At 71.2% G+C, this 57250-nt stretch carries 50 protein-coding genes (2 of these 50 only partly in view); 15 read left to right on the top strand and 35 right to left on the bottom strand.

All coding sequences use genetic code 11. The annotated features are described in order from the left end of the window. Nucleotides 1-449: the 3' portion of a dihydropteroate synthase gene (gene folP, locus FB157_RS33725; RefSeq protein WP_145884462.1), read on the top strand. It extends 412 nt beyond the left edge of the window; 449 of the gene's 861 nt are visible here — the last part of the coding sequence; its start codon lies off the left edge, out of view; the stop codon is at nucleotides 447-449. 30 nt (nucleotides 450-479) lie between these two features. Here the strand turns inward: folP and FB157_RS33720 are convergent, their stop codons facing one another. Then, nucleotides 480-1238, bottom strand: a complete 759-nt coding sequence (locus tag FB157_RS33720; protein ID WP_145884461.1) for a TIGR00730 family Rossman fold protein — start codon at nucleotides 1236-1238, stop codon at nucleotides 480-482. A gap of 104 nt (nucleotides 1239-1342) precedes the next feature. Continuing rightward, complete coding sequence (gene dapE, locus FB157_RS33715; RefSeq protein ID WP_145884460.1) at nucleotides 1343-2422, bottom strand: succinyl-diaminopimelate desuccinylase; 1080 nt, start codon at nucleotides 2420-2422, stop codon at nucleotides 1343-1345. A gap of 97 nt (nucleotides 2423-2519) precedes the next feature. Between dapE and FB157_RS33710 the strand changes: the two genes are divergently transcribed. Beyond that, nucleotides 2520-3512 carry a heavy metal transporter gene (locus tag FB157_RS33710; RefSeq protein WP_186581808.1) on the top strand — a complete coding sequence of 331 codons (993 nt, stop codon included), beginning with the start codon at nucleotides 2520-2522 and terminating at the stop codon, nucleotides 3510-3512. 277 nt (nucleotides 3513-3789) lie between these two features. Next, nucleotides 3790-4257 carry an ATP-binding protein gene (locus FB157_RS33705; RefSeq protein WP_145884459.1) on the top strand — a complete coding sequence of 156 codons (468 nt, stop codon included), beginning with the start codon at nucleotides 3790-3792 and terminating at the stop codon, nucleotides 4255-4257. A gap of 175 nt (nucleotides 4258-4432) precedes the next feature. On the opposite strand, the gene FB157_RS33700 is transcribed toward FB157_RS33705, so the two are convergent. Beyond that, a complete protein-coding gene (locus FB157_RS33700; protein ID WP_145884458.1) occupies nucleotides 4433-5530 on the bottom strand; it encodes a bifunctional succinyldiaminopimelate transaminase/glutamate-prephenate aminotransferase in 1098 nt (365 codons plus the stop codon). A gap of 120 nt (nucleotides 5531-5650) precedes the next feature. After that, a complete protein-coding gene (fdxA, locus tag FB157_RS33695; protein ID WP_010047804.1) occupies nucleotides 5651-5968 on the bottom strand; it encodes a ferredoxin in 318 nt (105 codons plus the stop codon). Nucleotides 5969-6108: 140 nt separating this feature from the next. Here fdxA and FB157_RS33690 point away from each other — a divergent pair, with 140 nt between their 5' ends. Both FB157_RS33690 and FB157_RS33685 read left to right on the top strand, forming a co-directional pair. Next, the gene (locus FB157_RS33690; RefSeq protein WP_145884457.1) at nucleotides 6109-7161 is read left to right on the top strand and encodes a GNAT family N-acetyltransferase; all 1053 of its coding nucleotides are present in this window, start codon (nucleotides 6109-6111) and stop codon (nucleotides 7159-7161) included. Nucleotides 7162-7190: 29 nt separating this feature from the next. Further along, the gene (locus tag FB157_RS33685) at nucleotides 7191-8057 is read left to right on the top strand and encodes a transglutaminase-like domain-containing protein (RefSeq protein WP_145884456.1); all 867 of its coding nucleotides are present in this window, start codon (nucleotides 7191-7193) and stop codon (nucleotides 8055-8057) included. A gap of 4 nt (nucleotides 8058-8061) precedes the next feature. Here the strand turns inward: FB157_RS33685 and FB157_RS33680 are convergent, their stop codons facing one another. From FB157_RS33680 to FB157_RS33635, 8 genes are all read right to left on the bottom strand, one after another. Then, nucleotides 8062-8676: a response regulator transcription factor gene (locus tag FB157_RS33680; protein ID WP_145884455.1), complete on the bottom strand. Its 615-nt coding sequence runs from the start codon at nucleotides 8674-8676 to the stop codon at nucleotides 8062-8064. A 243-nt stretch (nucleotides 8677-8919) separates the two neighbouring features. Next, nucleotides 8920-10065 (bottom strand): sensor histidine kinase, encoded by a 1146-nt coding sequence (locus tag FB157_RS33670; protein WP_145884484.1) that lies wholly within the window; start codon nucleotides 10063-10065, stop codon nucleotides 8920-8922. A 5-nt stretch (nucleotides 10066-10070) separates the two neighbouring features. After that, nucleotides 10071-10811 carry an ABC transporter permease gene (locus tag FB157_RS33665; RefSeq protein ID WP_145884454.1) on the bottom strand — a complete coding sequence of 247 codons (741 nt, stop codon included), beginning with the start codon at nucleotides 10809-10811 and terminating at the stop codon, nucleotides 10071-10073. Beyond that, entirely contained in the window at nucleotides 10808-11737 is a 930-nt protein-coding gene (locus FB157_RS33660) for an ABC transporter ATP-binding protein (RefSeq protein ID WP_186581807.1), read from the bottom strand. The genes FB157_RS33665 and FB157_RS33660 overlap by 4 nt, the downstream gene beginning before the upstream one ends. 131 nt (nucleotides 11738-11868) lie before the next feature. Beyond that, complete coding sequence (locus tag FB157_RS47635) at nucleotides 11869-14241, bottom strand: hypothetical protein (RefSeq protein WP_186581806.1); 2373 nt, start codon at nucleotides 14239-14241, stop codon at nucleotides 11869-11871. 155 nt (nucleotides 14242-14396) lie between these two features. Next, nucleotides 14397-14813 carry a DUF6113 family protein gene (locus FB157_RS33645; RefSeq protein ID WP_145884452.1) on the bottom strand — a complete coding sequence of 139 codons (417 nt, stop codon included), beginning with the start codon at nucleotides 14811-14813 and terminating at the stop codon, nucleotides 14397-14399. Then, nucleotides 14810-15673, bottom strand: a complete 864-nt coding sequence (gene mshB, locus FB157_RS33640) for an N-acetyl-1-D-myo-inositol-2-amino-2-deoxy-alpha-D-glucopyranoside deacetylase (RefSeq protein WP_145884451.1) — start codon at nucleotides 15671-15673, stop codon at nucleotides 14810-14812. Before mshB ends, FB157_RS33645 begins: the two co-directional genes overlap by 4 nt. Nucleotides 15674-15803: 130 nt before the next feature. Then, nucleotides 15804-15998, bottom strand: a complete 195-nt coding sequence (locus FB157_RS33635) for a hypothetical protein (RefSeq protein WP_145884450.1) — start codon at nucleotides 15996-15998, stop codon at nucleotides 15804-15806. A 201-nt stretch (nucleotides 15999-16199) separates the two neighbouring features. Between FB157_RS33635 and FB157_RS33630 the strand changes: the two genes are divergently transcribed. Further along, complete coding sequence (locus tag FB157_RS33630) at nucleotides 16200-18329, top strand: alpha/beta fold hydrolase (RefSeq protein WP_145884449.1); 2130 nt, start codon at nucleotides 16200-16202, stop codon at nucleotides 18327-18329. 111 nt (nucleotides 18330-18440) lie between these two features. Here the strand turns inward: FB157_RS33630 and FB157_RS33625 are convergent, their stop codons facing one another. The 5 genes from FB157_RS33625 to FB157_RS33605 all read right to left on the bottom strand — a co-directional run bounded on the left by FB157_RS33625 (nucleotide 18441) and on the right by FB157_RS33605 (nucleotide 24238). Continuing rightward, the gene (locus tag FB157_RS33625; protein WP_145884448.1) at nucleotides 18441-19523 is read right to left on the bottom strand and encodes an ABC transporter ATP-binding protein; all 1083 of its coding nucleotides are present in this window, start codon (nucleotides 19521-19523) and stop codon (nucleotides 18441-18443) included. Then, a complete protein-coding gene (locus tag FB157_RS33620) occupies nucleotides 19516-20490 on the bottom strand; it encodes an ABC transporter ATP-binding protein (RefSeq protein ID WP_145884447.1) in 975 nt (324 codons plus the stop codon). The genes FB157_RS33625 and FB157_RS33620 overlap by 8 nt, the downstream gene beginning before the upstream one ends. A 186-nt stretch (nucleotides 20491-20676) precedes the next feature. Then, on the bottom strand, nucleotides 20677-21684 hold the full coding sequence (locus FB157_RS33615) for an ABC transporter permease (protein WP_145884446.1): 1008 nt from the start codon (nucleotides 21682-21684) through the stop codon (nucleotides 20677-20679). Further along, nucleotides 21677-22603 (bottom strand): ABC transporter permease, encoded by a 927-nt coding sequence (locus tag FB157_RS33610; RefSeq protein WP_145884445.1) that lies wholly within the window; start codon nucleotides 22601-22603, stop codon nucleotides 21677-21679. The genes FB157_RS33615 and FB157_RS33610 overlap by 8 nt, the downstream gene beginning before the upstream one ends. A 6-nt stretch (nucleotides 22604-22609) precedes the next feature. Next, the gene (locus FB157_RS33605) at nucleotides 22610-24238 is read right to left on the bottom strand and encodes an ABC transporter substrate-binding protein (protein WP_145884444.1); all 1629 of its coding nucleotides are present in this window, start codon (nucleotides 24236-24238) and stop codon (nucleotides 22610-22612) included. Between the two features lie 206 nt (nucleotides 24239-24444). On the opposite strand from FB157_RS33605, the gene FB157_RS33600 reads away from it, so the two are divergent. Then, nucleotides 24445-25254 (top strand): trans-aconitate 2-methyltransferase, encoded by an 810-nt coding sequence (locus FB157_RS33600; protein ID WP_145884443.1) that lies wholly within the window; start codon nucleotides 24445-24447, stop codon nucleotides 25252-25254. On the opposite strand, the gene FB157_RS33595 is transcribed toward FB157_RS33600, so the two are convergent. The 7 genes from FB157_RS33595 to FB157_RS33565 all read right to left on the bottom strand — a co-directional run bounded on the left by FB157_RS33595 (nucleotide 25185) and on the right by FB157_RS33565 (nucleotide 36156). Next, entirely contained in the window at nucleotides 25185-26294 is a 1110-nt protein-coding gene (locus FB157_RS33595) for an ABC transporter ATP-binding protein (protein WP_145884442.1), read from the bottom strand. The genes FB157_RS33600 and FB157_RS33595 overlap by 70 nt on opposite strands. A gap of 13 nt (nucleotides 26295-26307) precedes the next feature. Continuing rightward, nucleotides 26308-27369 carry an ABC transporter ATP-binding protein gene (locus tag FB157_RS33590; protein ID WP_145884441.1) on the bottom strand — a complete coding sequence of 354 codons (1062 nt, stop codon included), beginning with the start codon at nucleotides 27367-27369 and terminating at the stop codon, nucleotides 26308-26310. A gap of 15 nt (nucleotides 27370-27384) precedes the next feature. Continuing rightward, entirely contained in the window at nucleotides 27385-28362 is a 978-nt protein-coding gene (locus FB157_RS33585) for an ABC transporter permease (RefSeq protein ID WP_145884440.1), read from the bottom strand. Nucleotides 28363-28461: 99 nt separating this feature from the next. Further along, on the bottom strand, nucleotides 28462-30258 hold the full coding sequence (locus tag FB157_RS33580) for an ABC transporter substrate-binding protein (RefSeq protein ID WP_145884439.1): 1797 nt from the start codon (nucleotides 30256-30258) through the stop codon (nucleotides 28462-28464). A 102-nt stretch (nucleotides 30259-30360) separates the two neighbouring features. Continuing rightward, entirely contained in the window at nucleotides 30361-31407 is a 1047-nt protein-coding gene (locus FB157_RS33575; protein WP_145884438.1) for an ABC transporter permease, read from the bottom strand. Nucleotides 31408-31768: 361 nt separating this feature from the next. After that, a complete protein-coding gene (typA, locus tag FB157_RS33570) occupies nucleotides 31769-33676 on the bottom strand; it encodes a translational GTPase TypA (protein ID WP_145884437.1) in 1908 nt (635 codons plus the stop codon). Between the two features lie 140 nt (nucleotides 33677-33816). Continuing rightward, nucleotides 33817-36156 carry an ABC transporter family substrate-binding protein gene (locus tag FB157_RS33565; protein WP_145884436.1) on the bottom strand — a complete coding sequence of 780 codons (2340 nt, stop codon included), beginning with the start codon at nucleotides 36154-36156 and terminating at the stop codon, nucleotides 33817-33819. Between the two features lie 287 nt (nucleotides 36157-36443). Between FB157_RS33565 and FB157_RS33560 the strand changes: the two genes are divergently transcribed. Genes FB157_RS33560 through FB157_RS33545 form a run of 4 tightly spaced genes read left to right on the top strand, consistent with a single transcriptional unit; the run spans nucleotide 36444 to nucleotide 40288 of the window. Continuing rightward, nucleotides 36444-36734 carry a hypothetical protein gene (locus FB157_RS33560; protein ID WP_145884435.1) on the top strand — a complete coding sequence of 97 codons (291 nt, stop codon included), beginning with the start codon at nucleotides 36444-36446 and terminating at the stop codon, nucleotides 36732-36734. Nucleotides 36735-36756: 22 nt separating this feature from the next. Further along, a complete protein-coding gene (locus tag FB157_RS33555; protein ID WP_145884434.1) occupies nucleotides 36757-37578 on the top strand; it encodes a hypothetical protein in 822 nt (273 codons plus the stop codon). A 14-nt stretch (nucleotides 37579-37592) separates the two neighbouring features. Continuing rightward, nucleotides 37593-39521, top strand: a complete 1929-nt coding sequence (locus tag FB157_RS33550) for a fumarate reductase/succinate dehydrogenase flavoprotein subunit (RefSeq protein ID WP_145884433.1) — start codon at nucleotides 37593-37595, stop codon at nucleotides 39519-39521. Further along, complete coding sequence (locus FB157_RS33545; RefSeq protein WP_145884432.1) at nucleotides 39518-40288, top strand: succinate dehydrogenase/fumarate reductase iron-sulfur subunit; 771 nt, start codon at nucleotides 39518-39520, stop codon at nucleotides 40286-40288. The genes FB157_RS33550 and FB157_RS33545 overlap by 4 nt, the downstream gene beginning before the upstream one ends. On the opposite strand, the gene FB157_RS33540 is transcribed toward FB157_RS33545, so the two are convergent. Then, nucleotides 40269-40577, bottom strand: coding sequence for a hypothetical protein (locus tag FB157_RS33540; protein WP_145884431.1), 309 nt, complete (start codon nucleotides 40575-40577; stop codon nucleotides 40269-40271). The two genes, FB157_RS33545 and FB157_RS33540, sit on opposite strands and share 20 nt — an antisense overlap. 37 nt (nucleotides 40578-40614) lie before the next feature. After that, nucleotides 40615-41700, bottom strand: coding sequence for a hypothetical protein (locus tag FB157_RS33535; protein WP_261386707.1), 1086 nt, complete (start codon nucleotides 41698-41700; stop codon nucleotides 40615-40617). Between the two features lie 81 nt (nucleotides 41701-41781). Between FB157_RS33535 and FB157_RS33530 the strand changes: the two genes are divergently transcribed. Next, on the top strand, nucleotides 41782-43332 hold the full coding sequence (locus tag FB157_RS33530; RefSeq protein ID WP_145884430.1) for a hypothetical protein: 1551 nt from the start codon (nucleotides 41782-41784) through the stop codon (nucleotides 43330-43332). A 69-nt stretch (nucleotides 43333-43401) separates the two neighbouring features. Here FB157_RS33530 and FB157_RS33525 read toward each other — a convergent pair whose 3' ends face one another. From FB157_RS33525 to FB157_RS33500, 6 genes are all read right to left on the bottom strand, one after another. After that, nucleotides 43402-46041 (bottom strand): SpoIIE family protein phosphatase, encoded by a 2640-nt coding sequence (locus FB157_RS33525; protein WP_145884429.1) that lies wholly within the window; start codon nucleotides 46039-46041, stop codon nucleotides 43402-43404. A gap of 250 nt (nucleotides 46042-46291) precedes the next feature. Continuing rightward, a complete protein-coding gene (locus tag FB157_RS33520) occupies nucleotides 46292-46699 on the bottom strand; it encodes an ATP-binding protein (RefSeq protein WP_186581811.1) in 408 nt (135 codons plus the stop codon). Nucleotides 46700-46946: 247 nt separating this feature from the next. Beyond that, complete coding sequence (locus FB157_RS33515; RefSeq protein ID WP_145884427.1) at nucleotides 46947-47363, bottom strand: (deoxy)nucleoside triphosphate pyrophosphohydrolase; 417 nt, start codon at nucleotides 47361-47363, stop codon at nucleotides 46947-46949. 49 nt (nucleotides 47364-47412) lie between these two features. Continuing rightward, nucleotides 47413-47604 (bottom strand): SPOR domain-containing protein, encoded by a 192-nt coding sequence (locus FB157_RS33510; RefSeq protein ID WP_145884426.1) that lies wholly within the window; start codon nucleotides 47602-47604, stop codon nucleotides 47413-47415. Nucleotides 47605-48010: 406 nt separating this feature from the next. Then, nucleotides 48011-48763: a GntR family transcriptional regulator gene (locus tag FB157_RS33505; protein ID WP_145884425.1), complete on the bottom strand. Its 753-nt coding sequence runs from the start codon at nucleotides 48761-48763 to the stop codon at nucleotides 48011-48013. Between the two features lie 178 nt (nucleotides 48764-48941). Beyond that, nucleotides 48942-50165, bottom strand: a complete 1224-nt coding sequence (locus FB157_RS33500; protein ID WP_145884424.1) for a DUF4190 domain-containing protein — start codon at nucleotides 50163-50165, stop codon at nucleotides 48942-48944. 112 nt (nucleotides 50166-50277) lie between these two features. Here FB157_RS33500 and FB157_RS33495 point away from each other — a divergent pair, with 112 nt between their 5' ends. Further along, a complete protein-coding gene (locus tag FB157_RS33495) occupies nucleotides 50278-51498 on the top strand; it encodes a serpin family protein (protein WP_145884423.1) in 1221 nt (406 codons plus the stop codon). Nucleotides 51499-51845: 347 nt separating this feature from the next. Here the strand turns inward: FB157_RS33495 and FB157_RS33485 are convergent, their stop codons facing one another. After that, a complete protein-coding gene (locus FB157_RS33485; protein ID WP_261386705.1) occupies nucleotides 51846-52406 on the bottom strand; it encodes a YbaK/EbsC family protein in 561 nt (186 codons plus the stop codon). 190 nt (nucleotides 52407-52596) lie between these two features. On the opposite strand from FB157_RS33485, the gene FB157_RS33480 reads away from it, so the two are divergent. Beyond that, nucleotides 52597-54399: an AfsR/SARP family transcriptional regulator gene (locus FB157_RS33480; RefSeq protein ID WP_145884422.1), complete on the top strand. Its 1803-nt coding sequence runs from the start codon at nucleotides 52597-52599 to the stop codon at nucleotides 54397-54399. 424 nt (nucleotides 54400-54823) lie between these two features. Here FB157_RS33480 and FB157_RS33475 read toward each other — a convergent pair whose 3' ends face one another. Together FB157_RS33475 and FB157_RS33470 are read right to left on the bottom strand one after the other, a co-directional pair. After that, the gene (locus FB157_RS33475; protein WP_186581805.1) at nucleotides 54824-55312 is read right to left on the bottom strand and encodes a hypothetical protein; all 489 of its coding nucleotides are present in this window, start codon (nucleotides 55310-55312) and stop codon (nucleotides 54824-54826) included. Nucleotides 55313-55371: 59 nt separating this feature from the next. Then, complete coding sequence (locus tag FB157_RS33470) at nucleotides 55372-56136, bottom strand: 4'-phosphopantetheinyl transferase superfamily protein (RefSeq protein ID WP_145884421.1); 765 nt, start codon at nucleotides 56134-56136, stop codon at nucleotides 55372-55374. A gap of 236 nt (nucleotides 56137-56372) precedes the next feature. Here FB157_RS33470 and FB157_RS33465 point away from each other — a divergent pair, with 236 nt between their 5' ends. Beyond that, nucleotides 56373-57250 carry the 5' portion of a TauD/TfdA family dioxygenase gene (locus FB157_RS33465; RefSeq protein ID WP_385164642.1) on the top strand. Its footprint extends 79 nt past the window's final position, so the window shows 878 of its 957 coding nt (coding positions 1-878); it begins with the start codon at nucleotides 56373-56375; the stop codon falls past the right edge of the window.

The raw sequence follows: 57250 nt of genomic DNA, 5'->3' as shown, positions 1-57250 counted from the left end.
CGCACGCGGGCGGGGTCGAGCCGCGGACCCGGCCGCATCGGGTGACGTACGACGACGTCATGGACGACATCCTGAAGGTGACCGTGGGGCTGGCCGAGCGGGCCGTCTCGCTCGGGGTGCCCCGGGATTCGGTGCTGATCGACCCGGGGCACGACTTCGGGAAGAACACGCGGCACAGCCTCGAGGCGACGCGGCGGCTGGACGAGATGGTCGCCACGGGGTGGCCGGTGCTGGTGTCCCTGTCCAACAAGGACTTCGTGGGCGAGACGCTGGACCGCCCGGTGAAGGAGCGGCTGATCGGGACGCTGGCGACCACGGCGGTCTCGGCGTGGCTCGGGGCACAGGTGTACCGCGTCCACGAGGTGGCCGAGACCCGTCAGGTGCTGGACATGGTGGCGTCGATCGCCGGCCACCGGGCCCCCGCGGTCGCCAGACGAGGCCTGGCCTGACCCCGGGGGCGGTGCCCCCGGGGTGGGGGGTCAGCGGGCTGCTTCCTTCGAGACCAGGGCCACCGCTTCGTCGACCTCGTCGGTCACGTGGAACAGCAGCAGGTCCTTCTCGGCGGCCTTGCCCTGGGCCACCAGGGTGTTCCGCAGCCAGTCCACCAGGCCGCCCCAGTACTCGCTGCCGAAGAGGACGATCGGGAAACGGGTGACCTTCTGGGTCTGGACGAGGGTGAGGGCCTCGAAGAGTTCGTCCAGGGTGCCGAGGCCGCCCGGGAGGACGACGAAACCCTGCGCGTACTTGACGAACATCATCTTGCGGACGAAGAAGTACCGGAAGTTGAGGCCGATGTCGACGTAGGGGTTGAGCCCCTGCTCGAAGGGCAGCTCGATGCCGAGGCCCACCGAGATGCCGCCCGCCTCCAGCGCCCCCTTGTTGGCCGCCTCCATCGCCCCGGGGCCGCCGCCCGTGATCACGGCCCAGCCGGCGTCGACCAGCCCCCGGCCCAGCCGCACCCCGGCGTCGTACTCGGACGAGTCCACCGGCGTCCGTGCGGAGCCGAACACGCTGATGGCGGGGGGAAGTTCGGCCAGCGTGCCGAAGCCCTCGATGAACTCCGACTGGATCCGCAGGACCCGCCACGGGTCGGTGTGGACCCAGTCGGAGGGCCCGCCCGCGTCCAGCAGCCGCTGGTCGGTGGTACTGGCCGTGACCTGACTGCGCCGTCGGAGGACCGGGCCGAGCCGTTGCTCGTCCGGCGGCTGCTTCTTCCCCTCGGGGTTTCCGGTAGCCATGTGCGCTCCCTCCGCTTGCCGGTAGTTCGATCTCAGACTAGATCGACGCGGGTTACGGAGGGGGGACGTATGCGTGTCCGCCGTGAAGCGGCGTACGGGAACCTTTATGCCGTGAGCCAGGCGCGCAACCGTTCCTCGCCCGCCAGGATCTTGGCCACCTCGACCCGCTCGTCGCGCTTGTGCGCCAAGTGCGGGTTGCCGGGACCGTAGTTGACGGCCGGAACGCCGAGCGCCGAGAAACGGGAGACGTCCGTCCAGCCGTACTTGGGCTGCGGGGTGCCGCCCACCGCCTCGATGAAGGCGGCCGCGGCCGGGTGGGAGAGGCCGGGCAGCGCGCCGGGGCTGTGGTCGTCGACGACGAACTCGGACACGCCGCAGTCCGCGAACACCTCGCGGACGTGCGCGATCGCCTCCTCCTCGGTGCGGTCGGGGGCGTAACGGAAGTTGACGCTCACCACGCACTCGTCCGGGATGACGTTGCCGGCGACTCCGCCGGTGACACGGACCGCGTTCAGGCCCTCGCGGTACTCCAGTCCGTCGATGACCGGGTAGCGGGGCTGGTAGGAGGCCAGCCTGGCCAGGATGGGGGCCGCCGCGTGGATGGCGTTGGAGCCCATCCAGCTGCGCGCCGAGTGGGCCCGCTCGCCGGTGGTCTTCAGCAGGACCCGCAGCGTGCCCTGGCAGCCGCCCTCGACCTGGCCGTCGGAGGGCTCCAGCAGGACCGCGAAGTCGCCCCGCAGCCAGTCCGGGTGGGCCTCGACGACGTGCTTGAGGCCGTTGCGCTCGGCGGCGACCTCCTCGTTGTCGTAGAACACGAAGGTCAGGTCGCGGTTGGGGACGGGGACCGTGGCCGCGATGCGCAGCTGCACCGCCACGCCGGACTTCATGTCGCAGGTGCCGCAGCCCCAGAGCACGCCGTCCTCGTCCAGCCGGGACGGCACGTTGTCCGCGATGGGCACGGTGTCGATGTGGCCGGCCAGGATGACCCGCTCCGCGCGGCCCAGGTTCGTCCGGGCGATCACGTTGTTGCCGTACCGGTCGACGGTGAGGTGCGGCAGGGCGCGCAGGGCTGTCTCGATCGCGTCCGCGAGGGGCTTCTCGGCGCCGCTCTCGGAGGGGAAGTCCACGAGTTGCGCGGTGAGCTCGGCGGCGTCCAGCGTGAGGTCAAGCGAGGTGTCGGCCATGGCCCCGACCCTAGCGCGCACGCACGCCGGGCCCGGTGTGCGCTGCGCTCGGTGGACCCGGCGTGAGGGGCGGGGAGGCCTCCAGTACCTTGTACGCGTGCCAGAGCCGTCCCCCACTCGCCCCAAGCGCCGCGGCCGCCTCGTCCGTCTCGGTGCGGCCCTGTTGGTCCTGTCCGGCGTCGCCGCCTATCTCGTGGTGCAGTACGTCACCGGAGGCCCGGGCGCGAGAGGCTGCAGAGTGGTCTCCGGCACGGGCGACGGGGCGTCGTACGAGTTCACGCCCGAGCAGGCGGTGAACGCGGCGACGATCGCCGCCGTCGGCACCGGGCGGGGCATGCCCGAGCGGGCGGTGACCATCGCGCTGGCGACCGCCATCCAGGAGTCGGGGCTGCGCAACATCGAGCACGGCGACCGGGATTCCCTGGGGCTGTTCCAGCAGCGGCCCTCGCAGGGCTGGGGCACCGAGCAGCAGGTCATGGACCCGGCGTACGCGGCGGGCATCTTCTACGCGCACCTGGCCAGGGTGCCCGACTACACCGACCTGCCGCTGACGGTGGCCGCGCAGCGGGTGCAGCGCAGCGGTTACCCGGAGGCGTACGCCAAGCACGAGCCGGACGCCACACTGCTGGCGGCCGCGCTGACCGGGCACTCGGCGGCCTCGCTGACCTGCGACGGGCGCCCGGAGCGTAGCGCGGAGGCGACCGGGCCCGACGCGGTACGGGCCGCGCTGGTGCGGGACTTCGGGCGGGACGCGCTGCAGGAGACCGGGGCCGAGGTGGGCGGTACGGAGGTTCCGTCGCCGTCGCCGTCCCCGAGCGTGACCGCGACGGCGCACGGGCGGACCGTGACCGTGCCGGTGGCCGAGGGCCGCAGGACGGACAGCGGCGGCCGCGACGAGCGGGAGCGGGGCTGGCAGCTGGCGCAGTGGGCCGTGGCCAACTCCTCGTCCCTGCACATCCAGCGGGTGGCGTACGCGGGGCGCGAGTGGACCGCCGGGAGCAACGGCGGTCAGTGGCGCACGGCCGGGACACCGGGGGCCGCGGGGGCGGAGCGGTCCGCCGGGGCGGTCCGGATCATCACCGGACAGTAGTACGGCGGCTCACTCGGCCGGGTTGTACGGCTGCGGGGTGGGCGTGTCTTCCCACGGATTTCGGCGTGGATTCGGGATCCCTTGGAAATCAAGGGCTGTAAGGATTCTGCGGGTTCGCACAACAGCACTCTTTGCCCGTTTTTATCCACAAACGATAATGCGATGCGTTATCCATTCTTTACCTTTGGCCTCCGCAACCTTCGTCGGCTTCGAGTCGGTAGTCACGGCGTCCGAGTCCGGACACACTCACTGTTCTCCACCCGTCGAATGGAGCATCATGTCCCTCCCCCTGACCCGCCGGATCGCTCGTGCCGCGCTGCTCGTCGCAGCGGGAGCGGCCGCCGGGGTCGGTGCGGCCGGCTCTGCCGGCGCGGCCACGAACCTGCCGGCCGTGCCCGCGAACCTCGGCGGTGTGACCGCCCTGGACGGGGCGCACGTCGGCAACACCGTCGACGGTGCGGCACAGAACGTCACCGGCCTGGCGGGCAACGCGGGCAGCAAGGCGGTCAAGCAGGCGGTGCCGGCCGCGGGCAAGACCGGTGGTGGCGCCGTGAAGAAGACGACGCCCGCGGTGCAGAAGGCCGCGGGAGACGCGGCCGGGACCGCGGGGGGTGCCCTCGGGGCCACCGCGGCCGGCGTGACGAAGGGCGGGCTGCCGACCGAGGGACTCACCAAGGGTGGGCTGCCCACCTCGTCCCTGCCCACGTCGTCCCTGCCGACGAAGGGTCTGCCGCTGGGCGGCTGAGCGCCTGGCGCCGACGGCCGACGGGGTCCAGGGGTTCCTGGGCCCCGTCGGTCTTTGCGTGCCTACGTCGGCAGGGGTGGGACGGTGTCCGGGCGGCTCCCGGCGCTGCGGGCCGCGCCCACCCGTTCCGCCCTGCGGAACGACTGCCCACGGCGGCGGGAGCGGCGGCAGGGGGTCACGTCGTCAGGCGGGTCACCGCCGCGCGGACCCTCTCGTCCGTTGCCGTGAAGGCCACGCGTACGAAGTTCTCGCCCGCCTCGCCGTAGAAGTCGCCCGGGGCCACGAGGATGCCCAGGTCGGCCAGGTGGGACACCGTGGTCCAGCAGGACTCGCCCCGGGTCGCCCAGAGGTAGAGGCTGGCCTCGCTGTGTTCGATGCGGAAGCCGTGGTCCAGGAGGGCGTCGCGCAGGAGGGCGCGGCGGGCCGCGTAGCGCCCGCGCTGGACGTGGACGTGCTCGTCGTCGCCCAGGGCCGCCACCACCGCCGCCTGCGTCGGCGCCGAGGTCATCATGCCGCCGTGCTTGCGGATCTCCAGGAGGGGCCCCAGGACCGCCGGGTCGCCGGCCACGAAGGCGGCTCGGTAGCCGGCCAGGTTGGACCGCTTGGAGAGGGAGTGGACGGCGAGGATGCCGTCGTAGGAGCCGCCGTTGACGTCGGGGTGCAGGACCGAGACCGGGTCGGCCTCCCAGCCCAGCTCCAGGTAGCACTCGTCGGAGACGAGCAGGACGCCGTGCTCGCGGGCCCAGGCGACGATGCCGGTCAGCTCGTCCTTGCCGAGGACCCTGCCGGTGGGGTTGGAGGGCGAGTTCAGCCAGAGGAGCTTCAGGTTCGCCGGGTCCAGCTCGCGCGGGTCGTCGTAGACCTCGTACGCGGCGCGGGCCAGGCGGGCGCCGACCTCGTAGGTCGGGTACGCCAGGCGCGGGTAGGCCACCCTGTCGCCGGGGCCGAGGCCCAGCTGGGTCGGCAGCCAGGCGACCAGCTCCTTGGAGCCGACGATCGGCAGGACGTGGCGGTGGGTGACCCCACGGGCGCCCAGACGGCGCTCCAGCCAGCCGGTGATCGCGTCACGCAGCGCGGGGGTGCCCCAGACCGTCGGGTAGCCGGGCGAGTCGGCCGCGTCGACCAGGGCCTTCTGGATCAGTTCGGGGACCGGGTCGACCGGGGTGCCGACGGACAGGTCGACGATGCCGTCCGGGTGCGCGGCGGCCGTCTTCTTGTACGGCTCAAGCTTGTCCCAGGGGAACGTCGGAAGACGGTCGGAGACTGCGGACACGGGATCTTGCTCGCTTTCGTCGGTACGGCAAACGCCTCGGTCCCGTACGGCGCGATCCGGGCGATCGGGCTGTACGGGCCGAGGCGAAGGTGGCGGGCCTTTCGGCCGCTCGACCGGTTGCTAGGCCTGCGGGGGCAGCGCGGCGATGAAGGGGTGGTCGCGCTCGATCAGACCCAGCTTGCTGGCACCACCGGGAGAGCCCAGCTCGTCGAAGAACTCGACGTTCGCCTTGTAGTAGTCCTTCCACTCCTCCGGAGTGTCGTCCTCGTAGAAGATCGCCTCGACCGGGCAGACCGGCTCACAGGCACCACAGTCGACGCATTCGTCCGGGTGGATGTACAAGGACCGTGAGCCCTCGTAGATGCAGTCGACCGGGCACTCTTCGATGCACGCCTTGTCCTTCACGTCGACACAAGGCTGCGCGATGACGTAGGTCACGCTGTCGTTCCTCCTCGATAGGGCGCTGGCGGGCCTCCACAGGCTCCGCCGCCTGGCGCGCGGGAGCGCGGCGTCGTCGATGCCCGCCCCTAGTATCTCCGTTCCGGGGCATGATCCATACAGGAGGGGTGAACTGACCAGTGGAAATCTCGGCGAAAGGGCGCTTCGAGGTCCGTATCACCGCTGCTGACGTGGGCAAACGGGTGTCAGTACGGCGCTTGAGCGAACCTGGAGCGGCGGCGGAGAAGTTCACCGACACGGTGGGTGTTCTCACATCATGGGACGACGGAGTGCTCGTGATCACACGGCGGGACGGGCAGAGTGTCCGGATCCCGGAGTCCGTGCTGGTCGCGGGCAAGGTGGTGCCGGCCGCGCCGGCCCGCCGCCGGGGTCCGGCCGCGAGCTACCAGGAGCTGGCGCGGATCGCCGCGCGCGGGTGGCGGCCGGTGGAGAGCGAGTCGCTCGGCGAGTGGGAACTGCGGGCCGCCGGCGGGTTCACGCGGCGGGCCAACAGTGTGCTGCCGCTCGGTGATCCCGGGCTTCCGCTCGATGAGGCACTGACGGCCGTGAGGCGCTGGTACGCCGAGCGCGGCCTGCCCGCCTACGCGCAGACCGCCACCGGCGCCGAGGGCACGCAGGAGCTGCTGTGCGCGGAGCTGGAGCGTCGCGGCTGGGTGCGGGAGGTGACCGCCGAGCTGTGGACCGGGGCGCTGGCACCGGTGGCGGACCGGGCCGAGGGCACCGGCGTGGAGCTGTCCCGGGAGGCGGACGAGGCGTGGCTCTCGCGGTACGGCCGCAAGGGGGAGAGCGAGGTGGCCCTCCGGGTGCTGAACGGCGGACCGTCGGTGTGGTTCGCGACCGTGCCCGGTGCGGCCGGGGAGCGGCCGGCGGCGATCGGGCGGTGCGTGGTGGACGGACGCTGGGCCGGCTTCGCCGCCGTCGAGGTCGATCCCGCCCGGCGACAGCAGGGGCTGGCCACCGAGGTGATGGCCGCGCTGGCCCGCCGCGCCCTGGACGAGGGCGCCTCGGCGGCCTGGCTCCAGGTGGAGGACGACAACGAGGCGGCCCGCGCCCTGTACGCCGGTCTCGGCTTCGCCCCGCACCACGCGTACCACCACTACCGGGCGCCGCAGGAGAGCGGCGACGAGCCCGCTCGCCCGGCTCCGGAGAACACTCGCGTCGAAGGGTCGTAGGGATCGCTGTGGACGGGCATGAGCCAGGCATGCGGCACCGTTCTCTTCCGCCCCCGTATCCGCCCCCGCCGGAGCGGTCCGCCGAGGTGCGGCGGCGGTTCGGGGAGGAGGCGCGGTCGGAGCGGCCGGATCTGTCGGCGCTGTGCCTGCTGATCGGTGCCGAGGCGGACGGGACGCTGGACGAGGACGGGATCGACGCGGCCCAGCTGGAGCTGGACCGGCTGGCCGGACTCCTGCCGTACCGCCCGGGCGGGCCGCAGGCGTGGGCGCAGGCGCTGTGCCGGCTGCTGGGCGAGCGCTACGAGTTCCACGGGACCCCGTCCGACTACCAGCGGCTGGAGTGCTCGCTGCTGCACGAGGTGCTGCGGCGGCGCCGCGGGCTGCCGATCCTGCTGTCGGTGGTGTGGATGGAGGTGGCGAGACGGGCGGGCGCCCCGGTGTACGGGGTCGCGCTGCCGGGGCACTTCGTGGTCGGGTTCGGGGCGGCGGAGGAGCAGGTGCTGGCCGATCCTTTCGCCGGCGGGAAGGTGCTGACCGGGACGGATGCCGAGCTGCTCGTGGCGGGGGCGACGGGGGCGGCGCTGCAGCCGTCGATGCTGGTGCCCGCGACTACCCTGGAGGTCGTGCAGCGCATCCTGAACAACATCCGGGCGTGGGCCTCGGCCCGGCCCGAGCGGTCGGACGTCGCGCTGCGGGCCGTGGAGTTGAGCCTGCTGCTGCCCGCGCATCCGGCCCGGTTGCGCTACGAGCGCGGTCAGCTGCTGGTGCAGCGCGGTGAGTTCACGGCGGGGGCCGAGGAGCTGGACGCGTACGCCCACCTGATCGAGGTCGTCGACGACTCGGCTGCCCGCAAGGTGCGGCAGCAGGCGCACACGGCCCGGTCGATGCTCAACTGAGCCCTCAGAGCCAGCCCTTCTCCCGCGCTATCCGCACCGCCTCCGCCCGGTTCCGCACCGCGAGCTTCTGGATGGCCGTGGAGAGGTAGTTGCGGACCGTGCCCTGGGAGAGGTGAAGGGCCTTGGCCAGCTCCGCGTTGGTGGAGCCGTCGGCCGCCGCACGGAGCACCTCGCGCTCCCGGTCGGTGAGGGGGTTGGCGCCCTCGGCCAGCGCGGCCGCGGCCAGGGTGGGATCGATGACCCGCTCTCCGGCCAGCACCTTGCGGACCGCGTCGGCGAGTTGGGCGGCCGGTGCGTCCTTGACGAGGAACGCGTCGGCGCCCGCCTCCATGGCGCTGCGCAGATAGCCGGGGCGGCCGAAGGTCGTGAGGACGACGAGCTTGACCGCGGGGTACTCGCGGTGCACCCGGGCCGCCGCCTCGATGCCGGTGCAGCCGGGCATCTCGATGTCGAGCAGCGCCACGTCGACACCGTGCGCGCCGACGGCCGCCAGCACCTCGTCCCCGCGCGCGACCTGGGCGACGACCTCGATGTCGTCCTCCAGGCCGAGAAGTGCGGCCAGCGCCTCGCGGACCATCGACTGGTCCTCGGCCAGCAGGACCTTGATCGTGCTCGTCATGTCCCGGATCCTAGTGCCCCGGCCGACACCGTTCGCCCGTCAAGGAGCGAACGCTGCCGGCCGGGGCACTAGGCCCTGTCGTCAAATTCCCGTCTGCCCCACGACGCCTGGCACGCACTCTCGCCGCACCGGGCGAAAGCCCAAGTACGTCCAGTACGAGGACTTCCGCCCGGCACACCGAGAGCACGCACCAGACGCCGCGAGGCCGCCCTTCGGGCGACGACGGGAATTTGACGACAGGACCTAGGCGGCCGCAGGTACCCGGGCGACCAGCCGGAACCCGTGCTTGACCCGGCCCGCCTCCAGCGTGCCGCCGGCCTTCTCCAGACGCTCGGTCAGGCCGGTCAGACCGTTGCCCGGGCCGTTGCCGGAACCGCCGGCTCCGTTGTCCTCGACACAGAGTTCGAGGACCGGGCCGTCCAGGGTCTGGCGGCGCAGGACCTGTACGACGCACCGGTCGGCGCCGCTGTGCCGGACCACGTTGGTGACCGCTTCGCGCAGCGCCCAGGCGAGGGCGGACTCGGCCTCCTCCGGGATGCCGGCGAGGTCGGATTCCGCGGGCACCTCGGCCGCCACCCCGGCGGCGGTCAGCGCGACCTGGGTGCCGGCGAGCTCGGCGGCGAGGCGGGGGCGGCGGTAGCCGGTGACGGCCTCGCGGACGTCTACCAGGGCCTGGCGGCTGACCTGTTCGATGTCGGCGACCTGCTGGGCGGCCTTGTCGGGGTGACCGGGCAGCATCCGGCCGGCCAGCTCGCTCTTCAGCGTGATCAGCGAGAGCGAGTGGCCCAGCAGGTCGTGCAGGTCGCGGGCGAGACGCAGCCGCTCCTCGTTGGCGGCGAGCTGGGCGACGGTGGCCCGGGCCTTGCGCAACTCGATGGTCGTCCGCACCAGCTGGCCGACGCCGGTCATCGCGAACCCGATGAGCACCACCAGGATGAGCAGGTCCCAGGCGTCCTCGGTGCCGACGTGCAGCCCGACGAGCATCATCAGGCCGCCCGTGCCCGGGATCGCCCAGTACGCCGCCCGCAGCGGGAGGGTGATCCCGCAGGCGACGGAGACGTAGCAGTACAGGCCGAGCCAGGGCGCCCCGAACGTGAAGCTCAGCAGAGTGGCGAGCACACCCAGGGCGACGACCAGGCCGGCCACGCGCCGCGGCTCCGCCGGTGTGCCCATGTTCCGGAAGACCAGCGCCAGATAGACCCCGACGAAGACCGTCAGGCCCAGCCCGCCGGCCACGGTCCCCGCGGTGGTGTGGTTCCCCGAGACGAGGTCGTGGACCGGAGAACTGAGGAAGACCAGCCAGACACCGACCCACAGCACTTTGCGCCGCAGCATGCCGCGCCGGTTGGCGAAGTCCTGCCCCAGGGGGACCAGCGGGTCTTCCGTCATGGTGCTCACGCCTTCAGCGTGTCCTTCCGGTACAGCCAGGCCGCGCCGCCCGCGAAGAGGACGAAGGAGACGACGAGGATGGCGATGTCCTTGGCTTCCGGAGCCTGGCTCTGTTCGATCGCCCGCCCCAGAGCAGCGTACGCGTGCGTGGGGAGCCACTTGGCTATGTCCTGGAGCCAGTGCGGGAAGCTCGTGGTCGGCATCCACAGGCCGCCCAGCATCGACATGCCGAAGTAGATGATCATCGTGATCGGGCGGACCGCGTCCCCGCTGGCGAGGTAGCCGATGGCGACGCCGAGGGCGGCGAAGACGAGGCTGCCGGCCCAGATGGCGCCGGTGAGGGCGAGCCACTGCCAGGCGTCGAGCCGTACGTCCTTCACGGCCGCGGCGACGACGAAGACGACGACGATCGACGGGAGGCTGACGACGGCCGCGCCGGCGGTCTTCGCGAGGACGTAGCCGCGCCCCGGGAGGGTGGTCAGCCGCAGCTGCCGCACCCAGCCGCTCTCGCGCTCCTTGGCGATGCGCTCGCTGTTGCCCATCAGGACGGCGGTCAGCGCGCCGAAGGAGGCCATGGAGACCATCATGTAGGTCGGCAGGGTGAGGCCGGAGCCCTCGATCTTCGTCTTGGAGTCGGCGTTGCCCGCGATGAGCAGGAACAGGGCCGCGGGGAAGATCACCGAGAAGAACAGGAACTTGCGGTTGCGCAGGGAGCGGGCGACTTCGAGCTTGATCAGGCTGTTCATGACTGCTTGGCCTCCTCGGCCTCCGTGATGGCGACGAAGGCCTGCTCCAGGCCGAGGCCGGCGACTTCGAGGTTGCGGGGGTAGACGCCCAGGCCGTACAGGGCGTGGACGGTCGCGTCGGCGTCGGAGGACTGGATGCGGACGGTCTGGCCCGATACGTCGACGGAGGTGAGGAAGGGCAGGCCGCGCAGGGCCGCCTCGTCGATGGTCCCCTCCAGGTCGAAGGAGACCCGGCGGGCGCCCGCCTTGGCCTTGATCTCGGCGGCGGTGCCGTCGGCGAGGAGGCGGCCGCGGTGCAGCACGAGCACCCGGTCGGCGATGGCGTCGGCCTCTTCGAGGTAGTGGGTGGCGAAGAGGACCGTACGGCCCTGGTCGGCCTGTTCCCGCATGGTGGCCCAGAAGGCCTGGCGGGCGGAGACGTCCATGCCGGTGGTCGGCTCGTCCAGGACGATCAGATCGCTGTCGCCCGCGGTGGCGAGCGCGAAGCGCACGCGCTGGGCCTGGCCGCCGGAGAGCTTGTTGACCTTGCGGTCGGCGATCTGCGTGAGGCTCGCGCGGGCGAGGACGTCGGCGGCCTTGTACGGCTTCGGGTGCAGCGAGCAAGCCAGCTTCACCAGCTCGACGACGGTGACCTCGTCCATCAGCCCGCCGCTCTGCAGCATGGCCCCGACCCGTCCGGCGACGATCGCCTCGCGCGGGCTGGTCCCGAACACGCTCACCGTGCCGCTGTCGGCCTGCTTGAGGCCGAGGAGCAGGTCGAGGGTGGTGGACTTGCCGGCCCCGTTCGGGCCGAGGAGGGCGACGGTCTCGCCCGGGTACAGCCGGAGCGAGAGCCCGTCGACGGCTCGGTTGCTCCCGTACGTCTTGGTCACCTGGTCGAACCCGACCACCGGGGTGGTGGTGGCCGGTGCCGCTGTCGTTGTCATGCCCACCATGCTGGCGGTGGGGGCCCTGGACGCGGCAGTGTCGCAGGTCCCCAGTGCCGGATGACAGATGTCATGCGGTTCGGGTGACACCCGCGCAGGGGGCGCCCGGCGGACGCCCCCTGCCGGTCGTGCTAGCTCGGGTTCGTGGGGATGACCGCGACCCGGTTGGTCCTGCTCATCAGTGCCTGCCGCAGAGCGACGTAGACGTCCTGCGGTGTGACGGCCGTCTTCTTGCCGTTGGCCCGGGTGATGAGCACGCCGTCGAAGGCCTGGCCGTACAGCCGCTTCAGGGCCACCAGGTCGGGCTTGTCGGTCAGCTTGCCGTCGGGAGTGGCCTCCACCCTGAGGAACTTCCACAGCGAGTTCTGCGGACTCATCGGGACCGAGTGCGCCGCGTCCGTCTGGACCGTGACGCGGGCCGACATCGCCGGTTCGGCGAAGGCCTTCATCTCGCGGTCGACCTCGGCGTTCGAGACCGTCGGCTGCTTGGTGGTCGTCGGCACGGTCACCGGGTTCGCCGTGTCCGTCTCCACCAGCGTGCGGTAGGCCTGTTCGACCGCCTGGGTCGACCGGGCCGCGTCGATGGCCTTGCCCGCCCTGCCGTAGACGGCCACGGCCTTGCCGGCCTTGAACGTGATGGTGCCGTCGGCGACGGCGCCGGAGCCCGAACCGCCGTCGGCCTGCTCGAGCGCGGCCTGGAGCTTCTCCTCGTCGACCGGCATGACCGGCTCGATCTCCCGCTTCTGGCCGAAGAGGGAGCCGATCACGGAGACCGGGTTGTAGTCGCTCTTCGCGGCATCGCTCACGGTGCTCTGGAAGTCGAACTGCAGGCCCGCGTTGTCCGGCGTCAGGGACACCGTCCGGCCGCCCACGGAGAGCTTCAGCGGCTTGGCGACCCGGCTGCCGAAGGCGTCGTCGAGCTTCTTGACGGCCTCGTCACGGGTGCCGCCGCCGATGTCGACACCGAGGACGGTGGTGCCCTTGGGCACATCGGTGTGGTTCATCAGCAGGCCGGCGCCGTAGGCACCGCCCGCGAGGAGGAACACGCCGACGCCGAGCAGCATGACCTTGCTGCGGCCCTTCTTCTTCGGCTTGGCCGCGGCCTTGGGCTGCGGGGCCGGTTCGGGCAGCTTGGGCGCCGTGTGCGGCACCGGGCCGTCGGAGTGCGCGGCACCGAACGGGGCGTTCCCCGCGGACGGGACGACCGGGATGCCGCTGGTGACGGTGTGCCCGGAGACGTTGTCCGGGGCGCGGAAGCCGGGCGTGCCCGGTCCGGGAGCCGGCTTCTGCGGCGTGAGGATCGCGGTGTCGTCGCCGAGGCCGCCGCCGGGTGCCGTGCCGGGGACGGGGAAGGCGCCGGGGGCGAGCGGACCGCCCTGGCCCGCCTGGCCGTTCGCGGCGCCGGGCATCTGGTGACTACCGGTGTCGTAGCCGCCGGGTCGCTGGTGGCTGCCGGTGTCGTAGCCGCCGGGTCGCTGGTGGCTGCCGGTGTCGTAGCCACCGGGCATCTGGTGACTGCCGGTGTCGTAGCCGCCCGGAGAGTCGAAGGACTCGCCGAGGTCCCGGTCCAGGTCGCTGAGCGAGCTGCGCGGGGCGGCCGGCGGGACGAACGGTCCGTCGCCGGTGACCGGTCCGCCGGTCGGGCCCGCGGGGCCCTGCGGGCCGCGCCCGCCCCTGCCGTTCGGCCCGTTGAAGCCGCTGGGACCGCCGGGGCCGCCGGACGCGCTCGCGCCGGGGCCGGCGCCGATTCCGCCCGCGCCGCCGCTCTCCGCGAAGTACGGCAGGTCGTCGCGGCTCGGTTCACCGCCGCCGGTCGCGCCGGGGCGGGAGCCGCCGCGCGGGCCCGCGGCCAGCGCCTCGGTCACGTCGAAGGAACCGGTGCCGCCGCCGTGTCCCGGGGCCACGGGGCCGCCGGTGGCGCTGGGCAGGCCCGAGCCGTTCGTACCGCCGGGGCGGGAGCCGCCGGGCACGCTCATGGAGCCGACCACACCGCCGGGGCGGGTGCCGCCGGCACCCGGACCGCTCGGCTGGGCGCCCGGTTTGACCGGCGCGGCGGCGGAACCGCCGGGCGTCCCGGCACCGTTCGTGCCGCCGGCGCCCGGACCGCCCTTGGGAGCGCCGGACTTGCGGGGCGCGAACCAGTCGCTGCGCTTCTCCTCGGCCTGCGGGGCGGGATCGGCGGGGGATTCGACGGTGCTGGTGGACGCCGCGGCGGCGGGGGCCGGCCGGGTGTCGGCGCCGGAGTCGTCCGCGGCGGCATCGCCGTCGCCGACGGGCTTGCGCACGACGACCGGCGGGATGGGCCGGGATCCGGGGATGTTGATCCGGATCCGCGTCGTCAGCGTGGTCTCGGTCTTGCGCTCCTCGGGCGGGGTGGCCGAACGGCCCGCGTCCGCGCCGGCGTCGGAAGCCATGGGGGTTCCGTACGGCGGCGTCCCCGAGGGGTATGCGGCTCCGCCGGACCCGTTGGGCCCGGAGGACGGAGTGTCAGTTTCACGACTCAAGGCAGGTTCTCCCGGTTGGCTCCGCCGCCCGTTACGTCCTCAGCGGGCAGCTCGGCGGCGCGCACCACCATACTGGCCACGTCTGGCGCGTATCCCATGACCGCCGAGGAAACCCACACCGGACTCGCACGTGCGCCGCACGGCGAAGTGGTACGTCACTTGCCAAGTCGGGTGGGGCCGTCGACAGGTTGCCGTCCGGGGGCAACGGTGGCGCAGATCACAGCGAGGGCCATACCGCCGAGCAGGAAGAGGTAGGAGCCGACTCCCGCGCCGAACAGGAAGTCGCCCTCGGGGCGGGTGGCGGTGAGCAGGACGACGGTGACGATCCAGCCGGCCACCGGCGCGACCGCCCCGGCCCGGCCGCCGAGGGCGTACGCCCCGCCGAGGAACAGCCCGCCGGCGCCCGCGAGGGCGAGCAGCAGCCCGCCCGGGAACCAGGCGGCCTGGACCAGGGCTCCGGCGAGCCCGACGATCGCCCCGAGCAGGAACAGCCCGAGGTAGGCGGCCATCCGCCCGACCGGGGGCCGCCGCATCGGCTGGGCCAGCATCGAGCCGCGTCCGGCGGTGCTCATGACGTCTCCCCGGTGGCGATGCCGGCGAACAGGTCGGTCTCCCCGGGCTGTGCCCGGCCGCGCACCAACTCGTAGTACTCGGTGGTGAACAGCGGCTGGGCCAGTTCGTTGGAGAGCGCGAAGTACGGCTCGGCCACGTCGATCTGGGTGGCGTGGGCGCGCATCGCGGCGGCCTTGGCGGCGGCGTGGGCGCTGCCGTCGACCGCGGTGGTGATCCGCTCGTCGTCGACCACGCCGGGCACGTCGGCCAGGGAGGCGCTCTTCGCGAACGGGAGGCTCGGCAGGTCGTCCTGGAGGCGGGCGAAGGCCGCCTCGGCGACGGAGCGCGGGACCCGGTTCCAGTAGACCTTCTCGATCCGGTGTCCCTGTTCGGCCGCCAGCTCGACGGCCCGCATGGCCACGCGGTGGGCCTGGATGTGGTCCGGGTGGCCGTATCCGCCGTCGTCGTCGTACGTGACGAGGACCTGCGGGCGGACCCCCAGGATCACCTCGACGAGCGACCGGGCGGCCTCGTCCAGGTCGGCCTGCCAGAAGCAGGCGGGGTCCTCGTTGTCGGGAATGCCCATCATGCCGGAGTCGCCGTAGCGGCCCGCACCGCCGAGCAGCCGCAGGTCCGCGACGCCCAGCTCGCGCAGGGCGGCGCTCAGCTCACCGCGCCGGTGTGCGCCCAGCGCGGCGCCGGCCAGATGCCGCAGCTCGGGCGGGATGACCTCGCCGCGCTCCCCCAGGGTGCAGGTGACCAGGGTCACGTGGGCACCCTCGGCCGCGTACCTGGCCATGGTCGCGCCGTTGTTGATCGACTCGTCGTCCGGGTGCGCGTGCACCAGCAGCAGACGCCGGGCGGGCAGCAGTACCGTCATGGGTCCACCCTACGAGGCGGCGGCGCTTCCCTCGGCCACCTCCGCCCGGGGCGCCGTCGACCACTCACCACCAGGGCGCCCGGCCGTGACCGGCAGAGCGCCGCCGACCGTCCACCGGGCGGCGGCCGCCTCAGAACTTGATGTTGCCGATCATGCTGGCGACGTTCGTCGTCAGCTCACTGATCGTGGGCGCGACGGTCGAGGAGGCGAGGTAGAAGCCGAGCAGCACGCAGACAATTGCATGACCGCCCTTCAGACCCGACTTCTTGATCAACAAGAAGACGATGATCGCCAGCAGCACCACCGCCGAAATCGAGAGTGCCACGGCGGATCACCTCCAAAGATCCCGGGGACGCGGGGGGTTCGGACTATGGGGGTTGTCACTCGGTTGTAGATCGGTAGAGCAACTTCATGCACACGCCAGCAGGTTCATACCCACTCAGCGGTAGCGATCATAACTATCCGTACTCGCGCATCGCTCGGCGCACGGCCGCACAAGGGGGCGCATGGCCAATATGGTCGGGGTATGACGACCGAGGCTGACTCCTTCCCCCGTCGGCACGCCCGCACGCAGCGGTTCACGCTCGGCGCGCCGCGTGCGTTCACCGTGGCACCCGACGGTTCGCGTGTCGCGTTCCTGCGTTCGGGCTCCGGCACCGACCGGGCCAACTCCCTGTGGATCCTGGATCCGACGGACGGCGCCGAGCGCCTGGCGGCCGATCCGCACGCCCTCCTGGAGGGTGCGTCGGAACAGCTCTCGCCCGAGGAGCGGGCGCGCCGGGAGCGCAGTCGGGAGGGTGGGTCCGGCATCGTCGGCTACGCCACCGACGCGGCCGTGGAGTTGGCGTCTTTCGCCTTGTCAGGGAGGCTTTTCACGGCCGAGCTGCGGGCCGGTACGGCGCGCGAACTCCGGGTCCCCGCACCGGTGATCGACCCGCGTCCGGCGCCGGACGGGCGGCACATCGCGTACGTGGCGCAGGGCGCGCTGCGGGTGACGGGCGCCGAGGGCTCGGACGACCGGGCGCTGGCCGAACCGGAGGCCGACCAGGTCACCTATGGACTCGCCGAGTTCATCGCGGCCGAGGAAATGGGGCGTTCGCGCGGATTCTGGTGGGCGCCGGAGTCGGACCGGCTGCTGGTGGCGCGGGTGGACGACACGCCGGTGCAGCGGTGGTGGATCGCCGACCCGGCCCACCCGGAGCGTGAGCCACAACACGTCGCGTACCCTGCGGCCGGGACGGAGAACGCGGACGTACGCCTGTTCGTGATCGGCCTCGACGGCAGCCGCACGGAGATCGCCTGGGATCGTGCGCGCTATCCGTATCTGGCGCATGTGCACTGGTCAGAGGCGGGTGCCCCGCTGCTCCTGGTACAGGCCCGGGACCAGCGCAGCCAGGTGTTCCTGGCGGTGGACCCGGACTCGGGTTCGACCCGGATGGTGCATGCGGATGAAGATCCAACATGGCTGGAACTTTTCGCCGGAGTGCCCTGCTGGAGCCCGTCCGGGCAGCTTGTCCGGATCGCGGACGAGGGTGGCGCCCGAGTGCTGACGGTGGGCGAACGGCCTCTGACCGGACCGCAGTTGCACATCCGTGCGGTACTCGACGTGACGGCCGACGACGTGCTGGTTTCGGCATCGGCGGGCGAGGAGGCGGAGTCCCCGGAGACCGGCGAGGTCCATGTCTACCGGGTGAACGAACTCGGTGTGGAGCGCGTCTCGCAGGAGCCCGGGGTGCACTCGGCGGTGCGCGCCGGGGGCGTGACGGTACTGGCCACCGCGACACTCGACAGCCCGGGCACCCACGTCCAGGTACTGCGTGACGGAAAACGAACGGCGACTGTCCGGTCCTGCGCCGAAGTTCCCGGTTTGTCGCCGCGGGTGACTCTCACCGAGGGGGGCGCACGCAGAATTCCGTGCGCCGTGCTTATGCCTACGGACTACACCGGTGACACGCCCCTGCCCGTGCTCCTGGACCCCTACGGCGGTCCGCACGGCCCGCGCGTGGTGGCCGCACACAACGCGCATCTGACCTCGCAGTGGTTCGCCGACCAGGGCTTCGCGGTGATCGTCGCCGACGGCCGGGGCACGCCGGGCCGCTCGCCGGCCTGGGAGAAGGAGGTCCACCGCGACTTCACGCTCACCCTGGACGACCAGATCGAGGCCCTCCAGGACCTGGCCGGGCGCTACCCCCTCGACCTCTCCCGGGTCGCCGTCCGCGGCTGGTCCTACGGCGGCTACCTGGCCGCCCTCGCCGTCCTGCGCCGCCCCGACGTCATCCACGCGGGCATCGCGGGCGCCCCGGTGACGGACTGGCGCCTCTACGACACCCACTACACCGAGCGCTACCTCGGCAACCCGGTCGAGGACCCGGCGACGTACACGCACAACTCCCTGGTCACCGACGAGGGCCTCTCCTCCCCCGCCGAGCCGCACCGCCCCCTGATGATCATCCACGGCCTGGCCGACGACAACGTGGTGGCGGCCCACACCCTGCGCCTCTCCTCGGCCCTCCTCGCCGCGGGCCGCCCCCATGAGGTGCTCCCCCTGTCCGGCGTCACGCACATGACCCCCCAGGAACAGGTCGCGGAGAACCTGCTCCTGCTCCAGGTGGACTTCCTCCGGCGTTCGCTGGCACAACCGGGCAAAAACGCATGAACTGCGTTTACACGCAGGCAACTTCACGGAAGCGGCACCGATATACGGACGCGCGAGGCTGAACAGCGTACGGCCGTGCGGGTGCCGTAAGCGGGCCGGGGATGCACCATGTCACCCCGGCCCGTTGCCGTTCCCCGCGGGCTCCTCCGGCGGGACCGTCCGCCCCGGGGCGGAGTGCCTGATCGGCAGTGTCTCCGCGAAATGACAGGCCGAGTCGTGCGCTGCGGGGCCGGGTGTGCGGCGGAAGTCCTCGGGGACCGCCAGGAGCGGTACCTCCAGGGTGCAGCGCTCCCGGGCCTTCCAGCAGCGGGTGCGGAAGCGGCAGCCCGAGGGGATCTTCGTCGGGGACGGGACGTCGCCGGCGAGGATGATCCGCTCACGGTGGTCGCGGGCCTCGGGGTCGGGGACCGGGACCGCGGAGAGGAGCGCCTGGGTGTAGGGGTGGGTCGGGTGGTCGTAGATCTCGGCGTCCCTGCCGATCTCCACGATGCGGCCCAGGTACATGACCCCGACCCGGTCCGAGATGTGCCGGACGATCGACAGGTCGTGCGCGATGAAGACGTAGGAGAGGTCGAACTCCGACTGGAGGCGGTCCAGCAGGTTGATCACCTGGGCCTGGACCGAGACGTCCAGAGCGGAGACCGGTTCGTCGGCGACGATCACCTCGGGGCGCAGGGCCAGCCCCCGCGCGATGCCGATGCGCTGGCGCTGGCCGCCGGAGAACTGGTGCGGGTAGCGGTTGATGTACTCGGGGTTGAGGCCGACCACGTCCAGCAGCTCCTGCACCCTGCGGCGGCGGTCGCCCTTCGGGGCGGCTTCCGGGTGGATCTCGTACGGCTCCCCGATGATGTCCCCGACCGTCATCCGGGGGTTGAGGGAGGTGTACGGGTCCTGGAAGACCATCTGGATGTTGCGGCGCACCGCCTTCAGGGCCCGGCCGGACAGGCGGGTGATGTCCTCGCCCTTGAACCTGATCGAGCCGACCGTCGGCCGTTCCAGGCTGCACAGCATCTTCGCCACCGTCGACTTGCCGCAGCCAGACTCCCCGACGATGCCGAGGGTCTCTCCCTTGGTGAGGGCGAAGTCGACGCCGTCGACCGCCTTCACCGCGCCGACCTGCTTCTTGAACAGGATTCCGCGCGTCAGCGGGTAGTGCTTGACGAGGCCGCTGACCTCCAGGACCGGCTCAGCCATGCAGGCACTCCCTCCAGAAGTGGCAGGCGCTGCCGCGCTCCTCGGAGACCTCGTGGAGCGGGGGCACGTCGGTGCGGCACACGTCCTGGGCCATCGGGCACCGGGGGTGGAAGGCGCAGCCGGGCGGGATGTCCATGAGGTTCGGCGGCAGGCCCTTGATGGCGTACAGCTCCTGCCCCTTCTGGTCCAGGCGGGGGATGGAGTCCAGCAGGCCGCGGGTGTAGGGGTGGGCGGGCGCCTTGTAGATGTCGTGGACGGGGGCCGACTCGACGATCCTGCCCGCGTACATCACGGCGATCCGGTCGGCCACGTCCGCGACGACGCCCAGGTCGTGAGTGATCAGGATCAGGCCCATGTGGTACTCGCGCTGCAGCTCCGCGAGCAGTTCCATGACCTGGGCCTGGACGGTGACGTCCAGGGCGGTGGTGGGCTCGTCGGCGATGATCAGGGCCGGCTGGAGCGCGAGAGCCATCGCGATCATGATGCGCTGGCGCATACCGCCGGAGAACTGGTGCGGGTAGTCCCCGACCCGCTCCCCGGCGGCCGGGATGCGCACCCGGTCCATCAGCTCGACGGCCTTGGCCCGCGCGTCCTTCTTCGACATCCCCCGGTGCACCACGAACATCTCGCCGAGCTGGTCGCCCACGGAGAGCACGGGGTTGAGCGCCGACAGGGCGTCCTGGAAGATCATCGCCATTCCGGCGCCCCGGATCCTGCGTCGTTCCTCCTCCTTCAGCTTCAGCACGTCCTCGCCCCGGAAGAGGATCTCGCCCCCGGTGATCCGCCCGGGCGGCATGTCGAGGATGCCCATGACGGCCTGCGCGGTGACCGACTTGCCGGAGCCGGACTCGCCGAGCACGGCGAGCGTCTCCCCCGCGTCCACGCCGTAGCTGACGCCGTTGACGGCCTTGGCGACCCCGTCCTGGGTCCGGAACTCCACGTGCAGGTCGCGGACTTCGAGCAGCACGGCGGCTCACCTCGGCTTCGGATCGGGGGCGTCGCGCACCGCGTCGCCGGGCATGGTGAAGGCCGGCGCCGTGCTCGCCGCGGCGCCGGAGAGCCACCGGCGGGCCCGCGCCGGCACACGGCTCCGCCGCTCCGCCCGCGGCCCCGACCCCACGCGCACATCACCCACTTCGACCGGCACAGCAGCTCACCTCAGCTTCGGATCGAGGGCGTCGCGCACCGCGTCGCCGAGCATGATGAAGGCCAGGACCGTGAGGGCGAGGGCTCCCGAGGGCCACAGCAGGGCGTGCGGGGCGGTGCGGATGTAGGGGGAGGCCGCGGAGATGTCGATGCCCCAGGAGATGTTCGGGGGTTTCAGCCCGACGCCGAGGTACGACAGGGTCGCCTCCAGCGTGATGTACGTGCCGAGCGCGATGGTCGCCACGACGATCACCGGCGCGACCGCGTTGGGCGCGATGTGCCGCATCAGAATGCGGGAGCTGGAGGCGCCGAGGGAGCGGGCGGCCTGGACGTAGTCGTTCTGCTTGGCCGTGATGACCGAGCCGCGCGCGATACGGGCGATCTGCGGCCAGCCGAGCAGCACCATGAACCCGATGACCGGCCAGACCGTGTTGCTGGTCACCACGGAGAGCAGGACGAGGCCGCCGAGGACGACCGGGATGGCGAAGAAGATGTCGGTGACGCGGGACAGCACCGAGTCCCCCAGGCCGCCGTAGAAGCCCGCGAGCGCGCCGAGCACCGACCCGAGCACGGCGACGCCCAGCGTGGCGCACACGCCCACTGTGACGGACGTACGGGCGCCGTAGACGGTCCGTGTGTAGACGTTGCAGCCCTGGCCGTCGTACCCGAAGGGGGCTCCCGGCTGTGAGCCCTGCTGGGCCTTGGACAGGTTGCAGGTGAGGGGGCTGCCGGAGGCGATCGCCGAGGGCCACAGGGAGATGAAGACCAGGAAGAGGATCACCAGCCCCGAGATGATGAAGACGGGGTTGCGGCGCAGGTCGCGCCAGGCGTCGGACCAGAGGCTGCGGGGTTTGCCCGCCGGGCCGGTCCCTACTGGTCCCCCTGGTGCCCGTCCGCCGGGGGCGGCTGGTGCATGCTGCTCCAGCGTCTCCGCTTCGCTCGCCGCCAGGTCCATCCCGCCGCCCGCGCCGGTGGGCGCGATCGCGCGATCGGGGTCGTACGGCTGCTCAGGCATAGCGGATCCTCGGGTCGAGTACGGCGTAGAGCAGGTCGACGAGCAGGTTGGCGATGAGGAAGACCAGGACCAGGATCGTCACGAAGCCGACCACGGTCTGGGTGTTCTGCCGGACGATGCCCTGGTAGAGCTGGTAGCCGACGCCGTGGATGTTGAAGATCCGCTCGGTGAGGATCGCGCCGCCCATCAGCGCGCCGATGTCGGCGCCGATGAAGGTGACGACGGGGATGAGCGAGTTGCGCAGCAGGTGCCGGGTGACGACGCGGTGCCTGGGCAGGCCTTTCGCGATGGCCGTACGGACGTAGTCGGACCGCTTGTTCTCCGCGACGGAGGTGCGGGTCAGCCGGGTGACGTACGCGAGGGAGACGGAGGCGAGGACGAGGCCGGGCACGATCAGCTCGTCGAAGGGGGCCTCCGGCGAGACGGACGGCTGGATCCAGCCCCACTGGACGCCGAGGAGGAGCTGGAGCAGCAGGCCGGTGACGAAGACGGGCACGGAGATGACGACCAGGGTGCCGAGGAGCACGCCCGTGTCGAGGGGCCGCCCGCGGCGCAGGCCCGAGAACACGCCCAGGGTGATCCCGATGACGATCTCGAAGAGGATCGCGACGATCGTCAGCCGGATGGTCGGCGGAAACGCCGTCGCCATCAGCTCGGTGACGGGCTGGCCGTTGAAGGCGGTACCGAAGTCGCCGGTGAAGATGTGCCCCATGTACGTGAGGTACTGCTGCGGGAAGACCGGCTTGTCGAGCCCGTACTCCTTCCTGAGCTGGGCGGCCGTCGCCGGGTCGCAGGCCCGCTCGCCGCAGAGCCCGGCGATGGGGTCGCCCATCACGTTCACCATCAGGAAGATCAGCAGGGTGGCCCCGACGAAGACCGGGATCATCTGGAGCAGCCGCCGGACGACGTAGCGCCCCATGGCGGCTCAGCCGACCTTGATCTCGTTGTAGACCGGGACGCTGAACGGGTTGAGCGCCACGTTGGACAGCCGCGGGGAGTAGCCCGCGCTGCCGTTCTGGTACCAGAGCGGGATGGCGGCCATGTTGTCCCGGACGACCTCCTCGGCCTTCTGGAAGGTGGAGACGGCCTTGCCGGTGTCCGTCTGGGCGTTGGCCTGGTCGACGAGCCGGTCGAAGTCCTTGTCGGACCACTTGCCGTCGTTGGAGGAGGCGTTGGTGTAGTAGAGCGGCTGGAGGAAGTTCTGGATGAGCGGGTAGTCCATCTGCCAGCCCGCCCGGAACGGGCCGCTCATCTTGTGCTGCCCGATCTGGTTGCGGAAGTCGGCGAACGTGCCGACGGGGTTGCCGACGCATGCCTTGTCGTTGCCGAGCGCGTTGTTGATGGAGTTGCACACGGCGTCGATCCACTCCTTGTGGGAGCCCGTGTCCGCGTTGTACGTGATCTTGACCTGGCCGCCGGGGAGCCCGCCGCCCTCCTGGATCAGCTTCTTGGCCTCGGCCGGGTCGTACTCGCAGGCCTTGCCGCACAGGCCGTCCTGGAAGCCTCCGGCCGTGCCGAGGACCGGGGAGGTCCAGTCGGTGGCGGGGGTGCGGGTCTTCTGGAAGATCGTGTCGGTGATCTGCTTGCGGTCGATCGCCATGGACAGACCGGTGCGGACCTTCTCCGAGCCCGCCTTGTTCCAGGCCGGGCCGTAGTACGGGAAGGCGAGGGTCTGGATGATGCCGGCGGGCGTGTTGATGTACCGGCCGCCCAGGTCGCTCCTGACGTTCTTCAGCTGCGGGGCGGGGACGTCGTCGACGAGGTCGAGGTTGCCGGCCATCAGGTCGGTGTAGGCGGTGTTGTTGTCGGTGTAGACCTTCAGGGTCACACCGTTGTTCTGTGCCTTGTCCGGGCCCGGGTAGCCGTCCCACTTCTTCAGGGCCATCTGCGAGCCCTTCGTGTAGGACTCGATGGCGTAGGGCCCGTTGCCGACCGGCTTGCTCAGCCAGGCCGAGTGGTCGGTGAAGAACGACTGCGGCAGCGGGGCGAAGGCCACGTAGCCGAGGGTGTCCGGGAAGCTGGAGAACTTCTGGTTGAGCTTGACGGTGAACGTGTGGTCGTCCACCACCTTCAGGCCCGAGAGGGTGTCGGCGCTCTGCGACCCGCTGTCGGGGTGGACCTTGTCGTAGCCCTCGATGTAGCCGAAGAAGTAGGCGTTCTTCTGGTTGTTCTTCAGGCTCGCGCCGTAGTTCCAGGCGTCCACGAAGGACTTGGCGGTCACCTTCTCGCCGTTGGAGAAGGTCCAGCCGTCCTTCACCTTGACGGTGAAGTTCTGCGAGTCCTTCGTGTCGATGCTCTCGGCGAGCATGTCCTTGGCCTGGCCGGTCTTCGGGTCGTACCGCTTCAGCCCGCGGAAGACCATGTCGAGGACCTTGCCGCCCTGCACCTCGTTGGTGTTGGAGGGCTCCAGCGGGTTCTGCGGGTCGCCCCAGGAGGAGCTGAGCACCCCGGGGGCGGTCCCGCCGCTCGTGTCCGCGCCGCCCCCGCAGGCCGCCGCGGCGAGCGCCACCGCCACCGCGCCGGCGGCCCGTCCGGCATGCCTGGCTCCGCGCATGGGGGTACCTCCTCGTGGTCGCGCAGGGTGCGCTCTGCCGCCGATGCCCTCGTCAGAAAGGGCGCTGATACGTTATCGGCCAATATCACACCAAAAGGTGCACCACGCATGCGTTCCCTCTCCTTCGAGGAAAGGTGTGGCAGACGGAGTACACGGAATCGCGAAATCGCTTACCCGCCACCCGGACCAGCGGGCAGACTCCCGGCATGGTCGATCGTGTTTTCCGTGACGTCGAACTCGCCGCGCTGTACGAGAGGTTGAACCCATGGGGCTCCGGTGACGACTTCTACCTGGAGCTCGTGACAGCGGCCGGATCGGTCCTCGACCTCGGCTGCGGAACGGGCCGGCTGCTGCGCGCCGCCCGGGAGGCCGGGCACCGGGGACGGCTCACCGGCATGGATCCGGCGGCCGCCATGCTCGTGCAGGCGCGGCGGGCGGAGCCGGACATCGAATGGGTGCTCGGGGACTTCACGACGCACCGGTGGGAGGGGGCGTTCGACCTGGTCGTGATGACCGGTCACGCCTTCCAGGAACTCCTCGGGGACGAGCAGGTGCGCAGCACGCTGCGCGGGGCGCGCCGGGCGCTGGCCGACGGCGGCCAGTTCGTCTTCGAGACCCGGAATCCGGCCGCCCGGGCCTGGGAGCGCTGGACCCCGGACCGGGTGTACGAGTTCACCGACGAGGACGGCGCCCCCGTGCGCGTGTGGCACGAGGCCGAGCCGGACCTCGTCGGGGACCGGATGACGTTCACCGAGACCTACGCCGGGGCGCGCTGGGAACAGCCGCAGGTGTGCCGGAGCACCCTGCGGTTCCTGGACGCCGACGCGCTGGACGGCTTCCTCGGCGAGGCCGGACTGGCCGTCGCCGAGCGCTACGGGGACTGGGGGCGGGGGCCCCTGGCCCCCGCCCCCAGTCCCGAGATCATCACCGTGGCAACGGCCGCGGATCAGTCCTCGGAGGCGTGCTCCTCCAGCGACTTCAGCGCCGGGTCGAGGACGACGTCCTCGTCACGCTGAGTGGTCGGCTCCTCCGGGAAGTGGCAGGCCGTCAGGTGGCCGTCCCGGTTCCCGGAGATCTGGACCAGCGGCGGCTCCTCGGTCGCGCACTTGTCCTGGGCCTTCCAGCAGCGGGTGCGGAAGCGGCAGCCGGACGGCGGGGAGATCGGCGAGGGGACGTCACCGGAGAGCCGGATCCGCTCGCGGTCCTCGTCCTCGACCCCGACCTCGGGGACGGCCGACAGCAGGGCGTGCGTGTACGGGTGGCGGGGCCGGTTGTAGATCGCCTCCCGGTCGCCGACCTCGACCACCTTGCCGAGGTACATCACCGCGACGCGCTGCGAGAAGTGCCGCACGATGGCGAGGTCGTGGGCGATGAACAGGAACGCGATGCCCAGTTCCTTCTGAACCTCCTGGAGCAGGTTCACCACCTGCGCCTGGATGGACACGTCGAGCGCGGAGACCGGCTCGTCCGCCACGATCAGCTTCGGGTTCAGCGCCAGGGCGCGGGCGACGCCGATGCGCTGACGCTGACCGCCGGAGAACTCGTGCGGGAAGCGGTTGTAGTGCTCCGGGTTCAGGCCGACGAGCTCCAGCAGCTCCCGGACCTTCTTCTCCCGGCCGCCCGCGGGCTCGATCCCGTTGACCTCCATCGGCGACTTGATGATCGTGCCGACGGTCTGGCGCGGGTTCAGCGAGGAGTACGGGTCCTGGAAGATCATCTGGATCTCGGACCGCACGGGCGCCAGCTGGCGGCGCGAGGCGCGGGTGATGTCCTGCCCGGCATAGGTGATGCTGCCGCCGGTCGGCTCCAGCAGGCGGGTGATGAGCCGGCCCGTGGTCGACTTGCCGCAGCCGGACTCGCCGACCAGACCGACGCTCTCGCCGACGCCGACGGTCAGGTCGATGCCGTCGACGGCCTGCACCGCGCCGACCTTCCGCTTGATCGGAAAGCCGCCGTAGATCGGGAAGTGCTTGGTCAGGCCCTTGACCTCGAGGAGGGTCTCCGACGAGGTCGCGGTGGAACCCTGCTGTTCGGGGAGGGTGAGGTTGTCGCTCATGTCTCGGTTCTCCCTAGCGCAGCCGGGGCTGGATCTGGTCGATGAAGATGGTCTGCTTCTGCTCGGCCGTGAGGTGGCACGCGGCGGCGCGTCCCTCGCCCAGCGCCGGACGCGTGTCCGAGCAGAGGCTGCCCTGCACCTCGTCCTTGAACGCGCAGCGCGGGTGGAAGCGGCAGCCCGAGGGCGGGTTGAGCAGCGAGGGCGGGCTGCCGGGGATCGGCGACAGCTTCTCGTGCAGGTCGCCGTCCAGGCGCGGCATCGAGCTGAGCAGGCCCCAGGTGTAGGGGTGCTTCGGCTCGTGCAGCACCTCGCGGACGCTGCCGCGCTCCACGGCCCGGCCCGCGTACATCACCAGCAGGTCGTCGGCCATGTGGGAGATGACGCCCAGGTCGTGGGTGATGAAGATGATCGCGGAGCCGAACTCCTGCTGCAGGTCCTTGAGCAGGTCCAGGATCTGCGCCTGCACGGTCACGTCGAGCGCGGTGGTCGGCTCGTCGGCGATCAAGAGGTCGGGGTCGCACATCAGTGCCATGGCGATCATCGCGCGCTGGCGCATACCGCCGGAGAACTGGTGCGGGTAGTCGTCGAAGCGGACCTTGGGCTGCGGGATGCCGACCTTCTCCAGCATCTGGATGGCCCGGTCCTTGGCCTCCTTCTTGGAGGCGCCGCGGTGCTTCATGAACGGCTCGGACAGCTGGCGGCCCACCGTGTAGAACGGCGACAGGGCGGTCAGCGGGTCCTGGAAGATCATCGCCATCTTGTTGCCGCGGAGCTGCTCCAGCTCCTTCTCTTTGGCGGTGACGAGTTCCTTGCCGTCGAGGACGATCTCGCCGTCGACGGTCGAGGTGCGGGGGTTGTGCAGGCCCAGGATCGTCAGGTTGGTGACGGACTTTCCGGAGCCGGACTCGCCCACGATGCCCAGCGTCTTGCCGCGCTCGACGTCGAAGGAGAGGCCGTCGACGGCCCTGACGATGCCGTCCTCGGTGGAGAACTGCACCTTCAGATCGCGGACCGACAGGAAGCTCTCCGCACCGGTCGGGGCCGGAGTGCCCTCGGTCTTGGTCAGTGTGGTCACGGTGGTTCGTTCTTCCTAGGAGAGCCGGACGCGCGGGTCGATCCAGGCGTACGCGATGTCGGTGAGGATGTTGAAGAGCAGGATGAAGAAGGCACCGAACAACATGACGCCCATGGTCAGCGGGAGGTCCTTGTGGACCGCGCCGTCCACGGCGAGCCGACCGATTCCCTGGAGGGAGAAGGTGATCTCGGTGACGACGGCACCGCCGAGCATGCTGCTGAGGTCGATACCGAGCACGGTGACGATCGGGATCATCGAGCCGCGCCAGGCGTAACGGAAGAAGACGTACTTGCGCGACATGCCCTTGGCGCGGGCGGTGCGGACGTGCTCCTCGGCGAGCTGCTCGATCATCGAGGAACGTGCCATACGGGTGTACTGCGCGGTGAAGATCGTGGCCATCACCAGGACGGGCAGCAGCATGCCGGTGAACCAGCCCCACGGGTCCTGGGTGATCGGCACGTACTGGGGGTTCTCCATCCAGCCCGTGCTGTAGACGAAGATGATCAGGACGATCGGACCCAGGAAGTAGATCTGGAACGAGCTGAGCACCATCGACGCGCCCGTGGCGATCTTGTCCACCATCGAGCCTCGCCGGAAGGCGGCGATCATACCGGCGCCCACGCCGACCACGAGGAAGACGACCGCACCACCGAGGGTGAGGGTCAGCGTCGTCGGGAAGCGGTCCATGATCGTGCCCCAGACCATGTCGCCCGAGTAGAACGACTGCCCGAGGCACGGGGCGCTGCAGTGTCCGGTCGGGAAGTCACGGCCCATCACGATGCCGGTCATGAAGTCCCAGAACTGCTGGACGATGGGCAGGTTGAGACCGAGGGCCTGGCGGATGTCCTCCAGTCTCTGAGGAGAGCAGTCCTTGCCACAGGCCAGGGAGGCGTAATCGGAAGGTGCGGCGACGAACAGGAAGAACGTCGCGGCGGAAATGAGGAACAGGGTGACCAGGGCACCGACCGTGCGCCGGATGATGAACTGAAGCATGGCGGGAGGGCTGCTCTCTGCGGAGACGAGTGGGAGGTTTCACGGAGGTGCGGGGACGCGCTCCGCCTGGTGCGCGTCCCCGCGATCAGCCGTAGAGAGTTACGACTTCTTCAGGAACAGGTGGTTGATGTCGATGAGGCTCGACACCGACCCGTAGCGGGCGCCGCCCACGTTGGACCCGGAGAGCTGGAACTGCTTGGTGTACCACAGCGGAGCGGCCGGCAGGACCTTCTCCAGCAGGTAGTGCTGGGCTTCCTTCCAGGTCTTCGCGGCCTCGGCCGGCTGCTCGGTCAGAGCCTTCTTGATCAGGGCGTCGACCTTGGCGTCCTTGACGTGCGAGTAGTTCGGCGCACCGTCGGCGACCTGGGAACCGTCGTAGACCGGCGTGACCACCGTGGACGGGGTCGGGTAGTCCTGGCCCCAGCCCGTGATGTACATGTCGTACGGGTTGTCCAGCTTGCCGATCTGCTCGTAGTAGCTCGCGGCGTCGACCTCCTTGGAGACGACGTCGAAGCCGACCTTGGTCAGCGCGTCCTCGATGGCGACCTTGCGCTTCTGGCCGTTCTCGCTGTTGCCGTAGGCGAAGACGACCTTCTTCTCGGCCGCCGGGACGCCCTTGAGGAGCTCCTTGGCCTTGGCGATGTTGCCCTGCGGCGTCGCCAGACGGCCGTACGGGTCGTACTTGGCCTCGTAGCCCGGCAGGGTCGGCGCGAAGTAGTTCGGGGCCACGTCGCCGCCGTAGACACCGCCCTCACCGGCGATGAGCGACTTGGAGTTCACCGCGTAGGCGATGGCCTGACGGACCTTGAGGTTCTTCACGCGGTCCAGGTTGAACGTCAGCTGCATCACGTAGGGCTGGTAGCCCTTGACCGTGCGCTTGTTGACGGCCGGGTTCTTGATGACGTCCTGGATCTGCGTGGCCTCGACGCCGCCGGTGAGCTGGATGGCGTTCTTGTCGTCGCCCTGGTCGGCGATCAGACGCTTGGTCTGGGTCGACTCGGTGACGCCGAACTGGAAGTTGAAGCCGTCCACGTACTGGTGGCGCACGGAGTCGGACTTCGGGTCCCAGTTGGTGTTCTTGACGAGCACCAGGGACTTGCCGTTCTTGTACGACTGGATCTTGTACGGGCCGGTGGCGACCGGGGTCTTGTCGTACTTCTCCTTGGTGTCGTCCTTCGTCGGGACGATGGCGTAGCCGGCCATGGCCAGCGTCTGCGGCAGGTCCGGACGCGGCTGGTCGAAGTGGAAGACGACCGTCTTGTCGTCCGGCGTGTCCAGGACCGACTTCGGCAGGTGCTTCTTGCCGAAGCCGCCGTCCGGCAGCGCCTTGCGGTAGTCGGCGCCGCTCAGCCAGGTCTGCAGGTAGGTCGGGCCGTCGAAGATGAACTTCGCGTACAGACGCTCCACCGTGTGGCGGACATCGGCGGACGTGATGACGTTGCCCTTGGCGTCCTTGATGCCGTCCTTCAGGGTGAACGTCCAGGTCTTGCCGCCGTCCGACATCTTGCCGGCGTCGGTCGCGAGGTCACCCGCGACCGAGATGTTGCCCTTGTCGTCCTCCTGGAACTGGGTCAGGCGACGGAAGAGCAGGTTGGCGACCTGGCCGGCGTCGGAGACGTAGGTCTGGCCCGGGTCCAGGTGCGAGAGGCCCGCCTCCTGGTAGACCGTGATCGTGCCGCCGCTCTGGGCACCGGCGATCTCCGCGGCCGGACCGGTGGAGCCGGCAGCGTCGAGGTACTTGACCGCCTTCGACTGGACCGAAGCTTCCTTCTGGTCCTTCTTGGAGTTCGCGCCGGTGTTGGTGCCCTTGTTCTCGGAGCACCCGGTGAGCGCGAGGGAGCCGGCCGCGATGGCGACGACGATGGCCTGCGCTCTGCGCGAGCTGAACGACTTCATGAGGCGAATGCACCTACCTGTCGGTTGTTATCCATGAGTACTGCCTGACGCGGCTGGTAGGCCGACTCGGGGGTGGCAGTCATCCCCCCTCCAGCGGACGATCTACCGCCCGGACTTGGGGTCGAACGCGTCCCGCACCGAGTCTCCGAGGAGATTGAAGGCCAGGACGAAGATCACCAGTGCCACACCCGGGAAGAAGATGAACGACGGGTCCTGCTCGGCGTACTTGGCGCCGTTGGCGAAGAGCCGTCCCCAGTCCGGGGTCGGCTCGACGAAGCCGACGCCCGCGAAGGAGAGGAAGGCAATGGTGAGGATGGTGCTGGGCAGGTTGTACGTGAACTGCACCAGGATCGGCGTCACCACGTTCGGCAGGATCTCCTTGCGGACGATCCGCCAGGGCGAGGCACCGGAGACCTTGGCGGCCTCCACGAACTCACGCTCACGCAGGGACAGCACGGTCGAGCGGACCAGTCGGGCCATACCCATCCAGCCGAGCACCCACAGCACGATCAGCATCGCGATCGCCCGGAAGTAGGTCGGCGTCTCCTCCCGCGGGTCCACGAAGAACGCGGTCACCACGGGCATGAAGGCGATGAAGAAGAGCTGCTGCGGGAAGGCGAGGAAGAAGTCGGTGACCCGGCCGATCCAGTAGTCGGTCCTGCCACCGAAGTAGCCGCCGATCAGTCCGAGGATGATGCCCGTGACCATCATCAGGACGGTCACGCCGAGCGCCATGAACAGCGAGGTGCGCATGCCGTACACCAGCATCGCGAAGATGTCGCGGCCGACCTGCGGCTCGACGCCGAACCAGTGCGTTCCGGACAGGCCACCGAAGTAGCCGAGCGGCAGACCGAAGTCGTCGAGGACGGGGGTGTCCTGGTAGGTGGGGTCCTGCCCGTACAGCGTGTACGGGTCCGTCCCGCTGAGCTTGGTCAGCAGCGGCGCGGCCAGTGCGACGACGAAGTAGAAAATCACTATCGCGGCGCAGATGACACCGGTACGGTCACGCTTGAAGCGCTGCCACATCAACTGGCCGGGGGAGCGACCCTCGAGCGTCTTCTCCTCCTTGGCAGGAGTGGGCTTCGACTCGAGTTCGGGCTCCAAGGCAACCGACGGCCCGGAGCCTTCAGCCTTGGCGGGACTGGTCATGTGTGTTCTTCCCCCGGGGGGTTGGAGAGTTGAGCGCAGCGCAGATACCGGAGAGTTCTGCGGTTTGGGGGAACTTTCGCCAATGTGTTCAACGCGCGTCAAGGGCGGACGACATAGGGATCTCCCTACCGTCAATATTTTGAGCAAAAATTGCAAAGATCGACACCTGTACGCGCTTGACACCAACGGCGACAGACCGGCGAATCGGACACTTCGCCGTATTTTTTTGTTTTACATGTCCGAAACGTGAAGCGCGGTGCTCCGGTATCCGAACACTCACCCTCTCCAGGGCCCGTGAGCACGCCGAAAGCCCGGCCCTCCTGTCGGAGGAGGACCGGGTCTCACGGGGTCTCAGGAGGCGTCAGCCGTGCTTCGCGCGGCTCGCGGCGCGGGCGCGCTCGCGGGCGTCCAGGTTCACCTTGCGGATGCGGACCGCCTCCGGGGTGACCTCCACGCACTCGTCGTCGCGGCAGAACTCCAGGGACTGCTCCAGGGAGAGCTTGCGCGGCGGGACGATGGCCTCGAACGAGTCGGCCGACGACGACCGCATGTTCGTGAGCTTCTTCTCCTTGGTGATGTTCACGTCCATGTCGTCGGAGCGCGAGTTCTCACCGACGATCATGCCCTCGTACACCTCGGTGCCCGGCTCCGTGAACAGGACGCCGCGCTCCTGGAGGTTCGTCATCGCGAACGCGGTGACGGCACCGGCGCGGTCGGCGACCAGCGAGCCGTTGTTACGGGTCTGCAGGGTGCCGAACCAGGGCTCGAAGCCCTCGTGGATCGAGTGGCCGATGCCCGTGCCGCGGGTCTGGGTCAGGAACTCGGTACGGAAGCCGATCAGACCGCGGGAGGGCACCACGAACTCCATGCGCACCCAGCCGGAGCCGTGGTTGGACATGTTGTCCATCCGGCCCTTGCGGACGCCCATGAGCTGCGTGACGGCGCCCATGTGCTCCTCGGGCACGTCGATCGTCATGCGCTCGACGGGCTCGTAGGTCTTGCCGTCGACGTCCTTGGTGACGACCTGCGGCTTGCCGATGGTCAGCTCGAAGCCCTCGCGGCGCATCTGCTCGACCAGGATGGCGAGCGCCAGCTCACCACGGCCCTGGACCTCCCAGGCGTCCGGACGCTCGGTGTCCAGGACGCGCAGCGAGACGTTACCGATCAGCTCGCGGTCCAGGCGGTCCTTGACCTGACGGGCGGTGACCTTGCGGTCCTTGACCGCCGCCTTCGCGTCGGCGCCCTTGCCGGTGCCGCCGCGGCCGACCAGCGGGGAGGTGTTGGTGCCGATGACCATGGAGATGGCCGGCTCGTCGACCGTGATCAGCGGGAGCGGGATCGGGTTCTCGGTGTCGGCGAGGGTCTCGCCGATCATGATCTCCGGGATACCGGCGACGGCGCAGATGTCACCGGGACCGGCCACCTCCGCCGGCTTGCGGGTGAGCGCCTCGGTCATCATCAGCTCGGTGATGCGGACGTTGCTGATGGACCCGTCACGCTTGATCCAGGCGACCGTCTGGCCCTTGCGCAGCTCGCCCTGCTCGACGCGGAGCAGCGCGATACGGCCGAGGAAGTTGTCGGCGTCCAGGTTGGTGACGTGGGCCTGGAGCGGGGCGGCCTCGTCGAAGGTCGGGGCCGGGATGTGCTCCAGGATCGTGGAGAAGAACGGCTCCAGGCTGTCGCTGTCCGCCGGGACCGTGCCGTCGTCCGGCTTGGTCAGCGAGGCGACGCCGTCACGGCCGCAGGCGTAGACGATCGGGAACTCGATCTGGTCCTCGTCCGCGTCCAGGTCCAGGAAGAGGTCGTAGGTCTCGTTGACGACCTCGTCGATGCGGGAGTCCGGACGGTCCGTCTTGTTGATGCACAGGATGACGGGCAGGCGCTGCTGCAGGGCCTTGCGCAGCACGAAGCGGGTCTGCGGCAGCGGGCCCTCGGAGGCGTCCACCAGCAGCACGACGCCGTCCACCATCGACAGACCGCGCTCGACCTCGCCGCCGAAGTCGGCGTGGCCGGGGGTGTCGATGATGTTGATGGTGATCGGTTCCCCGCCGTCCTTGGGGTGATACTTCACCGCCGTGTTCTTGGCGAGGATCGTGATGCCCTTCTCACGCTCCAGGTCGTTCGAGTCCATCATGCGGTCGTCGACCGAGTCGAGCTGGTGGGCGGCGAACGCGCCGGCCTGCTTCAGCATGCCGTCGACGATGGTGGTCTTGCCGTGGTCGACGTGGGCGACGATGGCGACGTTGCGGATGTCGTGGCGCGTGGCCATATTGCGACGTACTCCCGGGATGTGAGGAAGGCCCTCTCGTACGTCCGTGTGACGCGGGCCCTGCCGGGCTTGACATGCCACGGCCTCACCCCATGCTACGTGGCCCTGAGGGGGTCGGCCTCCCCAGGGCCACGGCGGTCTCAGCTGCCGGACGGACTCGGCGAGACCTTGGCGCCCTTCTTCAGGAATCCCATGTCCTCGTAGACGGGTGTCTGGAAGCCGAAGGCACCCGCGTTGACCAGGTCCTTCCGGGCTCCGACCAGCTGCGGGCGCTGGTAGAGAGGGATGGAACCGGCCGTCGCCCAGATCCGGGAGTCAGCCTTGCGGATCAGGGCCCGCGCCTCGTCCTCGTCCAGCGCCGAGGCGGCCTGGTCGAAGAGCTGGTCGACCTGGTCGGTGCCGACCCGGGTGAAGTTCTGCTCGACGTTCACCGAGCCGTCGGCGGCCGGAACAGGCTTGGCGTAGATCGGCCGGGCGTCGGTGGCGGGGAAGGCCGAGGACGGCCAGGAGTACAGGGCGAGGTCGTAGTCGCCCGCGGCGACGTGGTCCTTGAAGTAGCTCTCGTCGGAGACCTTGATGATCGTGGTGCGGATGCCCACCCTGTCGAGCATCGCCGCGATCCGCTCGGCGACGGAGTTCAGGGTCTCGGAGCCGGGCCCCGAGGGGAGCACGAAGCGCAGGGCGAGCGCCTTGCCGTCCTTGGCCAGCGGACCGGTCATGGCACCGGCCGGGGCCGCGGTGCCCTTCGGGGCGTAGGCGCCGGGCGCGCCGCCCTGCCCGCCGTTGTACTTCTTGCCGTCCTGCGAGAGGTGCTTGCCGCCCTCGTCGCCCCTGTCCCCCTTCTCCTCGGCCGACTCGTGGTGCTTGCCCTTGCCGTCCGTGCCCTTGTCGTCCTCGCCGACGATGTACTGGCCGTCGTCGCCGCCGTCGGACTCGTCCTCCTCCTTCTGCTTCTTCTTCGTGCTCTCGGCACCGGCCGCCTTCTCGGTCTTCTTCTCCTCCTTGACCGGTCCGCCGAGCACCCAGCCGGCGTCCGCGAGCAGTGCCGCGGCCTCCTTGGTGTCCACGCCGCCCAGGGCGCCGCTGTTGTCGACGTAGTCGGCCTGACCGGACAGGGCGAGGTGACTGCCGACCGGGACGGCCGGCAGCCCGAGCGGGGTCAGCACGAGCTTGGCCAGTTCCTCGCGGTCGATCGCGTGGGCGACGGCCCGGCGGACCCGCTCGTCGGCGAGGGGGCCCTCGGCACCGTTGAGGGCGAGCTGGGTGTAGGCGGGCTCCAGCGACTTGCGGACGTCGAAGGCGTGCAGCTTCTCCTGCTGCTCCAGGTACCGGGTGATGGCCCGGCTCAGCTTCTCCTTGCCGGCCTTGACCTCGTCGGAGTCGAAACCGTGCGCGAGGGCCCAGGAGCGCAGCTTCTTGGCGGAGGTCTTGCCGGCGCCCTGCAGCGGGGTGCCGGTGCCGCCCTGGCGTGAGGCGAGGTTGATCCGCTCGGCCTCGGCCGGGTCGATGTCGGCGAGGTCCACGGTTCCGTCGGCGAGCGCCGCCGCCCGCTTGTCGCGGTCCACGGCGTGCAGCACGATCTCGTTCAGCTTGGCGGGCTTGCCCCACCAGCGCGGGTTGCGGGTGAGGACGATGTCCTTGGCGGCGGTGTCGACCTTCTCGACCCTGAAGGGGCCCGCGGTGACGTTCAGCTTGCGGCGGGCGCCGTCGTTGAAGGCGTCCGGGGTGCCCATGACGTCCTTCGGGTACAGCGGGGAGAACAGCGACTTCCAGTCGGCGTAGGGCCGGGAGAAGGTGACCCGGACCTGGAGGTCGTTCGCGCCGCGCTCGATCTTCTCGATGCGGTCGTAGCCGGCGTTGCGGGCGGTCCAGTAGGCGCTGTCCTTTCCGGACAGGGCGCGCCACTGGGCGACGAAGTCGGCGGCGCCGATCTCCCGGCCGTCGCTCCAGACGGCCTGCTGGTTCAGCTTGTACAGCACGACCTGGCGCGGCTCGGTCTCGATGACCTTGGCGGACTCCAGGTAGGCGGGGTTGGCCACCGGACGCCCGGTGGCGTCGAGGCGGAACATCGACGGCAGCACGGCCTGGGCGACCCGGTTGGTGCCCGCGTCGGCGTCCGCCTGGAACGTGTTCAGGGTCTCCGGTACGGCGTCCACGGCCCACTTCAGGATGCCGCCCTCGGCCACCTGGTCGCGGGCGACGAGATCGATGTCCTGCCCGGCCAGGGGCCGGCTCGGCTCCTCGTCGGAGCCGCAGCCGGCGAGCAGGGACGCCGTGAGGGCCCCCGCGGTGAGGAACGCGGCCGAGCGCAGGACGCTCCGCTGGCTGTGCCGGTGTGCGACCGCGTCGCGGGGCCCCGATGCGCTGTCGGCCGTCTGCGGCTCCGTCGTGGCCGGCCGTGCCCCGCGGCGGAGCCGCATGTCGATGGCGCCCCGCGCCCCTTCGGGGCGCTGCCCAGCGCCGACGCCGTCGTGGGACATCTCTGCTACCTCCGGGGAGCCGCGGGCGTTATGATCACTTTTGGCCGTATATGGAGCTGATCAGATCTATGCGCCCAGTGAAGAGGAAAGGATCCGGCAACAGCGAGCGACACGGCGACGACGGAAAGTAAGCCACCCGTGCGGCGCAACACACCCGGAGATGCACCCACGCGACTCCGCCAATCGATGCACATGTCTTCACAGCGACAGGTGTGACGCGCAACACTCCAAGGCGCATGAACGTTGCCGCCCAGGGCCCGCAGGACCCGTGGAAGTGAGGGCAAGTCATGTCCGTGCACGACGAACTGACAACCGTCCAGCGCAGTCTCGACGATCTGTACCGGTCGCTCGGGCGGCTGGAGAAGCAGCTGGGCACCGGTGGCCTGGAGATGCGCCGGGTCCGGATGGACGCCGACCATCTGCGCGAGAGCCTGGCGCTGCTGCGGGACGCAGCCCGCAGCCCGGGCGCCCCGAGCCGGCCCGACCTCGTCACCATCTCCGACACGCCGTACGACATCAGCCTGTGGACGGACTCTGACGACGAAGGCCTGGGCGCCAGCGACCGGCACGCTCCCTGAACCGAACCGACCGGAGTCCCCCTTGGCGACTGGTACGGAACCCCAACAGAACAGCGGCGGCGTACGTTCGCGTACGCGCGCCGCGATCGACGCACCGCATCTGCGGACCGACCGCTGGTGGCTGGCGCCCGCCGTCACCGCGGCCGGTCTGTTCGCCTTCGTCGTCTACTCGACCTGGCGGGCCTTCGCGAACGCGCACTACTACGCGGCGCCGTACGTCTCCCCGTTCTACTCGCCGTGCCTGGCGCAGAACTGCGCGACCATGCACGCGGGGCCGAACGCCGACCTCTTCGGGAGCTGGTGGGCCATCTCCCCCGCCGTCATCATCCTGATCTTCCCGCTCGGCTTCCGGCTGACCTGCTACTACTACCGCAAGGCCTACTACCGCAGCTTCTGGGCGTCCCCGCCCGCCTGCGCGGTGGCCGAGCCGCACCGCTCGTACACCGGGGAGAGCCGCTTCCCGCTCATCCTGCAGAACGTCCACCGGTACTTCTTCTTCGCCGCCCTGCTGGTCGCCGGCGTGCTGACCTACGACACCGTGCTGTCCTTCCGCGACGAGCACTACCGCTGGGGCCACATGGGCCTCGGCACCCTGGTCTTCCTGGTCAACATCGTGCTGATCTGGGCGTACACGATCTCCTGCCACTCCTGCCGGCACATCGTCGGCGGCAAGCTCAAGCACTTCTCGAAGCATCCCGTGCGCTACAAGGCGTGGCAGTTCGTCGGAAGGCTCAACGCCCGGCACATGCAGCTCGCCTGGGCGTCGCTGCTGAGCGTGGCGCTCGCCGACTTCTACGTCTATCTCGTCGCGTCCGGAGTCTTCGACGATCCGCGCTTCTTCTAGTGAGGGACTGACTGATGTCCGTGGTGGACCGGCAGGAGTGGGACGTCGTCGTGGTCGGTGCCGGCGGCGCCGGGCTGCGGGCCGCGATCGAGGCGCGCGAGCGGGGCGCCCGTACGGCGGTGATCTGCAAGTCGCTGTTCGGCAAGGCGCACACGGTGATGGCCGAGGGCGGCATCGCGGCGGCCATGGCCAACGTCAACGAGCACGACAACTGGCAGGTCCACTTCCGCGACACCCTGCGTGGGGGCAAGTTCCTCAACCAGTGGCGGATGGCCGAACTGCACGCGCAGGAGGCCCCGGACCGGGTGTGGGAACTGGAGACCTGGGGCGCGCTGTTCGACCGTACGAAGGACGGGAAGATCTCGCAGCGCAACTTCGGCGGCCACGAGTACCCGCGGCTCGCGCACGTCGGCGACCGTACGGGTCTGGAGCTGATCCGCACCCTCCAGCAGAAGATCGTCGCGCTGCAGCAGGAGGACCGGAGGGAGACCGGGGACTACGAGTCCCGGCTGAAGGTCTTCCAGGAGTGCACGGTCACCAGGGTCCTGAAGGACGGCGAGCGGATCTCCGGGGTCTTCGCGTACGACCGCGAGTCCGGCCGCTTCTTCGTCCTCGAGGCGCCCGCGGTGGTCGTGGCGACCGGCGGGATCGGCAAGTCCTTCAAGGTGACGTCCAACTCCTGGGAGTACACGGGCGACGGGCACGCGCTGGCGCTGCTCGCCGGGGCTCCGCTGCTGAACATGGAGTTCGTGCAGTTCCATCCGACCGGCATGGTCTGGCCGCCGTCGGTGAAGGGCATCCTCGTCACCGAGTCGGTGCGCGGCGACGGCGGGGTGCTGCGCAACTCCGAGGGCAAGCGGTTCATGTTCGACTACATCCCTGACGTCTTCAAGGAGAAGTACGCCGAGTCGGAGGAGGAGGGCGACCGCTGGTACGACGACCCGGACCACAACCGGCGTCCCCCGGAGCTGCTCCCCCGCGACGAGGTGGCCCGGGCGATCAACTCCGAGGTGAAGGCGGGCCGCGGCTCCCCGCACGGCGGAGTCTTCCTGGACGTGTCGACGCGTATGCCGGCCGAGGTGATCAAGCGCCGGCTGCCCTCCATGTACCACCAGTTCAAGGAGCTGGCGGACGTCGACATCACGGCGGAGCCGATGGAGGTCGGACCGACCTGCCACTACGTGATGGGCGGCATCGCGGTCGACTCCGAGACGGCGGCGGCCCGCGGGGTGCCGGGGCTCTTCGCGGCCGGTGAGGTCGCGGGCGGTATGCACGGCTCCAACCGGCTGGGCGGCAACTCGCTGTCCGACCTGCTGGTGTTCGGGCGCCGGGCCGGCTGGCACGCGGCCGAGTACGCGGCGGGCGCGGCCGAGCGCCCCCGCGTCGCCGACGCCCAGGTCGACACGGCGGCCGCGGAGGCCCTGCGGCCCTTCTCCGCCCGGCCCCAGGAGGAGACGGGCCCGCCGGAGAACCCGTACACCCTGCACCAGGAACTCCAGCAGACCATGAACGACCTGGTCGGCATCATCCGCCGCGAGGGCGAGATGGAGCAGGCCCTGCACAAGCTGGCCGAGCTGCGCGTACGAGCCCGGCGGGCCGGTGTCGAGGGGCACCGCCAGTTCAACCCGGGCTGGCATCTCGCCCTCGACCTGCGGAACATGCTGCTGGTCAGCGAGTGCGTGGCACGGGCCGCGCTGGAGCGCACCGAGTCGCGCGGCGGCCACACCCGCGAGGACCATCCGACGATGGACCGCGCCTGGCGCAACGCGAACCTGCTGTGCTCGCTCGCCGACCCCGCCGCGGGCCTCGCGGCGGCCGATCCCGCGCGCGGCCAGATCCGGCTGACCCGGGAGACCACCGAACCCATCCGCCCGGACCTGCTCGCCCTCTTCGAGAAGGAGGAGCTGGTCAAGTACCTCGCCGAAGGGGAGCTGTACGAGTGAGCAGCTACGAGGCCCGCTTCAAGGTGTGGCGGGGTGACGACGAGGGCGGCGGCCTGGAGGACTTCGGGGTCGAGGTCCACGACGGGGAGGTGGTGCTGGACATCATCCACCGGCTCCAGGCGACCCAGGCGCCCGACCTCGCCGTGCGCTGGAACTGCAAGGCGGGCAAGTGCGGTTCGTGCTCGGCGGAGATCAACGGGCGGCCCCGGCTGATGTGCATGACGCGCATGTCGGTGTTCACCCGGGACGAGACGATCACCGTCACGCCGCTGCGCGCCTTCCCGGTGATCCGGGACCTGGTGACCGACGTCGGCTTCAACTACCAGAAGGCCAGGGAGGTTCCGTCCTTCGTGCCCCCCGCCGGAGTGGGCCCGGGCGAGTACCGCATGTTCCAGGAGGACGTGGACCGCTCGCAGGAGTTCCGCAAGTGCATCGAGTGCTTCCTGTGCCAGAACACCTGCCATGTCGTCCGCGACCACGAGGAGAACAAGAAGGCGTTCGCCGGGCCGCGCTTCCTGATGCGGGTCGCGGAGCTGGACATGCATCCGCTGGACGCGGCGGAGGAGTCCGGCCTGGACCGCAAGGGCACCGCCCAGGACGAGCACGGCCTCGGCTACTGCAACATCACCAAGTGCTGCACGGAGGTCTGCCCGGAGGGCATCAAGATCACGGACAACGCGCTGATCCCGCTGAAGGAGCGCGCGGTGGACCGCAAGTACGACCCGCTGGTCTGGCTGGGGTCGAAGATCAGGAGGAGGTCTTCGTAGTGTCCCGGCCGGGGCTCTGGGCGCGGACCTGGATGATGAATCCGACCAGGAAGAGGGCGAGATAGCCGAAGAACGCGACGCCGCCGAACCCGGCGGCGTCGGACGGCTCCAGCAGCAGGAGCAGGCTCAGCCCGAGGGTCGTGACCAGCGTGCCGTAACCCCACAGCCGCGGCCGTACCACCCGGCGGCGGGCGGGCCACGGCACCCAGTCCGCCACGACGGACGCGATGCCGGCCGCCGCGAACAGCGCCACGGCCAGCCATGCCGCCACCACCAAGTACATGTGCATGACGATCATCGTTCCACCGGAATGCCCGCCTCGGTAGTCATCCGGCCCAGTCCTTGCGGTACGCCCGCCAGTCCCCCTCGGTCGCCGCGAAGTCGACGTACAGGGCGACGCCGAAGCGGGCTCGGCCGGCGTCGGTGCGGGACAGGCCCAGGCGGACACCGCGTACGGCGGCAGGGACGGTCTCCGCGCGGGCCCGGTGGCCGAAGCGGTTCTCGTGGTAGAAGGGCAGGCCCATCAGGAGGTCGGTGGTGTCCGGGGTGACCTCCAGGGCGAGGCTGGTCTGCTGAGCCACATAGCCGCCGTACAGGCTCTCCAGCGGCTGCATCGTGTCGTACGACATCACGGCGATCTGGTCCACTCGGCGGGCCACCTGCCCGAAGTAGGCCTGTGACCACCACTTGGGGTGGCCGGTGGTCGCGCCCCAGAAGGAGTGGAACGCCGGCAGCGGGTCTATCTGGTGGGCTGCGACGGACAGCAGTGCGTGGTGGGCGTGGGTGAGCGCGCGGAGATCGTCCAGGAGGGAGAGGTAGTCGCTGTCGCCGGAGTGCAGGGGCTCCAGGTCGAAGTGGGCGCCCTCGAAGCCGGCGGCCAGGATGCGGCGGGTCGAGGCGACGACGGCGGTGCGGGTGGCGGCCCGCTCCAGGTGCAGACCGTCCGGGGTCTCACCGGCCAGCTTGTCACCCAGCCAGGCCTGGACACGGATGCCGGGCATCTCCCGGTGAACGGCTCTGATCAGCCAACGCGCCTTCGGGTAGGCCGACTCGGGCAGGGTGCCGTCATGTTCCAGCGGGCCCGAGTGGACGTACAGGTCGCGGATGCCGGTGCCCTGCAGGCGGTGGGCGAGGGCTTTGACGTCCTGGTCGGTCCTGCGGCCGTCGACCCAGGCGTGGCCGAGCCAGAGGGCGTCGCGGCTCCGGGTTCGGGTGCCCTTCGCGGGGTCGCCGGTGTAGTTGAGGCGCAGGGCCGTCTCCGCGGCGAGGACGGGCAGGAGCAGGAGGAGCAGTGCGGTGGTGACGGCGATGACGATGCGGCGGCGCCGACGGGGTGACCGTGGCACCTGCGGGAGGTTCTCCTCGTCGGCGGCCTCCGGGCCCGCCGGTTCTCCGGTCTTCTCCTCGTTCAATCCTGCCCCCTGGTCCGTCTCGTCCCCCAGCCGTATCCGCCCCACTCGCGAAGCCGCCTACCTGCCCATACGCTCCAAAATGTGAGGTCCTCCCTGATCCGGGGCCGGCCCCGGCGTGCCAAGGCGCACATACCGGCGCGGGTGACACATGCCGTGCTGGGTGCGTTCGTGGGGGCCGGGTGGCTGGTGTTGCCGGTGATGACGGTCGGCGAGCACGATCCGGTTCCCGTCTCCCCGGCCGGGCCGGTCGCGAGCGCCGCCGCGGCGCAGCAGGGCGGGACGTCCGTCACCGATCTCCTCATGCCGCTGGTCGCCGTCGGCGCGGCCGGAGCACTGGCCGGATACGGCTATCTGCGGCGCACCCGGCGGGCCCGGACCCGGACGACGCCGGGCGTGGTGTCGGCGGCGCCGCCCGTGCCCACCACGCTCGAGAACGAGCGGCAGGCCCGTGCCGCGCTGGTGCTGGCCGACGACTGCGTACGCGGCAGCAGGGGGGAACTTCCCTTCGTCGAGGCGCTGTTCGGGAGCAAGGCGGTCGAGCCGTTCGGGCATGCCCTGCGGGCCGCGGAGACCGAGATGTCGGCCGCGTTCGCGATATGGCGGCGCTACGAGGAGGGGGTTCCGGGGGACGAGAGTGCCCGGCGGCAGGCGCTGGTGGGGGTGGTCGGGCGGTGCGCCGAGGCGGGGCGGCGGCTGGATGCCGAGGCGGAGGCGCTGGACCGGCTGCGGGGGCTGGAGCAGGGGGTGGGTGCGGCGCTGGAGGTCGCCGAGGGGCGGTTCCGGGAGCTGGCCGCGCGGACGGCGGCGGCACAGGCCACGGCGGCGGAGCTGCACCGGCGGTACGCGCCCTCGGCCGCAGCTCCCGTCACCGGCTATGTCGAACAGGCCAAGGACCGGCTGGTGTTCGCCACGTCACAGCTCAACGAGTCCCGTCAGGCGGCCGATTCGGGGGACGGGCAGCGGGCGGTCCGCCGGCTGCGCGCGGCCGAAGGGGGCGTCGCCCAGGCCGGTGTTCTCGTCGGCGGGGTCGAGCTGCTCGCGGCACAGCTGCGGGAGGCGGCCGCGCTGGTGCCGGCCGCGCTGACCGGAGGGGAGGCGGAGATCGCCGAGGCACGGCGGAACGGCGGGCGGGCCCGGCTGGCCCCCGGCGAGCTGCATGCGCGGATCGCCCACGCCGACGGGGTGCTGGCCGCCGTACGCACGGAGCTGACCGCGGGCCCGTACGACCCGCTGGACGCGCTGCGGCGCATCGCCCGGGCGGTGGAGCGACTGGAGGTGGGTCGGTCCGGGGTGGTGGGTGCGGCCGCGCGGCTCGTGTCGCGCAGCGCGCTCGGCGGGGCCGAGGACTTCATCGCGGTGCACCGGGGGGCGGTGGGCGCGGAGGCGCGGGCACGGCTGGCGGAGGCGGAGCGGGCCCTCGGCTCGGGTGCCGACGCGGACGTACTCGCCCGAGAGGCCCGCGATCTGGCCGAACGCGATGTGCGGACCCACGGGAACCCGTACGCCGACGGCCACGCCACCGGTCTCGCCGGCGCCGTCCTCGGCGGCATCCTGCTGGCCGAGGAGCCGGACGGCGGTCCCCCGGCCGGCTTCGGCGGCCCGGAGACGCGGGCGCGCCGGCATCTTCGCTAGCCGCGGCCCGGCGGCCGGCCGAGTCGGGCGGAAACGGGGGTCCGGTGGCGGAGCCACCGGACCGGCGCGTCAGAAGAGGCTGAGCAGCGCCTCCGCCGGGTCCGTCAGACTGTTCTCGCCGCCGGGGAGCGGGAGTTCGAACCAGACGGTCTTGCCGCGCGGGGTGCGCCGCGAGCCCCACGCCGCGCTGAGCAGGCCGACCAGCTGCAGGCCCCGGCCCCCCTCGTCGGTGTCGCGGGCGCGGCGGCGGCGGGGCTGGACCAGGCCGGAGTCCCAGACCTCGCAGACCAGGGTGCGGTCCAGCAGCAACCGCAGCCTGATCTCGCCCTCGCCGTAGCGCAGCGCGTTGGTGACCAGCTCGCTGACGAGGAGTTCCGTGGTGTCGACCAGCGGCTCCATGTCCCAGCTGAGCAGTTGCGCGCGGGCGTACTCACGGGCCCGCCCCACACTGCGGGGCTCGCGCGGCAGCGTCCAGTCTCCGACGGAGTCGGCGGGCAGGCCCTGGACCCGGGCCATCAGCAGGGCGATGTCGTCCTCGCCGTGGTGGGTGTCGAGGGTGTTGAGGACGTGGTCGCAGACGTCCTCCAGGTTTCGATGGGTGTCGGCGCGCGGCGCCGTCGTCGAGGAGTGGTGGTCGGGTGACGGGTGGGCGGGGTCGGTCAGCGCGCCGACGAAGGCCTGGAGGCCCTCGTCCAGGGGGTGGTCGCGGGATTCGACCAGGCCGTCCGTGTAGAGGGCGAGCAGGGCGCCCTCCGGGAGTTCGACCTCCACCTCCTCGAAGGGCTCGCCGCCCACGCCCAGCGGCATGCCCGGCGGCACGTCGAGCATCAGGGCCGCCTCGCCGGGTTCCACCAGCACCGGGGGAAGGTGGCCGGCGTTGGCGAACGTGCAGCGTCTGGTCACCGAGTCGTAGACCGCGTACACGCAGGTGGCGAGGTAGACCTCGGAGAGATCGGCGTCGCGGGGCTGGCGGGCGGCGCGGGTGGCCTGCTGGACACCGCCGGGGGTGCCGAGGCCGCGGGCGATCTCGTCCAACGCCGAGAGGACCTCGGCCGGTTCGAGGTCGAGCAGGGCCAGCGTGCGGACGGCCGTGCGGAGTTCACCCATCGCGACCGCGGCGCGCAGACCGCGGCCCATGACGTCCCCGACCACCAGGGCCGTGCGGTGGCCGGGCAGTTCGATCACGTCGAACCAGTCGCCGCCGACCTCCGTCGCCGCGTTGCCGGGCAGGTAGCGGCACGCGATGTCGAGGCCGGACGCCTCGGGATCGCCGGGCGGGAGCAGGGACCGCTGCAGTATCAGCGCGCGTTCGTGCTCCCGGCGGTACAGGCGGGCGTTGTCGATGCAGACGGCGGCCCGCGCGGCCAGTTCCACCGCGAGGTCACGGTCGCGGTCGCCGAACGGCTCGCTGCCCTTGGTGCGGGCGAACTGGGCGAGCCCCACGACGGTGTCGTGGGCGACCATCGGCACCACCAGCATGGACTGCACGAGACCGCCGTCCTCGGCCGGGACACGCTGCGGACGGGCGGTGCGCAGGGCGTCCGCGCAGGGTGAGTTGAACGGGAAGTGGTGGACCGCCCCGACCGCGACGGGCTCGCCCGAGCCGCTGAACGGCGCGTCCGAGACGGCGCTGGCGAAGGCGACACGGCGCAGCGCCGCGCTGCCGTCGGCGAGGCCGGGCGGGGTCTCGTCACCGGCGAGCAGGCCCTGGTAGAGGTCGACGGTGGCGAGGTCGCAGAACCCGGGGACGACGACGTCGAGGAGTTCGCGGGCCGTGGTCTCCAGGTCCAGGGAGTTGCCTATGCGGGCGCCGGCCTCGTTGAGCAGGGCGAGATTGCGCCGCGCCGCGGCCGCCTCGCGCGCTGCGGCGCGGCGGGCGGTGATGTCGGTGCCGAGCCAGGCGATGCCGATGGGCCGGCCGCTGCCGCTGTGCACGCGGTAGAGGTTGACGGACCAGTGCCGGCGCTCCTCGGAGCCCGGGACGAAGCCCGTGACATGCATGTCGGTGATGGAGTCGCCGGTCTCCAGCACCCGGCGCAGGGTGGCCGAAACCCGCTCGGCCTCGGCGCGCGGGAGGTAGTCGTGAACTCCCTTGCCGCGGTGGTCGTCCGGGCTTCCGCCGAAGATGGAGGCGAAGCGCATGTTGGCGCGGCGCACCCTGAGGTCTATGTCGATCAGCAGGAAGCCGAACGGGGATTGACCGAAAATCGCCTGCGAGGCGGCGAGGTCGGTCTCGATGCTGCGCAGGGTGCGGACGTCCACCACTATGCAGACGGCGGCCTTTTCACCCTCGGCGGTCAGGGTGGGCATGACGTAGACCTCGGCGAGCCCCTCCTCGCCGCGCGCCCCGTCCGGCCGGTCCGGCATCCGGAAGGGGACCACCCCGGTCCACTCCCGCCCGTCGAGGATTTCGGCCATCTTCCGCTGGCCGTGCTCGCGCAGGTCGGGATCGATGAAGGCCTCGATGGGGTCCATGCCCACGGCGCGTTCGGCGGGGATCCCGAAGAGCTGCTCGGCGCGCAGGCTCCACTGGTCGACCACCCCGCCCGGGCTGATGGCGAAGGACGCGACCCTGATGTAGTCGTAGATCGAGCCGGGCGGACTGCTCTGCCACATGGCGTCGCCGGGCACCGCGGTCTGTGCGGCCTGGTTCCTCGCGCCGCCCGACGGGTCCTCGGACTCCGTGGCCTTCGCTGGTATCTCGCTCACGCGAACCGTCCCCTCCAGCTCACCGCGCCCGGCACCGGTCACCGGGGGCGGCTGCCCGCAGTATCCAGCACTACGGCGCCGCACGACACGGTGTTCACGATCACAGCTCGGTCCAGGTGTTTTTCGGACCTGACTGCGAGAACACAACCAGTCTTCTAACCAGGGAACACGCCCTCGAATCACGCAGTCCCACCCCTGTGCCGGGCGCGCATCGCAGCATGGGCGGCGCACGGCGGCCTGCGCATCAGGCTCACCCGGGCACCGCCAGTTCGAACCAGACGGTCTTTCCGGTGTCGCCGGGCCTGGTGCCCCAGCGGCGCGAGGAGTCGGCGACCAGTTGCAGACCGCGGCCGCTCTCGTCCTCGGGGTGGGCGACGCGCTCGCGCGGCGGGTCCGGGAGCGGGTCGGAGACCTCGACCAGCAGCGTGTCACCGAGTCCGGCGGGGCGCACCAGCCGTACGCCGATCGGCCCGGTCGCATGCCGCAGGGAGTTCGTCACCAGCTCACTGACCAGCAGCGCGGCCAGATCGGCGAGACAGTCGAGACCCCAGCCGCACAACCGGCCCCGGACCGCGGCGCGGGCGGTGCGCACGGCGCCTGGTTCCGCGGGAAAGGTCCACTCGGCGCAGTCGCCTTCGGTGTCGATCACGCCGATCACTTCCCAGGCCAACGAGCCTACCCATGTCCGGTTTCATGGGGTTAATGGGGACATACCCGGTATCCGGGAAGCACTACCGCGTGGAAGGGCGCATGGTGGCACGAACGGCGTACGCGCTGCGTACGCGCCGCGCGGGACCGAGTACGCCCGAGAAGTCGGGCGGTGCGGCTGTCGGGCGGCCGCGGGATTGCCGCGGCCTGTCACGCCCCGCGGCGGAGCCGCGGACTGACGCGGCCCCGCGCCCCTTTCATCGAGGGCTTCGCCCCGGACTCAGGCGGGCGACCACTTCCCCGACCGCAGGGACGTCCTGGTCGAGCCAGTTCACGTCCCAGATCTCGTCCGGAGTCAGCCAGCGCACGTCGTCGTGGTCCTGGAGGGCGCGGGGGGCGGCGGAGCCGGGGCGCAGACGCGCGGTCCACACCTGGAGGACGTACGGGGAACGCAGGGGCCACTCCCCCGGCACACGCTCGACCGCCTCGGTGTCGATGCCGAGTTCCTCGCGCAGTTCGCGCACCAGGGCGTCCTCGGGCCGCTCACCGGACTCGACCTTGCCGCCGGGCAGCTCCCAGCGTCCGGCCAGCTCGGGAGGCGCGCTGCGCCGCGCGGCGAGCAGCCGGCCGGCGTCGAGCAGGGCGGCTCCCACCACCACGATCCGTTCGGTCATGGGGCGGAGCCTACGGGAGCGCGTCAGTGGTCAGTTGAGCGCGCCGAGGTCAGTTGTGGGCGCCGTCGCCGTTCTGGCCGATGCGTTCGACCCAGTAGAGCTGCTTGTGGCCGCGGTCGTCGAGACTGTCGGCGATCTTCTGGGCCTCGGCCCGGGTCGCGTACCGTCCCACGCGGTAGCGATTGCCGTTGTCGTCCTGCCTTATGACGATCCAGGGCAGAGAGACAGTGCCCTCATTCATCGCCCCCACCGTTCCTTCTCGCACCGCCCCGCCCTCCCCCAGTCTCGGCTGCTCCCCCACGCTCGAATTCGCTCGCGCGGGAGGGGCCCCCACTGCGGGGGGACCCCCGTCCCGTTCCGGGTCCCCGCCGCACCCCGCCTAAGGAAACCGCAATCCGCATATGCCCGAGCGTACGCCCTACCTTCACGGAGCGAATACGCCTTTTCACAAAGAGGTACGCAACCAGCCAGAACGCAGGGGGCGCACGATGGCGAACGCGCCGCCCTACCCACCTCTGTCGTGCGTCGGGGCATATCGGGCGGACCCTGGATCACCTGGGAGAACGGCCGAATTGCAGTGGGCCGCGGGGCCGGGGGCCGGATCGAGGGGCGAGGACGCCCATGTCGGGAGCGTGCGGAGGTGTGCGCTACTTCACCGGCAGGTGGTACGCGACCCGGTAGCGGTCGGCGGGGATCACGACGTCGGCTGTCTCCACGGGACGGCCGGAGGCGTAGTAGGTGCGCTGGACGACGAGGACCACATGCCCGGGGACACCGCCGAGCACGTGCAGTTCCTCGGCGAGGCCGGGGCGGGCGCCGACCTCCTCGGTGACGTTGTCCACGATGACGTCGATGGCCCGCATGCGCTCGACGACACCCATGCCGCCGAGCGGGCCCTCCTCGGGCAGCATCACGGGCGTGCGGCCGGTGACGGCGAGGGGCTCCCAGGAGGTGGAGAGCATCATCGGCTCCCCCGCGTCCCGGAACAGGTACCTGGTGCGCATGACCCGCTCGCCGGGCTTGAGGCCGAGCCGCTCGGCGATGACGGCCCCGGCCTCGGCCTGCTCGCTGCTGGACTCCCAGGTGCCACGCACCGTGGCGTCGGCCTGCTCCTGCCGGAAGGGCGTGGCGCCGGAGGGCGGCCGGAAACCCGAGCGGGCCACGCGCCGGGGCACCGGGCGCTCACGCACATAGGTCCCGGAGCCGGAGCGGCCCTCGACCAGGCCCTCGGCCATCAGCACCTTGCGGGCCTCCAGCGCGACCGTGTCCGAAACGCCGTACTCCTCTCGGATGCGGGCCTGGGAGGGGAGCCGGGTATGGGGCGGCAGCGAACCGTCGGCGATCTTCTTGCGGAGATCACCCGCGACACGCAGATACGCCGGCTGCTCACCGAAAGTCACTGGCCGCTCCCATCAGGTTGTACAGACAGCAACAGCCTGGCAACCGTGGGTTGTGCCGTGCAAGCGGAGGCCAGAGAATCACTCGATGTGATGACATGTGGCCGGGGAGGGCTTTACCAGGCACTTTCTCCCCGCTATAGCCGCGGTCACACCTCTCCGTGATCACGCCCCGGCGCGATCACACCGCCAGCGCGCCCCCGCTCCCGCTCCCCGAGCCGTCCGAGCCGCCGTCACGCTTCTCGTCGGCGGGCGGAGTGGTCTCCAGGCCCAGAGCCCCCCGCGCGGGGACCGCCTTCTTCGGGTCGAGCAGCCCGAGCCCGGCGTCGTAGTGCCGGTAGAAGGCGTCCAGGTCCTTCGCCTCGGCGGCCTTCGCCCACTCCGCCCGGGCCCTGTCCAGGTCGCCCGCCAGAGCCGTGATCTTCCCCACTGTGCCGGCGGACCACTCGTTCCCGCGCAGCATCCGGGCCTGTTCGGCCAGCGCGGCCGACACCCGGCCCGCCCACTGCTTGTGCCCCGGCAGGTCGTCCTCGACGTACTCCGTGTCGGGGGCGGTGGCGAGGGCCGCGTTGAGGACGTGAGCCGCCTTCAGATAGGCGACCTGGTCGGGGTCCAGGACGGTCTCGTCGTTGCGCAGCGAGCCGGTGAGGTTCCCGCCCTCGGTCACGCTGCCGAACACACAGGTGACCTCCCGGTCCCCGGCGGACCAACTGTCCTCGGTGGGCGTCAGGTAGTAGACGTCGACGTCGTCGGGCACGGCCCAGCCGTCCATCGCGTAGGCGTCCTGGAGGCCGTAACAGCGCTTGTCCGCGGTGCCGCTGACCGGGTCGTCGCCGGGGTAGTCCCCGTCCTTCAGCCGGAAGGAGGCGAACACCTCGCCGTCGTGCTCACCGGAGCAGGGGACCCTGTCGACGTCGTAGGTCTCACCGCCGAGGCTTCCGCCGGGCGCGTCGAAGCACTCGCCCTTGACCAGCGAGCTGCTCGCGCCGTGGCGCGCGCCCTCCTTGACGCCCTCCCAGAAGGAGGACGCACCGCCCGTGGCGAGCATCAGCACCCACACCGCGAGCCCGAGCCCGGACAGCACCGAGCCGGCGATCGCCAGGCCCTTGCCACGCTCGCCCCGCCGGCCGATCTGCCGCAGCGCGATCAGCCCGAGCAGCAGCCCCACGCCCGGCAGACAGCACAGCACACCGAACACGAGGGAGGTGATGGCGAGTCCGTTGACGGGCGCCGGCTGGTTGTAGGGGCTGTAGCCCTGCGCCCAGGGCTGGTACGGCCCGTAGGGGCTCTGCGGGCCGTGCTGCTGCGGGTACGACGGCGGCCCGTACGGCCCCTGCGGGTACTGCTGGGGTGGCTGATACGGCCCTTGGGGCTGGTGGGGGCCGGGGGGCGGGGGTATGGACACCGGTACCGTGCTCCTGGGTCGGGCGGTGGGAACGGTCAGACGGGCCCTGGGGCCGACGACTGGACCGACGTGCGACTTGGCGCATGGTAAGCGGGGCACGAGTGGGGGCGGAATGAGGGTGGAAACCCGGGTGGACAGCCGGGCGGGGAACACCACCGTGGGCGCGGTGAACGGGCTCACCGCGCGGTGGGCGGCGGCAGCGGCACCGGGGGGTACCGCTTTCTCGGCGGCCGGGGTCTGGCCCCTGCTGGCCTTCCTCGCGGACGGCGCGACGGGCGCCGCACGGGCCGAACTGGCCGGGGCGCTCGGCGTGCCCGCCGACCGGGCGGCCGCCGCCGCACGGGAGTTGATGGCCGGGCTGCAGTCGGTGTCCGGCCTGGACGCGGCGCTCGGCCTGTGGACGCACGAGATGTTGCAGCTGCGCGAGGAGTGGCGGGCCGGGCTGCCGGCCGGGACGTACGGGGTGTTCGGGGAGGATCTCGTCACCGCGCAGGAGCGGCTGGACGCCTGGGCGGCCGAACGGACCGGCGGGCTGGTCGAGCGCATGCCGGTGACGCTGACCCGGGAAGCGCGGATGGTGCTGGCCAGTGCGCTCACGCTGCACACGGACTGGCGGCAGCCGTTCACCGAGACGATGCTGCGCCCGGACTCCGGTCCCTGGCAGGGCCGTTCGCTGCTCGGGCTGCACCGCAGGAGCGTGCGGCCGGACCGGGTCGGCGTGACGAGCACGCCGGACGGCTTCGTGACCGCGCTGACGGTGCCCGGCGACAACGGCGTCGACGTCCATCTGGTGCTCGGTGAGGAGCGGATGACACCGGCCCAGGTGCTCACGGCCGGGGTCGGGGTCGTGGAGCGCACGCTCGCGGTCACCGCGGGCGGGCAGCTGCCGCTCGGGCATGTCGGCCCCGGCCTGCACGTGGAGCAGCAGCCCGCGCTCGCGCCGGAGCCGATCACGCTGGACGTGCGGACGGTGGCGTACGAGGTGCGCGCCGACCACGATCTGCTGGCGCTGCACGCCCTGTTCGGGCTGACCACGGCCCAGGACGCCGGGCAGGGTCACTTCCCGGGCGTCAGCGTCATGCCGCTCGCGGTCCAGGACGCCCGCCAGTCCGCCCTCGCCCGGTTCGGCGCGCGCGGCTTCCGGGCGGCGGCGGTGACGGCGGTCATGCCGAGATACGGCGCCGGTGTCCCGCAGTACCGCTACGAGACGACGGTGGTGCGGGTGGCCTTCGACCGCCCCTTCGGTTTCCTCGCGGTCGACCGCGAGTCCCGGCTGGTACTGATGGCCGGCTGGGTGACGGATCCGGCGCCGTATCCGGCCATGGGCCGCTAGGGGGTTTCGTCTGGATCGGGTCGGATCAGGCCGCGGCGTCCGGTGCGGTGCATCGCAAGGCGGCGGAGCACCCGCGTACTGGGCGTACCCGGGTGCTCCGACAACGAGGCGAGGTGCCGGGCGTCGCGGACCCGGGCTGAACCGAACGAAACCCCCTAGGTCCTGTCGTCAAATTCCCGTCTGCCCCACGACGCCTGGCACGCACTCTCGCCGCACCGGGCGAAAGCCCAAGTACGTCCAGTACGAGGACTTCCGCCCGGCACGCCGAGAGCACGCACCAGACGCCGCGAGGCCGCCCTTCGGGCGACGACGGGAATTTGACGACAGGACCTAGGGCCGGACAGGCGCTAGGAGCGCTGTTCCCGCGGGACGTCCACGGCGGGGCCGAGGACGCCCGCCAGCGACGGGGCGGTCAGCGGGGCCGTGCGCGGGCGGGCCAGGGTGACGTACGCGGGCACCGGCAGGGCGATCGACAGGTCGAGGCGGGCCGCGTTGAAGTAGATCCAGTCGTTGTCCAGCAGGGCGGTGTCGACGACCAGTTCCAGGTCCGGGTGGAACGTGAACGGCACGACGCAGCCGCTCACGCAGCCCGACAGTCTTTCGGCCACCTCGCGTGCGGCGAAGGCGGCGTCCGTGCCGTCGTACAGCTCGCGCACCCGGGTCATGTCCAGACGGCGGTCGCCGGGTACGACGGCCAGGACGTAGCGGCGGCTGCGGCGGCCGGTGCTCACCCGCACCACCAGGCACTTGGCGGCCTGGTCCAGCGGATGGCCGCGCAGCTCGGACGCGAGCTCCGTACGGCCCTCCGGTGCGTGCGGTACCAGGCGGTACGGGACGCGGGCGCCGTCCAGCAGCGACAGCAGACGGTGGGAGGTGTCCGGGGGCAACAGATCGAGGTCGCGTGGCACGGTGAGGCCTCTCTGTGAAGAACGGGCGGCGCTCTCACCGTGCCGGGCCTGCCTATATTTCTCCGCTGCGCACCCTCACCACGGCTTTCCCCGTGCGGCCGGCTCCCCGGCGATAACCCGCCAATAACGCCCCTCTCTAACTTCGGAAACCGTAGAGATGGCTGGCCGCACCAGAAGGGGGTGGTGTCCCATGGAGTTCCGGGTCCTTGGGCCAGTGGAGGCGTGGCGAGGGGGTGAGCGGGTTGCTCTCTCCGGTTCGAAGATGCACACGGTGCTGGCGACGATGCTGCTCGCGCAGGAGCGGGTGGTGTCCGACAGCCGCCTGAGCGCGCTGCTGTGGGGGTGGGAGCCGCCGGCGACGGCGAGCGCGCAGATCTACACGTACATGTCGCGGCTGCGCAAGCAGCTCGGCGAGGAGGTCGAGATCGTACGGCGGCCCCCCGGGTACGTGCTGCGCGCCCCCGGTGCCGTCGTGGACCTCGTGGAGTTCCGCAGGCGGGAGCGGGACGGGCGGCGGGCGCTGGCGGAACGGCGCTTCGAGGAGGCCGCCGACCTGCTGCGCGAGGCGCTCGGGCAGTGGCGGGGGGCCGCGCTGGCGAACGTCACCGAGCACATGCTGGACGCCGAGCTGGCGCCGCTCGAGGAGGAGCGGATGCTCGCCCTGGAGTCCCGCCTCGAGGCGGACCTGGAGCTGGGGCGGCACGAGCAGGTGATGGCCGAACTGACCGCTCTGGTCGCGGAGTTCCCGGTGCGGGAGCGGCTGCGGGCCCAGCTGATGACCGCGCTGTACCGCTGCGGCCGGCAGGCCGACGCGCTGCACACCTACTACGAGGGCCGCAAGGTGCTGGCCGAACAGCTCGGCATCGACCCCGGCGAGGCGCTGGGCTCCACGTACCAGGCGGTGCTGGGGGGCGAGTTGGGGCTGGGGCCGCAGCGCGTCGACCGGCAGCCGGCCGCACGGCCCGTGCCGTCGATGCTGCCCGCCACGGACGGCGAGCTCGTCGGCCGGGAGCGCGAACTCGAGGCGCTGCGGGGGCGTCTCGGCCAGGGCGGCGGCGCGCCGCGACGCATCCTGGTGACCGGCATGGCCGGCCTCGGCAAGACTGCGCTCGCGGTGCGGGCGGCGGCCGAGAGCGGCGGACTCTTCCCCGACGGGCTGCTCTTCGCCGAGCTGTGCGGCCTCGACGGCGCCCCGCGGGCCCCGCGCGCGGTCCTCGCCCAGCTGCTGCGGGCGCTCGGCGAGAGCGACCACGCGCTGCCGGCCGGCGATCTGGACGAGCTGGTGCGGCTGTACCGGGCGCGCACGGCCGAGCGGCGGCTGCTGCTGGTGCTCGACAACGTCAGCGGCGACCGGCAGCTCGCGCCACTGCTGCCGGCCGGTGACTCGGCGGTCCTGATCACCAGCCGGAGCCGGCTGGCGCGGGTGGCCGGCGGGGACACGCTGGCCCTGTCCCTGCTGGACGACGAGGCGTCGCTGGAGCTGCTCGCCGCCCGGGCGGGCCGGCAACGGCTGGAGGACGACCCGGACGCGGCCGACGACCTGGTGGCGTACTGCGGCGGGCTGCCGCTCGCGCTGTCCATCGCCGGCGCCCGCCTCGCCGCCCGCCCGCACTGGACCGCGGGGCGGCTCGCGGCCCGGCTCGCCGACCCCGCCGTGCGGCTCGCCGAACTCTCCTTCGGCGACCTGGATCTGAGCCGGGTCCTGCGCTCCTCCGTCGAGCCGCTGCCGCCCGCGGTGCACGACGTCCTCGCCGGTCTCGCGGATCCCGGGCTGGGCGGCGAGCCGTTCTGCGCCCAGTGGGCGGCGGACCGGCTCGGCCTGACGGAGGACGCGGCGGAGAACGCGCTGGAGGCCCTCGTCGACACCGCCCTGCTGGACCTGTCCGGCCTGGACGACCAGGGCCGTCCGCTGTACCACTGCCACGAGCTGGTACGCCTGCTCGCCGCCACCCTCGACCTCTCGGACCGGCCGACCGTCCGCGCGGGCCGGTGAGGGAGGCGTGCCGGTGCGGACATCCCGCTCACCAGCGACCTGGACGCACGGGGCCCACGGGCCCTGTGCGCGGGCCACTGAACGGCACGCGCCGACGCCGGCACGCCGCTCGGCCGTGACGGCGACAGCTCCGGGGCGTCGGCTGTCCGTGCCAGGACGTACGAAGGCCCTGCCAGTGCGGGCATCCCGATCGACGGCGCCCCCGACGGACGGAGCCCAACAGCCCTGCGCTCGGGCCGCTGAACGGCACGCGGCGGAGGCGGCACGCCGCTCGGCCGTGACGGCGACAGCTCCGGGGCGTCGGCTGTCCGTGCCAGGACGTACGGAGGCCCTGCCAGTGCGGGCATCCCGTTCGGCGGTGGCGGTGGCTGCTTCGGGGCTTCGGCCGTGTCTGTCAGGGCTTGCGGAGGCCGGGCCGGGCGGGTCACCAGGAGCCGCGGGCGCGGACGTAGCCCTGGCGGGCCGGGGCGATGATTTCCTGGGCCACCGCCCAGGCGTCGGAGACGACGCGTTCGCGCGGTGGGCGAGGGGACTGGGTCATGGCCTGGGCGGTGACGGCCCAGACCGCGGCGACGGCGGCGGTCGCGCGGACGTCCACGGTGGGGCGGGCCGGGCGGATGCCGTTGCCGCAGACCTCCAGGCGCAGGCCGAGCGCGGCTGCCATCGCGTCGCGCACACCACGGGCGACACCGGCGTCGGGGTGCGCGAACACCTGGGCCGACAGCGGGTGTTCGTAGGCCTGTCGGACCCAGGTGCCCATCCGGAGCCGTTCGCGGGCCTCCCAGCCGCCCGGGGCGGAGGGGCCGGGGTCGATGCGGTCGACGGCCTCGGCGAGGGTGTCGAAGTAGGCGATCAGGTCACCGGACGTGAGCAGAGGTGCCGCGGCGGGGGCGGCGAAGGTCTGTACGGTCATGGTGGACTGCTTCCTTTCGTGGTCGGTGAGTTGGCGCGAGAACGCCGCCGGGGGCGCACTCAGACGGGTGGGTGCAGGTGCACCGGTCCCCGGGCCGCCGGTCCCGCGGGGCGGGCCAGGGCGACCGCGAGGCGGTCGGAGAGCTGCAGGTCCTCGACGGTCCAGGCGGTGGCACGGCCGTCGGCGTCGTGGGTGACGCGGACCGGTCCGGTCCGCTCCGGCAGGGTTTCCAGGCGGCCCAGTTCGGTACCGGCCAGACCCACGCCGACCGCCTTGACGACGGCCTCCTTGCGGGTCCACACCCGGTGGAACGCCCGCTGCCGGGCCGTACCCTCCGGGACGTCCCGCAGATGGCCGCGCTCGTCCGCGGTGAGCACGGTGTCGGACAGCAGTGCCTCCCGCACCGGCCGCAGTGCCTCGGCGTCGACGCCGATGGCGGTGCCCGCGCCGACCGCGAAGACTCCCCAGCCGGCGGTCCGGCTCAGACTGATCGCGAGCGGCACGGCCGGGTGCAGCACCTGCGGCGGCCCATGGCCGTCCGAGCCGCAGCCCGGACAGCGCCGGCGCCCCAGGTCGACATCGGCGGCGGCGGTGCCGAGGAGCTGACCGAGCGCGCGCCGGGCACCGGCCCGGGTGTGCACGAACTCCGCCGCGTCCCGCTCGGACAGCATGCCGAGCGCACGCCGGAACTCCGCCGTGGCCAGCAGCCGCAGATCGTCCGGGGCGACCCGGCCGGGCGAGCGCCACCACCACACATGAGCCTCACCCCGGGCGATGAGCCGGTCCACCTCGGGATAGCCCCTTTCCTCGCCTCCTTGACGCATCAGCACCACTCCCGCGTTTCTTCAGAGACGTCGGACACACAACGTCCGGACTTTTTGGCGTACTTATCCGGGGCCAGGTTCCGACCGTCCGCTATTTCCGCCCTATACAGCGTTTACGGCCCTTTTCCATAGGGCCGCGATAGGCGCTGCCCGGAAGCTTTTCCGAGCAATGCCGTCGACCAGAGGAAGACGCTGTGACGCAGACAGAGATCCTGGCTCCGGCCGTGGAGAGCACGGTGGCCGCACGCGAACTCACCGCGGCGGAGAAGACCGGCCTGATCACGCTGGCCGGCCGGCTGACCGGTCCGGAGCAACCACTCATCGACTCCCCCGACTGGCTGGGCGCGGCCCGCGAGGCGACCTCGCTGCTGCCCCGGCAACTTCTCGGCACCCTGCGCGCGTTCCGGCACGACCCGGGCGCGGACGGGGTGCTCCTGCTGCGCAACCTGCCGGTGACCGCGGGCGATCCGCTGCCGCCGACGCCGGGCGTGCCGAATTCCGTCGAGCGTGTTCCCACCACGGCCGCCGCCGTCATCGTCTCGGTCATGCTGCAACTCGGCGAGGTCATCGCCTTCCGGAACGAGAAGAGCGGTGCCCTGGTGCAGAACGTGGTGCCGGTTCCCGGAAAGGAGGAATCCCAGAGCAACGCCGGTTCCGTGCTGCTGGAACTGCATGTCGAGAACGCCTTCCACGACAACCGTCCCGACTACGTCGGCCTGTTGTGCATGCGTGAGGACCCGACCGGCGACGCCAAGCTGTGCACCTCGTCCATCCGCCGTGCGCTGCCGCTGCTGTCCGAGGCGACCCGGCGGGTGCTGGCCGAGCCGCGGTTCCTGACCGAGCCGCCGCCGTCCTTCGGTGCGCTGGACGGGGTCCGCCCGGCGCACCCGGTGCTGCAGGGCGATCTGGACGACCCCAACGTCCTGGTGGACTTCGCCGCCACGCACCCGCTGGACGAGCGGGCGAAGGCGGCGATGGCCGAGCTGCGGGAGGCGTTCGTCCGGACCATGGCGGCGCACCGGCTGCGCGTCGGTGACCTGGCCGTGGTGGACAACCGGGTCGCGGTGCACGGCCGTACCTCCTTCACCCCGAGCTACGACGGCGAGGACCGCTG

Source organism: Streptomyces sp. BK340, assembly GCF_007827595.1.
GTDB lineage: Bacteria > Actinomycetota > Actinomycetes > Streptomycetales > Streptomycetaceae > Streptomyces.
Note: the sequence above shows the minus strand (reverse complement) of the source record. Positions and strands in the feature narration are given on the sequence as shown.

Bases quoted from the DNA above. Each gene is read 5' to 3' on its own strand.
- FB157_RS33720 (WP_145884461.1), bottom strand. From the start codon at position 1,238: ATGGCTACCGGAAACCCCGAGGGGAAGAAGCAGCCGCCGGACGAGCAA.
- dapE (WP_145884460.1), bottom strand. From the start codon at position 2,422: ATGGCCGACACCTCGCTTGACCTCACGCTGGACGCCGCCGAGCTCACC.
- FB157_RS33705 (WP_145884459.1), top strand. From the start codon at position 3,790: ATGTCCCTCCCCCTGACCCGCCGGATCGCTCGTGCCGCGCTGCTCGTC.
- FB157_RS33685 (WP_145884456.1), top strand. From the start codon at position 7,191: ATGCGGCACCGTTCTCTTCCGCCCCCGTATCCGCCCCCGCCGGAGCGG.
- FB157_RS33680 (WP_145884455.1), bottom strand. From the start codon at position 8,676: ATGACGAGCACGATCAAGGTCCTGCTGGCCGAGGACCAGTCGATGGTC.
- FB157_RS33670 (WP_145884484.1), bottom strand. From the start codon at position 10,065: ATGACGGAAGACCCGCTGGTCCCCCTGGGGCAGGACTTCGCCAACCGG.
- FB157_RS33665 (WP_145884454.1), bottom strand. From the start codon at position 10,811: ATGAACAGCCTGATCAAGCTCGAAGTCGCCCGCTCCCTGCGCAACCGC.
- FB157_RS33660 (WP_186581807.1), bottom strand. From the start codon at position 11,737: ATGACAACGACAGCGGCACCGGCCACCACCACCCCGGTGGTCGGGTTC.
- FB157_RS33645 (WP_145884452.1), bottom strand. From the start codon at position 14,813: ATGAGCACCGCCGGACGCGGCTCGATGCTGGCCCAGCCGATGCGGCGG.
- mshB (WP_145884451.1), bottom strand. From the start codon at position 15,673: ATGACGGTACTGCTGCCCGCCCGGCGTCTGCTGCTGGTGCACGCGCAC.
- FB157_RS33630 (WP_145884449.1), top strand. From the start codon at position 16,200: ATGACGACCGAGGCTGACTCCTTCCCCCGTCGGCACGCCCGCACGCAG.
- FB157_RS33625 (WP_145884448.1), bottom strand. From the start codon at position 19,523: ATGGCTGAGCCGGTCCTGGAGGTCAGCGGCCTCGTCAAGCACTACCCG.
- FB157_RS33615 (WP_145884446.1), bottom strand. From the start codon at position 21,684: ATGCCTGAGCAGCCGTACGACCCCGATCGCGCGATCGCGCCCACCGGC.
- FB157_RS33610 (WP_145884445.1), bottom strand. From the start codon at position 22,603: ATGGGGCGCTACGTCGTCCGGCGGCTGCTCCAGATGATCCCGGTCTTC.
- FB157_RS33605 (WP_145884444.1), bottom strand. From the start codon at position 24,238: ATGCGCGGAGCCAGGCATGCCGGACGGGCCGCCGGCGCGGTGGCGGTG.
- FB157_RS33600 (WP_145884443.1), top strand. From the start codon at position 24,445: ATGGTCGATCGTGTTTTCCGTGACGTCGAACTCGCCGCGCTGTACGAG.
- FB157_RS33595 (WP_145884442.1), bottom strand. From the start codon at position 26,294: ATGAGCGACAACCTCACCCTCCCCGAACAGCAGGGTTCCACCGCGACC.
- FB157_RS33585 (WP_145884440.1), bottom strand. From the start codon at position 28,362: ATGCTTCAGTTCATCATCCGGCGCACGGTCGGTGCCCTGGTCACCCTG.
- FB157_RS33580 (WP_145884439.1), bottom strand. From the start codon at position 30,258: ATGAAGTCGTTCAGCTCGCGCAGAGCGCAGGCCATCGTCGTCGCCATC.
- FB157_RS33575 (WP_145884438.1), bottom strand. From the start codon at position 31,407: ATGACCAGTCCCGCCAAGGCTGAAGGCTCCGGGCCGTCGGTTGCCTTG.
- typA (WP_145884437.1), bottom strand. From the start codon at position 33,676: ATGGCCACGCGCCACGACATCCGCAACGTCGCCATCGTCGCCCACGTC.
- FB157_RS33565 (WP_145884436.1), bottom strand. From the start codon at position 36,156: ATGTCCCACGACGGCGTCGGCGCTGGGCAGCGCCCCGAAGGGGCGCGG.
- FB157_RS33560 (WP_145884435.1), top strand. From the start codon at position 36,444: ATGTCCGTGCACGACGAACTGACAACCGTCCAGCGCAGTCTCGACGAT.
- FB157_RS33550 (WP_145884433.1), top strand. From the start codon at position 37,593: ATGTCCGTGGTGGACCGGCAGGAGTGGGACGTCGTCGTGGTCGGTGCC.
- FB157_RS33540 (WP_145884431.1), bottom strand. From the start codon at position 40,577: ATGCACATGTACTTGGTGGTGGCGGCATGGCTGGCCGTGGCGCTGTTC.
- FB157_RS33515 (WP_145884427.1), bottom strand. From the start codon at position 47,363: ATGACCGAACGGATCGTGGTGGTGGGAGCCGCCCTGCTCGACGCCGGC.
- FB157_RS33510 (WP_145884426.1), bottom strand. From the start codon at position 47,604: ATGAATGAGGGCACTGTCTCTCTGCCCTGGATCGTCATAAGGCAGGAC.
- FB157_RS33495 (WP_145884423.1), top strand. From the start codon at position 50,278: ATGAGGGTGGAAACCCGGGTGGACAGCCGGGCGGGGAACACCACCGTG.
- FB157_RS33480 (WP_145884422.1), top strand. From the start codon at position 52,597: ATGGAGTTCCGGGTCCTTGGGCCAGTGGAGGCGTGGCGAGGGGGTGAG.
- FB157_RS33475 (WP_186581805.1), bottom strand. From the start codon at position 55,312: ATGACCGTACAGACCTTCGCCGCCCCCGCCGCGGCACCTCTGCTCACG.
- FB157_RS33470 (WP_145884421.1), bottom strand. From the start codon at position 56,136: ATGCGTCAAGGAGGCGAGGAAAGGGGCTATCCCGAGGTGGACCGGCTC.